Here is a 57,671-nt window from a genome sequence, read left to right on the forward strand (position 1 = left end):
CAGTTGACCATCACTCCTGAAAAAGCATTAAATTTTTTAAAGGAGGGAAATCAAAGATTTGTAAATAACTTAAAGGCCAACCGGGACCTTTTGGAACAGGTAAATGCTACCCGTGAAGGACAATGGCCTTTTGCAGTAGTTTTAAGCTGTATAGACAGCCGTACCTCAGCAGAACTTGTATTTGATCAGGGATTGGGAGATATTTTCAGTATCAGAATTGCAGGAAATTTCGTCAATCAGGATATTTTAGGTTCTATGGAGTTCGGATGCAACGTTGCAGGCTCCAAGCTTGTCGTTGTTCTGGGGCATACTAAGTGCGGTGCTTTAAAAGGCGGGCTTGATGCAGCTCAAATCGAAGGAATGGGAATGGATAACCTGAACCACCTTGTGGATCATTTTGATTTAACCATCAAAGAAATCATTGAAGAAGGAGAAGAGCGCTCTTCAAAAAACAGCTCGCTTTTAGAAAGACTCAATCAACAGAATGTAAAAAATGCCATTGATGATATCCGCAAGCAAAGCTCAACACTTAGAAAGCTTGAAGAAGAAGGTAAGATAAAAATAGTGGGCGCAAATTATGACGTTGAAACAGGAGTTGTGACATGGTTGTAAAAAGACCATTATAATCCGGATTGGAAATTATTAATTTATAAGTACATAAGAAACCGGTCATCTTCGATGGCCGGTTATTTTTATTACTGAGTTTTACTTGCCGTTAAATGCAGACATCGTATTCTGAATACCCGCAAAAACAAATGATAAACATGCCTTCGCAGATTTCTCTATTCTTTCCGGCAGCTTTTCTGCTTCTTCCTCATTCCATGTTCCAAGCACATAGTCTACCTGCCTGCCTTCAGAAAATTCTGCCGAGATCCCGAAACGAAGTCTTGCATAATTGGGAGTCTGTAACACTTCCTGAATATTTTTAAGCCCATTATGCCCCGCATCCGAGCCCTTCATTTTCATCCTCAGGGTACCAAAAGGCAGTGCCAGATCATCTGTAACGACCATCACATTTTCCAATGGTATGCTTTCTTTCTGCATCCAGTATTTCACGGCATTCCCGGAAAGATTCATATAGGTATCAGGCTTTAAGACCAGCACCTTTCTTCCCTTATATTTCCCCTCTGCCATCCATCCGAAATTGGTGGTGTTAAATGGAACGTCAAGGGTTTGGGCAATTTTCTCAGCAACCTTAAAACCCACATTATGCCGTGTATTTTCGTATTCAGCTCCTTTGTTTCCTAAACCTACGATCAAATATTTCATTGGAAATTTTTTGCAAAATTAAGGCATTCAAAATAAAAAACTCAATCCCCGGAAGAATTGAGTTTAAATCGTATTAAAAATTTATTCTTTATAAAGGTTTATAGACATAATACACTCCGAATCCTTTTGTCATATACGTCTGAGGGTCATAATTATAATTTGTGGTAAAGATCGCCGGAGACGGGATAGGCAACATAAGGTCGGTTATTGTAAATCTCTTAGGGTTATTAGGAGATAATATCAGGCTTCGGTAGTCATTTTCCTCGGTTGATAAAAGTACAGATACCTTATAGGCAAACGGGAGCAGGGAATAAGGACTGATGCTGGTATCATAATTGAAATACTCATAAGAATACTTTGTGGTCACGGTAGGAGTAATCTGCCCGCCACTCATTGGTCCGTAACTTCTTACCACTTTTGATATATTGTCTCCCAGATAGTCGTAATTAGTAATAGAATATTTAGTATATTCAAACGGAACTCCAACCACTTCATCTCCGGTTCTCATCGTGATCGTTGTCATTTTACTGGTCGCAGCGCTGTATGTAAGATTATACAATGTTTTTGATTTTCTCAAAAGTGTCCACGGGCTAGGAGGTGTTGTTGGAGGTACACCCGGCGTTCTGTTATAAACAATCCGGTTCTCCGAAATGGATTCCAGCCTTCCGCTGTTATTATAATTAAATTGCTGTGTATAAGAGATACTATCACCTTCAAGAGTTCCGTCATTATCGAGATCTAAAAACCCTTTAAAATCAATTTTACTTACCTTATCACCACTATACTGTACATCTGTAACTGAATTCACCGAATTACCAGGTGTAAGCACTTTAGACAAAAGTAATCCGTTATAGTGATATTCTGCTATCGTATCTGCATCAGTAACTTCTCTATATAATGCTCTTTGGCCGATCAGACCTCCGTTGGTATTCAGATCAATTAATGGATTTCCGTCTTCATCCATCATGTCTTTACAGGAATAAACAGAGGAAAACCCTGCTAATAATAAAATAAAGTAGAAAAGTCGTTTCATTTCCGGGTGATTGTTTATTTTTCCACAAATATAATTTTTTTTTGAATAAAAAGCATATTTTTATTTATATTCTGGAAAAACCAATAATTGTTTTTGTATCTTATATCGTTTATGTCTATATCCTATTCAAGGCTTTCAAATTCAAGCTCAATAATTTTGAAAATCAACTATATACACTGACACCAACACTCTGAAAACCGGTTGTAATAGAAAATCCGCTTAAAATAAATGCCCTGATTTCCATTATTCATTTCCAAGAATAGATCTTAATAAAACATTCACCTCATCCACATTTTTTATTTTATCTCTTCTCATCATAAGCTGACTGCCTTCTTTGCCTGTCTTCTCTTTCAGCTGCGCTTCGGCCGGGTTTTGGGTGAGATAACTGATAATATGCCTGAATTTATCCGTCTGGTAAAACTTATCCTGCGGGTTCCCCGGAAAATATCCCAGAAAAATACCATTCTTCATAACAATTTTTTCAAATCCGATCTCGGCGGCCAACCATTTTAAAGAAACACTTTTTAAAAGATTAACAGCCTCTTTCGGCAGACTTCCGAAGCGGTCGGTCAGTTCAGACTCGAACTTCTGCAGGTCTTTTTCATTGTCAATTTCTGCTATTTTCTGATAAAGCAACAGTCTTTCCTCTGTATTGGAGATATAAGAATCCGGAAGCATGAGCTCAAGATCCGTATCAATATTCACTTCTTTTACAGATTTAAAGAGCTTTTGCCGGTCTTCCTCATTATCAAACAAATTTCCGAAAGTTTCATCGTCTTTCAGTTCTTCCAAAGCTTCCTGCATCAGTTTCTGATAGGTCTCAAACCCCATTTCATTAATAAATCCGCTTTGCTCGGCACCCAGCAAGTCCCCTGCTCCACGAATTTCCAGGTCCTTCATGGCAATCTGGAAACCACTTCCAAGGTCTGAAAACTGTTCAATCGCTTCCAGTCTTTTCCTCGCATCAGAAGTGATCATATCAAAAGGCGGGGTGATCAGGTAGCAGAACGCCTTCCTGTTGCTTCGCCCTACCCTTCCTCTCATCTGGTGCAGGTCTGCCATTCCGAATTTCTGGGCATCATTAATGAAAATAGTATTGGCATTCGGGACATCTACCCCACTCTCCACAATGGTGGTGGAAACCAGTACATCGTACTTCCCTTCCATAAAATCCAGCACATTCTTTTCCAGCTGCTTACCATCCATTTGTCCGTGTCCGGTAATCACCCTTGCATCCGGAACCAGTCTCTGAATAAGCCCTGCAATGTCCTTAAGGTTCTCAATCCTGTTATTGATAAAATAGACCTGACCGTCTCTTTGTAATTCATAAGAAACTGCATCACGGATAGTCTCCTCATTAAAACCTACAAGCTGTGTGTCTACAGGCTGTCTGTTGGGCGGAGGTGTTTTAATAACAGAAAGATCCCTCGCAGCCATTAAAGAGAACTGAAGTGTTCTGGGAATGGGTGTTGCCGTTAAAGTAAGGGTATCCACATTGCTTTTAAGCGTTTTCAGCTTATCTTTTACCGAAACCCCGAACTTATGTTCCTCATCAATGACCAGCAGTCCCAGGTCTTTAAATTTGACCCCGCTTCCTACCAGTTGATGGGTTCCTATTATAATATCTACCTTTCCGTTCTTTAGACCTTCCAGTGTTTCAGACTTTTGTTTGGCTGTCCTGAATCTGTTCAGATAGGACACCTGTACCGGAAACTCTTTCAACCGCTCTTTAAAGCTTCTGAAATGCTGAAAAGCCAGGATCGTAGTAGGCACCAGGACAGCCACCTGCTTACCATCCGTAGCCGCCTTAAATGCAGCCCGAATCGCCACTTCCGTCTTCCCGAAACCTACATCCCCGCAAACAAGCCTGTCCATGACAGTAATGGCTTCCATATCTTTTTTAACATCAATGGTGGCCTTTTCCTGATCCGGGGTATCTTCATAAATAAAGCTGGCTTCCAGCTCATTCTGCAAATAGGAATCCTGAGAAAACGCAAAACCTTTAGCCGTTTTTCTTTGGGCATATAGCTTAATAAGATCGAAAGCGATCTGCTTTACTTTGGTTTTTGTCTTTTGTTTTAATGATTTCCAGGCAGGTGATCCCAGCTTACTGAGAACAATTTCCCTGCCTTCCGGTCCGTTATACTTTGAAATTTTATGAAGTGAATGGATGCTGACATACAGCAGGTCTCCGTTTTTGTAGGTCAGCTTAAAGCATTCCTGGATCTTGCCGTCATTGTTCACCTTCACCAGCCCCATGAATTTTCCGATCCCATGATCAATGTGGGCTATATAATCTCCCACTTTTAAAGACATCATGTCTTTCAGTGTAAGCTGTTCGGATTTGGCAAAAGTATTTTTGGCCTTATATCTTTGATAACGGTCAAAGATCTGATGGTCCGTATATACTGAGATCTTATGATCTTGATCTACAAAACCTTCATGCAGTTCAGATTTAAAGCTTTTGAAAAGAACCTCATGTTCCAGTTCCTCAAAAATGGATTCCAGCCTTTCTTTTTGCTTTTCTGTGGAAAAAGAGATCCATGTATCAAAACCCTCCTCCTGCTTGTCTTCCAGATCCTGAATAAGCAGTTCAAAATTTTTATGAAACGAAGGCTGTGCAGCCTGATCAATTTTAACCTCAACAGTTTTTATTTCTTCGATCCCGACACTGCCAAAGTCAATTGTTTTAAATTTTTTATAATCAAATAAAAACTCCTGATCGGAAATAAACAGCTCCTGCGGTGTCCTGTGAGAAATATCCTTATTTAAAGTTTCATATTTCTCCAAAGATTTTTCATAAAAAGTCCTGATCTTCTGAACTCCTATGATCCCGTTTTTAGAAACTATAAAGCTCTCCTGCGGTAAAAGCTGAAGCAAAGACACCTTAGTTCCGGACACCGAAAAATTCATATTCGAAACCAGCTGCAATTCTGTTACCTTATCTACCGAAAGCTGTGTTTCTATATCAAAAGTTTTTATACTTTCTACTTCATTCCCGAAAAAAGTGATCCGGTAAGGCTTTTCGTAGGAAAAGGAAAATACATCTACTATTCCTCCTCTTACGGAGAACTCTCCCGGCTCCGAAACAAAATCCGTCTGCTGAAAGTGATAATGATTCAGCAGTTCATCCATAAAATCAAAATCCAGCTGATCGCCTACCTTTATATGATGCGATATAGCTTTAAAATCTTCTTTCTTTAAAACCTTTTCGGATAAAGCGCCGGTATAGGCGACAATTACTTTGGGAGATTTTCCGGAATTTATTTTATTGAGCACTTCGGTTCTAAGGACCAGATTGGCATTCTGTGTTTTTTCAATCTGGTAAGGTTCAAGATGAGTGGCAGGAAAATACAGCACTTTATCTTTTCCCAGCAGATCCTCCATTTCCGTATTGCAATACAGCGCATCTTCCTTATCATCTACCAGATAAAGGATATTTTTCTTTTGGGCCAGGAAAAGCTCAGCTGCAAAAATAGAAACGGAAGATCCTGCACTTCCTCGTACGGAAACATGCTGACTGCTTTCCAGCTGTGTAAAAATCTCTTTCCCGAATTCTTTTTGAAGCAACTCCGGAAGGAATTTTTCGTTAATGGTTTTTAACTGCATACAATAGTGGTCATATGAACGACAAAAGCGATTCCGGGAGTTTTCCGGAACCGTTTTGACAGGCAAAGGTAGTGATATTTTTTCTTTGAAATAAACCCATTGAAATTATTCAAAATTTAAAATAAATTAACAAAAATCAAATAAATCATAATTATTTGCCAAAATTTTTAATTTAAAGTTAAAACAAATCAATTATCCCCACATGGCATAATGTTTGAAAAATCCACCTTACCAACTTTAAAAAAATAATATTATGAGAAAAGCAATTAGAATTTTAGGAATTTTTGTACTGGTCTTTTTCACAGTGATCAGTTTTTCTTCATGCAGCGATGATGATGACCCAACCAACAATGACTTCTTTGCAGGAACCTACCGCGGCAGTGTTTCTTATGATGATTCAGACACTGATATCAGCACCAATGACGGAAGCGTATTTGTCACTAAAATCGCAAGCGGCACAAAATATAACTTCGCCTTCTCCAACAGCATTCCCGATCTTAACGGAATCGAATTTGAGCAGCAGGGAGACCACACTCTGGTCATGATAGGATCAACAGGCACTTCATATATCAGGATAGATAATAATGAACTAAAGATCTTCTACACCAAAGACGGAAGAACCTGGACCGCCAACTGTACACGATAAATCCATTTAATATAATAAACAGCCTGTTTCCGTATTGTAGGAGACAGGTTTTTTATGGCATTATAAACGACTTTAATATTTTTTTAAGCAGTAATAAACTTTAGTTAAGTTTCCAAAAACCCAATTCTCAAATCGGTTTTTTGCATACCTTTATTCAACAAAAAAAGCATTCCTTATGAGAAAATTTTTAACCGCAATGTCATTGATCTTGGGATTAGGACTTGCAACTGCCCAGCAAACAGCTCCCGCCACAGGAAGCAGCACCCACCAGACTACAAAAACACTGAAAGCGTCTCAGTCCAAGTCTGTAAAACCGGCAGCCAAACTGAAGAAAGACGGCACACCTGACAAAAGATATAAGGAAAACAAAAAGCTTAAAAAAGACGGCACCCCCGACAAAAGGTATAAAGAGAACAAATAAACTCATTATATAGTTGTTATTTTCATAATCAAATTTCGAAACCGGTGAGATATTTCACCGGTTTTTTATAGCCTAAGGATGACATCAGTTTCTCCAGTTATTTATAAATTTGAGCCATGTTAAACTTTCTCAAGAAAAAAATAGCACTCACCTGGGCCAAAAAGCACGTTCAAAAAGCAGAGGAATTTAAGCAAAATCCACAAAAAAAGCAGGAGGAGCTTCTTTTATCTCTTGTGGAAACCGCCAAGAAAACCCTCTATGGACGGGAACATGATTTTGAAAACATACATTCCGTAAAAGATTTTCAGGAAAGGGTTCCAGTTTCCGATTATGAGGACATGAAGCCTTATATCGAACGGGTAAAAAAAGGGCAAGCCAACATTCTCTGGACAGACACTCCTGAATATTTTGCTAAAACTTCAGGCACTACTTCGGGCTCCAAATACATTCCGATCTCCAAAGAAGGCATGCCTTATCAGATTGCCGGGGCCCAAAGTGCATTATTTCATTATATCGCCCGGAAAAACAATGCCGATTTCGTTGCGGGAAAAATGATATTCCTGCAGGGAAGCCCTGAACTGGAAGAGATTTACGGCATAAAAACAGGCCGGCTTTCCGGTATTGTAGCCCATCATATCCCCAATTATTTACAAAAAAACCGTTTACCCAGCTGGGAAACCAACATCATGGAAGACTGGGAAGCCAAATTGGATAAGATTGTAGAGGAAACGGAAAAGGAAAATATGTCCCTAATCTCCGGGATACCGCCCTGGCTGATCATGTATTTTGAAAAATTGACGGAGAAACACGGAAAAAAAATCAAACAAATTTTTCCCAATCTCCAGCTTATTGTTACCGGTGGTGTCAATTACGAACCTTATCGCGATAAGATGGAAGACCTGCTGGGCGGAAAAGTGGATATTATCCAGACCTTTCCTGCATCGGAAGGTTTTTTCGCATTTCAGGACGATTATACGAAAGAAGGGCTCTTGCTTTTAACCAATCACGGGATCTTCTACGAATTCATCCCTCTGGAAGAGTATGGAAAGACCAATGCCAGAAGGCTGACTTTACAGGAGATTGAACTTAACAAGGATTACGCTCTGATTTTAACAACAAATTCCGGATTGTGGGGGTATTCCATTGGTGATGTGGTACGGTTTATTGACAAAAATCCGCACAGGATATTGGTAAGCGGAAGAACCAAACATTTCACTTCTGCTTTTGGAGAACATGTGATTGCATTTGAAGCGGAAGAAGCAATTAAAGCCACTCTGGAAAAGTATCCTGCACAGATCACCGAGTTCCACCTTGCTCCACAGGTAAATCCACATACGGGACTACCTTATCATGAATGGTTTATTGAATTCGAAAAGGAACCACAAAACACGGAGACATTCCAGAATGAGCTTGATGAACAGCTCAGAAAGCGTAATACGTATTATGATGACCTGATCTCGGGAAACATTCTTCAGCCGCTTCATATCAGCAGACTGAAAAAGAACGCCTTTCATGAATATGCCAAATCGCAGGGCAAGCTTGGCGGCCAGAATAAAACACCAAGGCTGGCCAATGACAGAAAAATTGCAGATTTATTGGAATTATATAAACTTTAGACACATTTTTTCGATTCCGGAAACGTATATTGGAAAAAAATTATAAATTTGGAAAACTAAAAAATAATAATGAAAGCATCTGTACTTTTAAAATCCTCTTTATTAACGTCTTTATTTGTCATTTCATCCTGTGCCACTACAAAATACAGTGAGGATGTTTCCAAAAACGATTATTCTAATTTAGAAGCCGGAAAGATGTATATTGTTACCATGAAGGACGGTTCTAAAAATCAAAAAATGCTGTTCCGTAATATAGACGGTGATAAACTGATCGGTACGGCCGGCAAAAAAGACAGTACGGAGGTTATCATCCCTAAATCTAATGTGGCTGCAGTAAAGGACAGATCCAAATCAAGGGTGCTGACGGGTGCTACCGTGATCGGGGCAGCAGGTGTGGCAGCTATTGTTCTAAGCTCCAGCAGAGCAGACTAAAATAGATTTTATCTTTCAGGATAGATTTGATTTATCATTTAAAAAAATAATATACTGGTAGCCTTAAATAAATATTTAGGGCTATTTTTGTGTATGATTTCGTTGACCCCGTTACAGACATTGCAAAATGTTGAATTCAGGAATCTTCTTACGGGAAGATTTTTTATTGTTTTAGCCTTCAGGATGCTTGCTACTTTATTGGGATGGTGGGTGTACCAATTGACGAAAGACCCTTTTTCTATAGGACTTATAGGGCTTTCGGAAGTAATTCCTGCGGTGAGCTGTGCTTTATATGCCGGCCATGTGATCGACATGAATGAAAAAAAGAAACTTCTGCTGATCTGTAATTATGCTTATGTTTTCCTGATAGGCTTACTCTTGATCCCGGCCTTTTTTAATTCGGAAATGCATCTTACGGGTCACCAGGTAACTTACTTTATATATGGTGTTATTTTTTTTACAGGAATTGCACGGGCTTTCATAGGTCCCATTGTTCCTTCTATGATCCCTAAGATTGTAAAAAAGGACAATTTACCCAATGCCGTAACCCTGAATCAGGCCACTTTTTTAACGTCATCAGTTTGTGGGCACGCGGCAGGGGGATTTCTTATCGGCAGCTTCGGAGTTCAATGGACCCTGGTTTTTATCATTTTATTAATTATCATAGCTTCTTTATTCTTCTGGCAGCTTAATAAACAATATTCCGAAAACAAAAACGATTCAGTAGGTGTTATTGAAAGCATGCGTGAGGGAGTAACCTACATTTTCAAAACCAAGGAAATATTAGGAGCCTTATGTCTTGATATGTTTGCCGTACTTTTTGGGGGTGCAGTAGCCATGATCCCCGTCTATGCCACTGATATTCTGAAGGTGGGCGCTGAAGGTTTCGGTTTGCTGAATGCCGCATCAGATATAGGATCCATGTGCATCATCACTATCCTGTCAATTATCCCTTTACGGAAAAACCAGGGAAAAATATTATTGGGGGTAGTGGCTGGTTTCGGACTTTGCATCATTGGTTTCGGATTGTCGCACCTTTACTGGCTTTCGTTCATGTTTCTGGTCTTAAGCGGAATGCTTGACGGCATTTCTGTCGTCATACGCGGCACTATTGTACAACTGAAAACTCCGGATCATATCCGCGGACGCGTTCTGAGTGTAAACTCCATTTTCATTATGTCCAGCAATGAAATGGGACAGTTTGAAAGCGGGCTGATGGCCAAGATTTTAGGTGTCGTGCGTTCTGTAGTGTTTGGCGGAAGCATGACCGTACTTATTGCATTACTCGTAGGAAGCACAAATCCCAAATTGAGAAAAATGCAATATTGATAATAATTTTATTAAAAATTTTGCAAAACATCTGATTAACCATTAATAATTTCTATCTTTGTTTATTAAAACTTCCCCTTTATGAAAAAATTTCTACTCATTGGCTTTTGCGTAGCAGGCTTCTGGGCAAGAGCTCAAGTTACTACAGAAAAAACCTTACAACAATCTGTTTTACAGCTTAACACAGCTAAAACAGCAAATGACTATGATGTTCTTTTTAAAAAATTTTCGGAGAATGATATTTCTGAAAAATGGAAAGCACACTATTATGCAGCAGTAGCTTTATATCTTAAAACCGATCTGGCTTTAAAAAAGGGTATTAACCCGGCCCTTGCGGAACCTAATGCTCTTGCCGGCAAGTATGCCCTGAGCGCGTTGAGTGCTCAACGCAGTAATGGAGAAATCCAGACACTCTTGGGGCTCATATACCTTCAAAGGGTCCTGCTTAATGCTTCTCCAAACAAACAAAAGGATTTAAGTACCATTTCAGAGTATATCTCCAAAGCTGAAAACAGCCTTCCTGATAATCCCAGATTAATTTATCTGAAAGCCGAAATGGCCAGTAAGTTCCCTGCTAACAGCATTACCGGAAAATCAGATGCCGGTCAGCTGTATCAAAAAGCTTTAACAGGATTTGATTCTTACAGCTCTTCAGACAGTTTTGCGCCTGGCTGGGGAAAACAGCTACTTCAAAACAGATAAACAGGATTTAAAAACCCAAAATTGACTAAAAATGAAAAAATATATACTCATTTTTCTTTTTCTTTTCACTCAAACGATATTTGCCCAGCAGGATTGTACTACTGCCGTACCCATATGTAGTGATACCAGTGTCTCTATGCTTCCCAGCGGATCAGGAACTGTTGATGAGGCAGAGACCGGAGGATGCCTGTTTGGTGAAAGTAACTCTTTCTGGTTTACTTTCAGTGTGCAAACAGCCGGAACATTAACTTTTCTTATCACCCCAACAGGTCCGGGAGCGGCGGACATTGATTATGACTGGGCACTGTACGGGCCTAATCACAATTGTGCCAATGTAAATGCCACACCGCTAAGATGTTCCTATGCCGGATTATTTTCTTCCATTACTCCTCCCCTTACCGGTCTTAATATGACCGCAACAGATACTACTGAAGGCGGTGGCGGAGATGGTTTTGTAAAATACATCGATGTAGTTCCGGGACAGGTATATTATTTACTATTGAACAATTTCTCTCCAACGGTTGCACCATTCTCATTAAGTTTTGGAGGTACGGCAACGCTACTTACTCCATTTGATTATAATTCTGCCCAGATCTATCAACCCCATCCGTTTTTGGAGCCCGGGCCTAATCAGGATGGAATAATCCCGGTGTGCGGTGATCCGGTGACTTTTGATTTTTCAACATTGACTAATCATATCATCAACGGAAATCCTAATTTTATAGTAAAATATTACGAAAGTGCCACTGACGCTTTGGATGACATTGACGTAATTACAACACCTGTCTCTGTAAATACTGCAACCACTTACCACTATGCGATTTATTATGTGGACGCGGGCAGCCCGACCAGCTTTTTAAATCAGTGCCGGGAAATAAGGACCATTAATTTTGAGGATAAGTCTTTCACATTGAATCCGGGAACTCTTACTGAATGTAATAACAATAATTCCGGAACAGCATTATATGACCTGATGAGCGTGGATGTAGGAGCAACTCCTAACATCACATTGCAGTATTACCCTTCTATGTATCACCTTAATAACAACATCGGTGAAATTACAGCCCCATATGCATACGTATCTCCGGAAGGGTCTGTTTTTGTAAAAGGGACGAATGAATTCGGATGTACTGCCGCTGCGCAAATCACGCTGAACTTCCACCCGACAGTAACTGTGAATGACGCTACGCTAAGATCCTGTTTCATAGAGACCAATCCGGCCACAGCATCATTCAACCTTAGTGTGGCTACAGTAACTTTACAACTGGGAGTGACGAAAGAATATTATCCTTCTTTAGCAGATGCGGTAAACAGCACGAATCAGATTACAACCCCTACAGCATATATTGCCCCGAATGGTGTGGTTTATGTAAAAGTAATCAATGCACAGGGGTGTTATGCAGTCGCTAAAGTAACATTAATAGTGCTTCCGCCTGTAAAATCTAACGTACTGGAAGATAAAATCATCTGTATGGAAGACAAAACGACTTTAGATGCGGGACCAGGATTTGCGAGTTACCTTTGGAGTAACGGGCAAACCACACAAGCCATCAGCAATGTAGGAGTAGGAACATATTGGGTAAAACTGAAAACGGGAGACTGTATCACGACACAGACCGTGAAAGTTTATCCTGCTGAACAGCCCGTTATTTCCAATATAGACATTTCAAGCAGTACGATCACTGTATCTGTAATTGGGGGAACAGCTCCTTATAAATATTCTATGGATAATGTAGTGTGGCAGGATTCGAATGTCTTTAATAATGTTCCGAGAGGTGATCATACCATATTTGTAAAGGATGCTTATGATTGTGAGCCTATACAGGTTACAGTCGTAGTACCGAATTTGATCAATGTAATTACACCTAACGGTGACGGAATCAATGACGCCATCGATTATTCTGCACTGGCCGGTAAACAAAATCTGATCGTAAGTGTATTTGACAGATACGGCAGCAAGATATTCCAGGCTGACAAATCCAATGGTTACAAATGGGACGGAACCACAAATGGAACGAAAAAGGTATCTACAGGAAACTACTGGTATTCTGTGACGTGGAATGAGAATGACAAGAACGGTACTCCGTATAAGTATTCCGGATGGATCATGGTAAAAAACAGAGACTAACTGATTATATTAAAAGGCCGCCTTTTAGGCGGCTTTTTGTCCTGTTGAACAAATATTAATTTTTATTATATTTTCGCTATTTTTGTTTTATAAAAATCATTTTAAAATGAGGAAATCATTATTTTTTTTAATTTTCTTTTTGACTCAATTATACTATTCACAATCAGATTGTACTTCGGCAATTCCTGTGTGTGGTAATACCGGTCTTTCCTATACCCCTACAGGGCCTGGAAATGTGGCTGAAGATCTTATGGGATGCTTATCCGATGATGAAAACTTTTCCGTATGGTACACTTTTACCATAGCTACTTCAGGAACCTTAACTTTTACAATTGATCCTAATGACAATGGCGATGATTATGATTTTGGAGTATATGGCCCGAACCAGACATGTGGTTCATTAAGCCCACCCGTACGATGTAACTTCTCGGGAACACCGGGAAACACAGGTTTGGTTACAACTTTGACGGGAACAGCAACCAACGGTCCTTTCAGCGCTTATATGGATGTGGTAGCCGGAGAAACCTATTATCTGGTAGTCGATAATTATAGCAATTCCCCGAACGGATTTTCTTTAGCATGGGGCGGAACAGCTACCCTTACTTCGGCTTTTACTGATCCTGCGCTTGCGCCTCATCCGTTCATTACCCCTGGAGTTCCTGCTGCCAATCCCAATGACCCTAATGAGATCTTAAAATGTGCATTACCTATGCAGTTTGATTTCACTACTCTTACATCAGGGATCTTAAATGGTAACGTAAACTTTACCGTTACTTATCATAATACCCCAAATGATGCAATTACCGGAAATTCTCCGCTTACGATAACTACGGTAGACGGGACTACCATATATTATTTCAGGATAAAATATCAGGACCCTACCAACCCTAATAATGCTGCCAACGGTTGTTTCCAGACAGGGAAATTTAAGTTCAGGCAAGGAAATATTGTTGCTCAGGACGCTATTGTATATGCATGTAACAATAACGGTGCAGGTACGGCTACATTTGATCTGACAAGTGCTAACGTTTTTTTAGGAGCATCTACCAAGAAATATTATGCTACGCTAAGTGATATGAATGCAGGAGTTGAAATCACCAATCCTTCCAGCTACACTTCAATAGAAAAAAATGTATACGTAAGGGTAACCTCTACCGAAGGATGTACGGATGATGCAGTGATCACCCTAACCTTCCACCCGGTAGTTGTGGTTAGAGATGCTGTACTTGAGTCCTGCTACATAGAAAGCAATATAACAACAGCAGCTTTCGACCTGAATATAGCCGATGTTTCATCTCAAAGCGGAATTACAAAAAAATTCTATAAGACTTATAATGACGCCCTGAACCTGACGAATGAGATTGTAGGGTCCACAGCCTATATTGCCACCACAAGTGAGGTATATGTAAGAGTAATAAGCGCTAACGGATGTTTTGCTATTTCCAAAATAAGCCTTAAAGTTCTTCCTCCTGTAAAATCATCTGTTCTGAAAGACCAGACCATTTGTATGGAAGACAGGACAACCCTGGATGCAGGACCAGGATTTACCAGCTACGAATGGAGTACGGGAGCTACGACCCAGTCTATCTCAGGAATGGGTGTAGGATCTTACTGGGTAAAACTGCAGACAGGAAAGTGCTTTACAATGCAGGAAGTAAAAATACATCCTTCCCAACAGCCTGTAATTGCAAGCGTTGATATTGCCAATAATACAATTACGGTGAATGTATCCGGAGGAAAAGCTCCGTACAAGTATTCACAGGATGGTATCATCTGGCAGGATTCCAATGTATTTACCGGACTTATAAGGGGTGAAAACAAAGTATTCGTAAAAGATGATTATGATTGTACTCCTATTGAAGTTCAGGTAACAGTTCCGAATCTTCTTAACGCCATCACTCCGAACGGCGACAACGTAAATGATGTTATAGATTATTCTGCACTGGCCTATAAGAAAAATCTGGTATTCGTCGTATTTGACAGATACGGAAACAAGTTATACCAGGCAGATAAGCTTAGAAACTTCAAATGGGACGGGACCGCTTTCGGTAAAAAGATTATTACTGGTACTTACTGGTATACCATAACCTGGAATGAGAATGATAAAAACAATACACAGACCCAATACAGCGGCTGGGTATTGGTAAAAAACAAAGAATAATTCAGTTTTTTAAATAGTATTAAAAATCACCCCTTAACCGGGGTGATTTTTTTATCAACATACTTCAACCCTTTATTAATAAGATTTTGAAACAATTCAGCAATAAAATGTTAGTTACTATTTTCTGATTATTTTCCAAATAAGTTATCTTTGCAACATGGCTCAGAAAGAAACACTATCATCTCTTACCCACGGAAATTTTGCTAAGGAACTATCTATTTCAGATGGTAAAATGCCGCCTAATGCGGTAGACTTTGAAAGGCTGGTGATCGGAACCTTTTTGATAGACAAGAAAGGCCTTGATTATTCTATTGACCTCCTTACCTCAGAAGTTTTCTATGACCCGAGACATCAGGTTATCTTTTCTACCATTTTAAAATTATATGAAGGAAACCATCCGGTTGACCTTATGACCATCATTCAGGAACTTAAAAAAGAGGAAAAACTTAGTGCTGCCGGCGGTGATCATTATATTATTGATCTTACCATGGGAGTAAGCTCCTCAGCCCATATTGAATACCACGTCCGGGTTATCCTTGAAAAATATATTTTAAGAAGCCTGATCAACGTATCAGCCAACGTTATTGATTCTTCCTATAAAGAATCAACGGATGTGTTTGAGCTTTTGGATAAAGCCGAACAGTCATTTTTTGAAATCACCAACGGAACCATCAAAAAAGGATTTGACACAGCAAACTCTTTAGTAAAACAAGCTATTGATACCATAAAATCATTGAAAGATAAAGAAGGGCTTTCCGGTGTGCCATCCGGATTCAGAGATTTGGATAAGGAAACCGGCGGATGGCAGAATTCCGACCTTATCATTATTGCTGCCCGTCCGGCGATGGGTAAAACTGCATTCCTGCTTTCCATGGCGAGAAATATTGCAGTAGGACACAAGATTCCTATGGCCCTTTTCTCCCTGGAGATGGCTTCGGTACAGCTTATCACAAGGATGATCGCATCAGAAACGGGTATTTCTTCCGAAAAGCTAAGAAAGGGAACCATGGCAGATGATGAATGGCAGAGGCTGTTTTCCAATGTATCGGAACTGGAAAATGCACCGCTTTTTATTGACGAAACCCCGTCCCTGTCTATCTTCGACTTCCGTGCAAAATGCCGAAGACTTGTTATGCAGCATGGAGTAAGGATCATCATGGTAGACTACCTTCAGTTGATGACTGCAAGCAGCGGTGGAAAAGGAGCCGGAAACCGTGAACAGGAAATCGCCATGATATCCCGTTCATTAAAGGCCATTGCCAAAGAACTGAACGTTCCTGTAATTGCCCTTTCCCAGCTGTCAAGAAGTGTTGAAACGCGTCCTGGAAAAAGACCACAACTCTCAGATTTAAGGGAATCGGGAGCCATTGAACAGGATGCAGATATCGTATCCTTTATTTTCAGGCCGGAATATTATAAAATTGCCGTATGGGATAATGATGAGGCAGGACAGGAAAGCTCAACCGAAAACCAGGCCGAGATCATTATTGCCAAGCACAGAAACGGGGCAACGGCCGATGTAAGACTTTCTTTCATGAAGAATATTGCAAAATTCGGTGATCTGGATGCTGTGTATGGAGGAATGGGATATCCGTCATCATCCAATTTTAATGAGCCCGGCGGCTTTGACAAAATAAGAACGACCATACAGCCCGGAGCGGCTTTTGACCTGCCTAATAATTCACAATTATCCGGTTCTTCTATGAATGACCTTGATGATGATGAAGATTTTCCATTCTAATATTTGAAGCAATTCACTATTAAAATTTATATTCCTGTTTATAAAATTCTGAAATTTGAGAATCGATATATTTACTGACGGAGCCTGCAGTGGAAATCCCGGAAAAGGAGGATATGGAATTCTTATGCGCGTTCCTGAAAAAAATTATCAGAAAACTTTTTCAAAAGGTTTCAGGAAAACCACCAACAACAGGATGGAGCTCCTCGCTGTTATTACCGCTTTGGAGAAGTTGAAATCTACGGAAAATGATATTCATATTTTTACCGATAGTAAGTACGTAGCCGATGCCATTAATCAGAACTGGATCTCCGGCTGGATAAAAAGAGGCTGGAAAAATGTCAAGAATCCCGATCTCTGGCAAAAATTTATCCCTCTTTATCAGAAACACAATCCAAAAATGCACTGGATAAAAGGCCATGCCGGACATCCGGAAAATGAATTGTGCGACCGCCTTGCTGTGGCAGCAGCCAATTCCGGTAATCTGGAAATTGATACTTATTTTGAGAATCAGGAAAGCAATTCTCTCTTTTAATTTTCAGAAATATCAATTTTAGCTTAATCCCATTCACTATTTTATCAATATTGTTATCATTTATTATTTAATATTAATATTTTTTAACAAAATTAACATTAATTACACATTTATCAATTAGGATTTAATATCTTTACGTAATCTAATTATAAAGTATTCCTAAATGAATAAAAAACTACTAACTTACTTTACCCTTATTTTATTTTGTCTTTCCGGAAGCCTTTTATCCCAAACTTATCAACTTACTGGCAACCCGGTAAATACCACCGGATGGGATGTTGTTCCTTCTGCGGCAGTTAATACGGATTTCATACAGCTTACCACCGACCAGACCTCAAAAGTAGGCGGTATCAAGCTGAACGCCCCTATCAACCTGAAATACTGTGACAAATGGAGGGTTGAATTCGACTTCAGAATTGATGGTAACGGAACTCCCACTTACGGGCGGGGAGATGGTTTTGCTTTCTGGTATTTAGCCAATCCTCCTGCAGCATATGTTACCGGTGGCGGTCTTGGTATTCCAGCCAATGCTACGGGACTGATGGTAGGTTTCGATATTTTCAACAATACCACGGAAGGACAGATGAGCAAAGTTCACCTTCTGTATGGTACCAATAATACGGCAGGCTCGAATATAGAGTTCAACAATACGCCTGGAAGCACCTTCCATTCTGCAGATCTCAACCCTACCCAACCATTTGTGGGAGCTAATTATAAGCATGTGGAAGTAACCGGGGAGGTAGATCCCGCTAATGCCGCCAACTGGATCATCACCATCAAGATCGATAACACTTCGATTGTAAGCCAGTCTTTTGCTCCTTCGGGAACTGCCGCAGGAATGACCCAAGGATATTTCGGCTTCTCGGCATCCACGGGAGCAGCAAGCGCAAGGCATTCTATTAAAAATGTAAAAGTATATACTGATAAGGTTTCCCTCCTTCAGAATTCCGTATCTCAATCTTTTTGTCCCAACCCGTCTAACGGATACGGAACAGCAAATTTAACGGCATTCAATTCTCAGTTTGTAGCCAATCCTGCGAATTATACGTTTACTTATTATGTTTTAGGAAATTCGACTCCTATTGCCAATCCTGCTAATTTTCAATTTAATGCCAATACTACCATTTCGGTAAGGGTGAAGGACAATTCTTCTATTTTATGTGATAATCCAGACGGTACTATTTTATTATCTCTGGCTCCGTTCACAGCCAATGAGGCGACATTAACGGGATGTAATAACAACAATGCAGGAACTGCAATTTTCGATCTTACCACTGCCAACGTCACAGGAGTACCGGGCGTTACTAAGAAATATTACAAAACATTGAATGACCTGAACGCCGGAACCAATGAGATCCTTACCCCGGCCAGCTACCCGTCTGCCCCGGGAAGCGTATATGTAAAAGTAACCACGCCTCAGGGATGTACCGGCACAGCAAAAATTAATCTGGCCTTTTACCCCGCAATTACAGTAAATGAAGCCACACTGCGCTCCTGCTTCATTGATGCAGATCCATCAAAAGCACTATTTAATCTAACTTCTGCCAATGTAACACCATTAGGCAGTGCAGTTAAAAAGTATTACTCTTCTTTAGCCAATGCCATCAGCGGCACCAATGAAATTGTAAACCCTTCTACATATGTTGCCCCAAATGGTACTGTATACGTAAGAGTGATTGACGCTAACAACTGTTATACTATTGTTAAGATCAACCTTATTGTCCTGTCTCCGGTACTGTCATCGGTTTTAAAAGATAAAACGATCTGTATTGACGACAAAACAACTTTGGATGCCGGACCAGGATTTGACGGGTATGAATGGAGCACAGGTGCTACCACACAATCCATATCAGATATTCCCGTGGGCATTTATTGGGTAAAACTGAAAACAGGAAGCTGCATCACCACTCAGACAGTAAAAGTTAATCCTTCATCACAGCCTGTCATTTCAGGGGTTGATATCACTAATAGTACCATTGCCATCAATGTAACAGGCGGAACACCGGCTTATCAATACTCTTTAGACGGGATCAGCTGGCAGGAATCTAATGTATTCAGTGGACTTTCCAGAGGTGATCATAAAATTTTTGTAAAGGATTTTTATGATTGTGAACCTATTCACATCACCATCACAGTCCCTAATTTAATCAATGCTATTACTCCAAACGGCGATAATGTTAATGATGTTATTGATTATTCCGTATTAGCCTATAAAAAGAATCTGATGCTCGTAATATATGACAGATACGGAAATAAACTTTATGAAGCCGACAAGCTCAGAAACTTTAAGTGGGACGGAACCGCCTCCGGTAAAAAGATCATTACCGGCACATACTGGTATGTGGTCACCTGGAACGAAAATGATAAAAACAATACGCCAACAAAATATACAGGCTGGGTTTTGGTAAAAAACAGGGAATAAGTCTAAATAAATATTCTATTCAATTAAAGCACCGGTCAGAGTTTGAGCCGGTGCTTTTTTAATGTAAGCTTTTACTTTTTGAACCATTAAGATACAAGAAGTTATTAAGAATATTAAGATAATCCCCGTTTTAAGCTTAAAAATCAGAATGAGCAATCTTAACTATCCTTTACTTAATGGTTTTTTAAGTTTAAAACGGTTCGACATTTCGCAACAGATATTTTATCTCAAGGCTATTTTATTCGCATTCAATTCCTAAATTTGTCCTATGAATTATTTGGAAGCTTTGAGCAGAAGATATTCTGTGAAAAAATTTAATAGAGAAATCATTCCTCAGGAAACACTTCATAATATCCTTGAATCAGGAAAATTATCTGCAAGCTCGCTTGGCCTTCAGCCCTACAAAATTTTAGTGGTTGAAACTGATGAGATGAAGCAAAAACTAATTCCGGCTTTTTACAACCCGTCTCAGATCTCCACCTGCTCCCATCTGGTTGTTATTGTTTCAAAAAAAAACATTGATGAAAGCTATATCCATGGCTATTTTAATCATATTTCCGAAGTAAGGGACGTTTCATTAGAAACGCTTGATCCTTTCAGGAATAGCATCAATCAGCATATTACCCAAAAAACCAGTGAGGAAATTTTCAACTGGGCAGAAAAGCAGTCTTATATTGTTCTGGCCAATATGATGTATACAGCGGCCATTGAAAATATAGATACCTGCCCTATGGAAGGCTTCCGCCAGGATATTATAGAAGAAATTTTAGAGATCAATCCCGAAACAGAAAAAGTAACCGTTACTCTGGCTTTGGGATACCGCTCTGAAGAAGATCATTTCCAGCACATGAAAAAAGTAAGAAAACCAAATGAAAAATTGTTTAAATTTATTTAACTATTTTAGACAATTGTCTTAAAACAAACCTATGATAAAAGCGGATGTATTAGTAATAGGTTCCGGTATTTCGGGACTTTCTTATGCCATTAAAGTTTCTGAACAGCTTCCTGATGCCAAAATAATCGTAGTTACAAAATCTGATGAGGACGAAAGCAATACCAAGTATGCGCAGGGAGGCCTGGCTGTAGTTACCGATTTCAAAAAAGATAATTTTGAAAAGCATATTGAAGATACCATGCGTGCCGGCGACGGTGAAAACAAACGCGATGTAGTGGAAATGGTTGTGAAAGAAGCACCTACCCGATTTAACGAAATCGTAGAATGGGGAGCTAATTTCGATATGAAGAATGGCAAATTTGCTTTGGGAAGAGAAGGCGGCCACACAGAAAACAGGATCGTCCATCATAAAGATATTACCGGATTCGAGATCGAGAGAGCCTTATTGGAAACGGCCAATAGCAGCTCTAATATTGAGATCCTTGATCATCATTACGTAATCGATATTATTACCCAGCACCACGTTCCCGGGAAAGAGCTGAATGAGGGAGATATCCATTGTTACGGAGCCTACATTTTGGATGAAAAGTCCAAACAGATCAAAAAGATCACCTCAAAGATAACCCTGGTAGCCACCGGAGGCGCCGGGCATGTTTATAAAAATACAACAAATCCTACTATTGCAACAGGAGACGGAATTGCTTTTGTTGCCCGCGCAAAAGGCAAAGTTTCGAATATGCAATACTACCAGTTCCACCCTACTGCCCTGTACAGCAAAATTGACGGAATGCTGTTTCTGATCTCGGAAGCAGTACGTGGAGACGGTGCTAAGCTAAGAACCAAAAGAGGCGAAAAATTCATGCATAAATATGATGAGCGCGAAGAGCTGGCTTCAAGGGATATTGTTGCCAGAGCCATTGACAATGAAATGAAGATCACCGGCGATGAGTATGTAGGTCTTGACTGCCGTGAAATGGATCGCGAAAAGTTCTTAGAGCACTTTCCCAATATCTATAAAAAATGTAAAGACGAAGCCATTGATCCCTTCACCCAACTGATCCCTGTTGTTCCGGCCTGCCATTACCTGATGGGAGGTATTGAGGTAGACAAGGACGGCCAATCCTCTATCAAAAATTTATTTGCCGTGGGAGAATGTACGAATTCCGGCCTGCATGGCGCTAACAGACTCGCCTCCAATTCTTTACTGGAAGGTTTGGTATTCGGGCATAATGCCGCTATGAAATCCGTTGAATTGTTAAAAGAAAATAATTTCAACTTTGAAGACCTGAAAGCCGTTCCTGAATGGAACGAAGAAGGTATGAAAATCATGGATGAGATGGTGATCATAAGCTATCTGAGAAAACAGCTTCAGGAAATGATGAGTGACCTGGTAAGCATTGTAAGAAGCAACAGCCGTCTGAAAATGGCTTTACAGAAGCATCAGGAAATTGCAGCTGCCGTTGATGAAATTTACCACTATTCTATTCTATCGCCCCAATTATCAGAATTGAGGAACTTAACCACCGTTGCCCACCTCATCATTACCCAGTCTATGGAAATGAAGGTAAACAAAGGAGCATTTTACAATAAAGACCTAGCATAAAAAAGACAGTTATGAAAAGACCAGGCTACGCAACCGATAAAGTATTTAAAGCATTTATAAAAGCAGCCCTTGAAGAAGATATTCAGGATGGCGACCATTCTACTCTCTCCACAATCCCAAACGATCTGAAGCAGAGTGCTAAACTTCTGGTAAAACAAAACTGTATTTTGGCAGGTGTTGAATTGGCTGAGATCATTTTTAAAACTTTCGATATAAATTTAAGCATTGAAACGTTTATTAAAGATGGCGAAACAGCCAAAGTGGGAGATATCGCTTTCATCGTTACCGGAAGCGCAAGATCCATACTTTCCACCGAAAGGCTTGTCCTCAACTGCATGCAGAGGATGAGCGGCATTGCAACTCTCGCTCACGACTGGGATTCCAGATTAGTTGGAACAAAAACAAAATTACTTGATACCCGCAAAACCACCCCAAATTTTAGGGTATGTGAAAAGTGGGCCGTGGCCATAGGCGGCGGAACCAATCACAGGTACGGGCTTTATGACATGATTATGTTAAAGGATAATCATATTGATTACAACGGAAGCATTACCAATGCTGTGAAAATGGCAAAGGATTATATCAAAAAAAATAAGAAAAAACTAAAGATCGAGGTTGAGACCCGGAATTTAGAAGAAGTTCAGGAAGCTATCAATGCCAAAGTTGACAGGATCATGCTGGATAATATGGATGTAAAAACAATGAAACAGGCTGTCAAGATGATCAACGGTTCCTGCGAGTCTGAAGCTTCAGGAGGAATTACAAGGGATATGCTGAAAGAAATTGCCTCCACCGGCGTCACTTATATCTCCGCCGGAGCCCTTACCCACTCAGCAGAGAATATAGATTTAAGCCTCAAAGCTGTGAAATAGCTTTGCGTTTTTAACAAAAATGACCTCTTTTTGTTAAAAAATAAATAATATGATTTTTTTCATAAAAAAGCACCAGAATATGTATTATTTTGAAAATCAATTAATTAAACATTATTAAGACTGATTAAAAATTAACATTTAGTTAATAATGGTTAAGATTTATTTACCGATTTTTGCATAAAATTTAAATCTAACTATTATAACGATTATGAAATTAATCAACAAATCAATGCTGACTGTAGCGATTACACTTTCTACCGCCAGCGTTTATTATGCTCAGCAAACCAAGGACACTGTTAATACAAGGTCTAAAGACATTGAAGAAGTTGTATTGACGGGAGTTGCCGACATTGCTAAAGACAGAAAAACACCGGTTGCTGTTTCAACAATCAAAGAAGCACAAATTGTAGAAAGATTAGGAAACCAGGAATTCCCGGAAATTTTGAACACGACTCCATCTGTTTACACAACTAAAGGTGGTGGTGGTTTCGGAGACTCCAGAATCAACATCCGTGGTTTTGCGAACGAAAATATCGCTGTTATGGTTAATGGTATGCCCGTTAACGATATGGAAAACGGGCAGGTATATTGGAGTAACTGGGCTGGGATTGCTGATGTAACTTCTTCTATGCAGGTGCAAAGAGGTCTTGGTTCTTCTAAACTGGCTATTGCTTCTGTTGGTGGAACAATTAACATTTTGACAAGAGCAGCAGATAAAAAAAGAGGAGGAACGGTATCAGTAGGTGTTGGTAATGATGGATATCATAAAACATTATTTGCTTATAACACCGGAAAATCTGAAAAAGGCTGGTCTACTTCATTCTTAATGAGCAGAACTGCAGGTGCAATGTATTTTGACGGGTCAGATTTTGAAGCTTATAATTATTATCTGGCAGTTGGATATCAGCCAAATGAAAAACATGATTTCCAATTCACTTTTACAGGCGCTCCACAATGGCATAATCAAAACTTCACCAACACCATTGCAACATATTTAGATATGGGAGACGGTAAATTAGATAATGTGAAAGCAGAAGATCCAAATAGAAAATATAACTCTAACTGGGGATTGTTAAATGGTGAACAATTTACGACAAACAGAAACTTCTATTCAAAACCAATCATGTCTTTCAACTGGGACTGGAAAATGTCTGAAAGGTCAAAACTTGCTACTGTTGCTTACGCTTCATTTGGTAGAGGTGGTGGAACTGGTTTCTTAGGTAGAATTAACGGAAAACAAGTATTCGATAATGCATTTAAAGATGCAAACGGACAAATCCGTTGGGATGATATTGTAGCATGGAATCAGGGTGTTAATGTTGGTGGAACTTTTGGTGCAGTAAACCCAACCCCGGGTGAAGCATACAGAACGATCGGTACTACTTATAATGATAACACAGGTCGTGGTTTAGTAAGAAGATCACATATCAATTCTCATAACTGGTATGGCTTACTATCAAACTTTAACCATAAATTAAGTGATGAGCTTAATTTTTCCATTGGAATTGATGCAAGATACTACTATGGTTATCACCCTGGTGTTGTAACAGATCTTTTAGGAAATAATAAATACACCGAAACAGGAGATTTTAACACAAGACCAGCAGGAACTGTAATCACAGGAACACAGGCTCCAACGCCTTCAGCAAATCCATTTGCGGCTGCCATAAAAGATAAATCTCAAATTGCCAGCAGAAATTATGATGGAGAAGTAACTTGGTATGGAGGTTTCGGACAAATAGAATATTCCAAGGATAATTTCACCGCATTTGTACAAGGTGCAATCTCTAACCAAGGATTCCAAAGAATAGACAATTGGATAATTGATGGAGTTACTCAGCAAAGTGGGCAAACGGTTAATAAGAAAACCGGGTTTAAAAACATTTTAGGATATAACGTAAAAGCCGGAGCCAATTATAATTTGGATTCAAACCATAATGTTTTTGGTAATATCGGATATTTTTCCAGACAACCATTCTTCACTGGGGTTTATCCAAACAACCGACAAGTTGTGAATCCTAATCTTACTAACGAAAAAGTCTTCAGTGCAGAATTAGGCTATGGTTACAGATCTTCAAATCTGAGAGCTAACGTTAACCTTTTCAGAACCTCTTGGAAAGATCGCTTCCAAAGAAGAACAGGCCTTACCGTACCTCAACCTTCAGGGCCAGCCATTACTCAAGCTTATGCAGAAATAAATGGAATAGAACAAGTACACTACGGAGTAGAATTTGACGCAACATACTCTATCGGAAAATATGTTGACTTAGAAGCGATGTTCTCTTGGGGTGACTATAGATATCAAGGAAATGCGGAGGGTACTATTTATGACGACAACAACAACCCTGTAATCTTGACAAGCGGAACTAACGTTACTAAATTAAATTTAGACAATGTGAAAGTTGGTGATGCTGCACAAATGACAGCCTCATTAGGTGCTACATTCAAACCTGTAAAAGGACTGAGAATCAACGCAAACTGGAGATGGGTGGATCAGTTGTATGCTCGTTTTGATGTAACTGCTTTTGATTCTTCAGTACAAACTCCAACTTATACTCCGCCAGCATTAGAAAAAGGGGCGTTACGTTTACCAAGCTACAATTTATTTGATCTAGGAGCTTCTTACAAATTTGATATTGGAGCAAGACAAAGTTTAACTTTGGGAGCAAATGTTTATAATTTGTTTGATACTACTTATATCACTGAAGCTACTACAAACAATCATACAGGACTTACAGAACAAAACTTCACTGGTACAGCTGCACAACAAGCCACTGCACTTGCAAACTACAATGCACAAGGAACCTGGAAAGGTATTCACCAATCCAATCAGGTTTATTTCGGTTTTGGAAGAACATGGGCTGCAAACCTTACATTTAACTTCTAATATATTAGATTTTATCAATATCAATCCCGGCGATAAGCCGGGATTTTTGTTATATTTGTTTACAAAAAAATTGAATATGGATTTTTACAAAATTTTCCTTAGTGCACACAAAGGATTTGGGTATCTTGAACTTGTTTTAGTAGCATTATTTATTATTGCTCTTTTAGTTACTATGTTTGGCTTCAGTGGTAAAGTGAACAACTTTTTAAAGAAGACGACTCTCTTTACAATGATTTTCTTTCATATCCAGTTTTTAGTCGGAATTTGTTTATTATTCATATTTTCTCCGGGATTCAAAGTTGCTTTAGATTCCGGAACATTAATGAGCAATGCTTATTCAAGATTTCAATATATTGAACATCCGTTTTCCATGTTAATTGCTGCCATATTGATGACTATCATTAATAAAAAAGTGAAATCCAACGACACCATTTCTTTGGGGATCGTAATCATGGGATTAATTGCAGCAGGTTTATTTGCATTTGCATTTCCGTGGGCGAAAGTCTTTGGAGCATAAAAAGTTATGAGTTATAAATTATGAATCTGTAATTTTTAAATATTTTAATCTTTAATTTTTTAATCAATCAATGAAAGTAGCTGTAGTAGGTTCAACAGGAATGGTTGGACAAGTGATGCTTAAAGTTTTGGAAGAAAGAAACTTTCCTGTAACAGAATTAATTCCCGTAGCTTCGGAAAGATCTATCGGAAAGAAGGTCAAATATAAACAGGAGGAGTATACCATTGTAAGCATTAACGACGCTATAGCTGCCAAACCTGATATTGCCATTTTTTCAGCAGGAGGCTCAACTTCTCTTGAATTTGCCCCAAAATTTGCAGAGGCCGGAGTAACGGTTATCGACAATTCTTCGGCATGGAGGATGGATCCTGACAAAAAACTGGTAGTACCTGAAATCAATGCAGGTGTACTGACTGCTGAAGATAAAATTATTGCCAACCCGAACTGTTCCACCATTCAGCTGGTAATGGTACTAGGGCCTTTGAATAAAAAATATGACCTCAAAAGAGTAATTGTTTCTACTTATCAGTCAGTAACAGGTACCGGAAAAGCAGCAGTTGATCAGCTCAACTCGGAAATCAAGGGTGATGATACCATTGCTAAGGTATATCCTTATCAGATCTTTAAAAACGCATTACCGCACTGTGACGTTTTCGGGGATGATGATTATACGAAAGAGGAAATTAAATTAATGAAAGAGCCTAAAAAGATATTAGGCGATGATACCTTTAATTTAACGGCAACAGCGGTAAGGGTTCCTGTGCAGGGAGGGCATTCCGAAAGCGTAAATATTGAATTCGAAAATGAATTTGATCTTGATGAAGTAAGAAAGATCCTGTCTGAAACTCCGGGAGTAATCGTAATAGATGATGTTAAAAATAACAAGTACCCGATGCCCCTCTACTCTGAAGGAAAAGACGAGGTTTTCGTCGGGAGAATAAGGCGTGACCTTTCCCAACCGAAAACGCTCAATCTCTGGATCGTGGCGGACAATCTTCGGAAAGGAGCCGCAACCAACGCAGTACAGATTGCAGAATACCTTGTAGCCAACAACTTAGTATAAACTAACAAAATAAAAAGAGTCTCAGAATTGGGATTCTTTTTTTTATCAAACTATGAATATTCAGACGAATACCAATAAAGATAAAATAGGTTTCCAAAAGCTCATTGCAGTCTTTGGAGTGATCCTTTTTATTGGTAAGATCATTGCCTGGAAGCTTACCAATTCTGATGCTGTATTTTCTGATGCCATGGAGAGTATTGTGAATGTCATCAGTGCATTTATGGGGCTATACTCTTTACACCTCGCTGCAAAGCCGAAAGATGAAGACCACCCTTACGGACATGGAAAAGTAGAGTTTGTTACTTCTGGGATAGAAGGTGCTTTAATAGCCATTGCCGGCATTATGATCATCTATGAAGGCATCAACAGTCTTGTGGTGGGAAAAACACTCAACAAGCTGGATATCGGGATCTGGATTGTGGCAGCTACGGCGATCATCAATTATTTGCTGGGTTATATTTCCATTAAAAAAGGAGAAAAAGAGAATTCTCTGGTTCTTGTTTCTTCCGGTAAACATCTTCAGTCGGATACCATTACCACTCTTGGCGTTGTAATAAGCTTAATCATTGTTTATTTCACAAGGATCTATTGGCTGGATTCTGTCGTGGCACTCGTTTTTGGGCTTTATATCATTTTTATAGGGTATAAGATTGTCCGTAAATCCTTAAGCGGGATCATGGATGAGCAGGATCCGGATATTTTGAAAAAAATTGTGGAGATCCTTGAAAACAACAGGAAAACAGAGTGGATCGACATTCATAATATGAAGATCCAGCAATTCGGTTCCTCTCTGCATATCGATGCCCATATTACGCTTCCCTGGTACTACAGCCTTCGTGACGCCCATAAAGAAATGGAAAATGTCATCAAGCTTTTAGCCGGAAATACCAAACGAAGCATTGAATTCAATTTTCATATGGATGATTGCAAAACCATTTCATGCCCTGTCTGCCAGATATACGAGTGTCCCGTTCGTGAGCGGGATTTTGTAAAAAGGGTACAATGGACCGCTGAAAATATAACTCGGGAAAATAAGCATACAACCGTTTAGAATCTACATTTTCAGATGCTTCGACTTCGCTCAGCATGACAATGTGAATAAATGACAGATGATGAATGATAAATTTTTTCTCATCTAAAATTTAAAATCCTTAATTTATAATTTCTCTGTCATGCTGAGCGAAGTCGAAGCATCTATATTATTTTTTCATCAAAACTTGCTTCCTGTAATAGAACATCGGGATAATAAGAAGCAGGATCAAAGGCTGGATCACAAACCTTCTCATATAAAAAGAAAAAAGGTATCCTATTTCAAACCCGTTAGCAATACAATACAGATAAATAGGAAATGTGATGATAAAGATAATCGTGATCAGTAAGGCTCCCTGCACCGTCCACTCTTTGTTTTTAAATAAAAAATGAATGATCATACAGGAAAAGAGCAGATTCAAAACAAATCTGAAAAGATGGCTGACAATCAATTTTCCCCATTCAAATGATGGAAAGGCCATCGTTTTATCAGCCTCATGGAAATACTCAAGAAAAGGATCATAGAAGATCTTATCTTCCAGCATTCTCACCCCCATAAGCCCTGAGATTCCTGCGATGACTAAAAGCCAGTTAAGAATTTTCATTTTTCAAAGCAAAGAATTTAATCCATACAAGCCAAAGCAAAACCACACTTCCGTAAATAACAGCAGGAAAGATAAAATCATGGGAAATTTTACCATATTCTTTATAATCGGTCATTACAATATTCAGCCCTGCTATCCTTAACAGGTTCATGATATAAAGTAAAATAAGGCTGATGAAGACAAACACAAAGGTTTTAAAACCTTTATAGAAAGCAAAGATAAAAGACACGAATAAAATCATTACAGACACCGCATTACATCCTTCCACCATCCTCGTGCGATAGTCTTTGTTTACATAAAACCACACCTGTTCTTTAGGAATGTCGTTATACAGCTGTGTCGGATAGTTTAATACGTTCTGAATATGCATTACCTGCTCTGCGATCAGTTTTGAAAAAGGATCCAGACCGTTTCCTTTGAAGCTGTTCAGGTAAAACTGATAGGCAACAAGTAGCACCAGATAGATGATGATGAATCGAAGTAAAATTCCTAAAACAGGCTTAAAATCCTTTAACATGCTGCAAAGATATAAATTTACTATATTTGTTTCCTACTATGAATTCTGAGAGCGCAAAACGATTTTTTGAAAATTATACCGGTAAAAAATCTTCTGAGTTTGTTATTTTAGCTCAAAGCGGTTCCGCGAGAGTAAATTTTCGGGCAAAAACTGAAAAAAACTATATTGTTACCTATAATGAGAATATCCGGGAAAATGAAAGTTTTTTTTATTTTTCGGAGGTTTTTACCCTGCTTCAACTGAATACTCCTGCTATTTTTGCCATTTCTGAAGACCGGAAATTATATGTTCAGGAATTTTTAGGAGAAAATACCCTCTCAGAGATCATTTCAGAAGAAGGTTTGTCTGAAAAAGTGAAGTTTCTGGTACAGGGGACTTTGCAAAAACTGTATTATCTGCAGATTCAGACGGAGGGAAATATAGATTTTCACCAGACATTTGAATACGAAAGCTATGATGAGCTTCCTGTCATCCACGACCTGTATTATTTTAAAAACTTTGTAGCTGATGTTCTTGAACTGGAATATCACAGATCTACCCTTCTGAAGGAATTCAAAAAGATCACAGACCTTATCGAAAGCCTTGAACCCAAAGGGTTGATGATAAGGGATTTTCAGGCGAGAAACATCATGGTCAATGAAAACAATACCATTTCATTTATTGATTATCAGTCGGCAATGAAGGGACCATTGATGTATGATGTTGTCTCCTTTCTTTTTCAGGCGAAAGCCAATTTCCCGGAAGATTTTAAAAATGAGATGCTGGAATTTTATATTCAGCAATTTGAAAACAAGGAGATCCAGGATCAACTAAAAACATCGGTGAAACCTATTCAACTGATGAGATTTTTACAGGTATTGGGTGCATATGGATTCAGAGGGCTTATCCAGAGAAAGCAACACTTTATTGCAAGTATGGAAAAAGGTATTGAAAATATTGATCAGTTTGCACAGTCATGGGAAGATATGAAAGATTATCCCGAACTGGAAAAAGTGATACAACAACTGGCCTTAGAAAAGACAAAAATAAAAATAGAAGATATTTTAAAAAGTTAGAGCCTTCGACTCCGCTCAGGCTGACAATGTGTAAGACTAGGTCAGTATTAGAAATGTCAGCCTGAGCGGAGTCGAAGGCTCTATCAATAAACCAACAACTTAAAAGAATCTTAATGGTTCAAAAAATATAAGCATGCTACACATAGACATCCACAGTTTTTCATACAAGAAAGGCGGAATTCCGAAAGATGAATCCGGAAATGGAGGCGGTTTTACCTTCGATTGCAGAGGAATCCTCAATCCGGGCAGAATCGAAGAATATAAAAGCCAGACCGGAAATGATATCGGAGTTCAGGAGTTTTTAGAGACTCAAACAGAAATGCCGAAATTTTTAGAACTTGTTAAAAGCATTGTTTCCATCAATATTGATAATTATATAGAGAGGGGATTTGAAAATCTTCAGATCAGTTTCGGATGTACGGGCGGGCAGCACAGGTCGGTGTACTGCGCTATAAAGATCGCTGATTTTATCCGTGAAAAATATTCCGGAAGTACGGAGATAAGCCTGCATCATGATGAGCAGCACCAACTCAACATTAGTAATAAGCAATAAATAATTTGTAATTTTCACTCATTACTTATTACCCATTATTCATTATTTATAATACTATGAAAGCTTTAATTTTTGCAGCAGGAAAGGGCACCCGGCTTAAACCTTTTACAGATCATCACCCGAAAGCACTGGCGAGGGTAAATGATGTTCCGCTTTTGGAAAGGAACATCAATTATCTCAAAGGTTTCGGAATAAAGGATTTTGTGATCAATGTTCATCATTTTGGGGACCAGATCGTCGAGTTTCTCAGGAAAAATAATAATTTCAACTGCAATATTGAGATCTCCGATGAAACGGAAGAACTGCTGGAAACCGGAGGTGGTTTGATTTTTGCTAGAAGATTCCTGGATCATGGAGAAGACTTCTTAATTATGAATGCTGATATCTTAACCAATATCAATATCAATAATCTGGTGGACTATCACAAGAAGGTTAAAGATTTTGCTACTTTAGCTGTTTCAGACAGGGAAAGTTCAAGAAAACTGCTTTTCAATGATGACATGGTCTTAAGAGGCTGGCTGAATGTACAAACAGGAGAGCAAAGGCTTGCAGAGTTCAACAAGGGCTTTAAAGCATTAGCTTTCAGCGGAGTACACTGCATCAGCCCTGTTATATTTGAAAAAATAAAAAGAACGGGGAAGTTTTCTGTGATGGAGGAATATCTGGATCTGATGCAGACAGAGCATATACATGGCTTTCTGCATGACAGTATCCTGATAGATGTCGGGAGACCGGAGTCTGTAACGGAAGCTGAAAAATATTTTAAATAGATCGATACATGGAAATTGATGGAAAAAGGGATGAAAGTTTGGTAAATCCTGAATTGGATATTAACGAAACAAAACTCCACAACAGTTTCAGGCAGAAAACTTGGGACGAAACCATTACAAAAGACAGCTGGATGGTATTCAAAGTTATGGCCGAATTTGTTGACGGGTATGAAAAACTGGCTAAAATAGGCCCTTGCGTTTCTATTTTTGGTTCGGCAAGATTGCAGCCTGAAAGCAAATATTATCAAATGGCTGTAGAGATTGCCGAGAAAATTACAAAAATAGGTTTCGGAATTATCACAGGCGGTGGTCCGGGGATCATGGAAGCGGGCAATAAAGGAGCGTTCAATGCTACCGGAAAATCAATCGGTTTAAATATCGATCTGCCGTTCGAGCAGCATTTTAATCCTTATATCAATAAGGTGTATTCCATGAATTTTGATTATTTTTTCGTGAGAAAGGTAATGTTTGTAAAATATTCTCAAGGGTTTATTGTAATGCCGGGGGGATTTGGAACTTTGGATGAGCTTACAGAAGCTCTTACTTTAATCCAGACTGATAAAATAGGGAGGTTTCCTATTGTATTGGTAGGGTCTGAATTCTGGAGCGGACTGCTGGATTGGTTTAAAGCTACCCTTTTAAAGGATGGAATGATCTCCGAGGGAGACTTAAGTCTTTACAGGGTTGTAGATACTGCTGATGAGGCTGTAGCACATATTAAAGCCTTCTATGATAAGTATTCTGTGAATGTAAACTTTTAATTGGCATATTATTTGTGACTTATAAACAACGAGTATGATTATAAATCTCTTAATTAAGATGAAAAAACTTTTATATATATCAGGAATTTTAACATTTTTTGTGTTGATGAGCTTCATGAATGCGGACTTTTTCTCTTCAATGACAAAAGTAGATTATGTGGAAGGCAGCAAGACATTGAAGTTTACCACAAAAATGAATACCAACCATATTTCGGATGCTATCAAGATAAATCCTAATACTGCCGGATTTGAAGCAGAAGTAAAAAAATATGTAAATAATAATTTTGATATATACGTCAATGGTTCTCCCAAAACCATTACCTTCACGGGAAGCCAGGTGAGCGGAGAAACTGTATGGGTATATTTTGAGTCCGGAGGGATTTCGGATATCAATACCCTGAAGATCAAAAATACGATACTTCTGGGAGCTTTTCCCAAGCAGAGCAACATTGTGAGCATTGCTTATAAAGGAAGCCAGAAAGTAATGAATTTCCAGCGCGGAAAGGAAGTGAATGAAGTTTCTTTTTAAGAACAGACTTTTAATTTAGATTATAGGACCACTGCATAGCAGTGGTTTTTTTATACCTTTTTGTCTTAAAATTTCACATTAAAGAGACTTAATAGGTAAAACTACTGAATTATAAATTGCCGGATTTCTACTCTAGCATTCTGTTTTATGGAAATGTACCTTTGTCATGTAATATTACAAAAACAGACCATGTGGAGTTCAGAAACCACTTTAATCAACGAGGCGAAATCCCAAAAGCCAAACGAGTAGGAAAACACCAAACTAAAAAATTAATAGAAATGGAAACTGAATTAAATGCCTCAAACCAGCAGATCGACGTGTTGGTAGTAATTGACACGGATTATGTAAAAACAAATTATCCAAGGCCAAGCCAGGACCCTAATAATCCTACAGGAATTGACCATAACAGTCAGCATATGATTGTTTCAAATGCCAACGCGTTATCCGGACAAGGAACCGCTGATCTGAATTTCAGTGCAAAAGCAGGTGATAATGTATCTTTCAGAAGCACTTCGATTTATCAGAATTCAGATGATGCGGTCATCATTTACAATATTAAATATTGGTCCGGAGATCAGGTATTTAACAATTTCGTATATGATGCTGTTATAAGACAACAAGCTGTTGTACCCAATTATAATTCATCAAACGGTTTACCAGCAAATACGGCAAACATTACTTTCTCCAGTTTTGATTCAAGAGTAAGAAATACAGGAACGGAGAATTTCTATGTACAGTTTGCTTTATATACTATAGACCCTAATGATAGTAATAAGCAGGTATTATTTGGTTATTATTACTGGGATCCGACGATTACAGTTAAATAATGTATAAAATAACTGCGGCGGCATCAAAGATGCCGCCGCAGTTATTATTAAAAGTCAAAATTATTCTCCTTTTATTTTGAAGTCATCCACTTCCCAGGTTGCTGCTGCAGAGGTTGTAGAAGTATATTTAAATGCAATTCTGACATTTTTTCCTAAGAAGGCACTTAAATTTACATTTCCTGAGCTTACCCAGTCTCCAAATGCCCCGGTATTGGTATCTAATGCAGCCGGTAATACAGTCCATACCGTAGTGGCCGGATTTCCTGTATAGTTATCCGTCGCATATACCTGCAATGCATTTCCGGCATATCTTACATCTGTAGTAAAGCTTACAGCAGCTTTGGTTTTCCCAACCAGACTCACTTCTTTAGAGATCAGCCAGTCTTCATTGGCTTTATTTCCTGAAGCAAAACCATTCATTACCGCATAATAGTTTGTACCGTTTCCTTGGTTAGAGGTCAGCCAAACCTGAGCTCCCACTACATTCACTAAGGTCCAGTCTGCACTGAAACCACCACTGGCAAAATTCTCACTGTAAATAACTGGCAGAGGAGTATATACGCTTCCGTCACATCTTGGATCATCAAGATCTGCTCCCAATATATTAGTGATCCATAGCTGATAAGTTCCGTTAAATACACTTAAAATAGCATATACATCTCCTTTTCCTGCTTCTATGGTATTTCCGGAGAAGTCTGCAAAATTACTTGTTCTCAGGATCACCTTGTTCCCTGAACAGTCTTCAAGGGTTCTGTTGGTAACTCCACCAGCAGCATAAGTTTTTTCAAGGTCTCCTTCTATAAACTGAAGGTCTTTGATCTTGATCCATCTTCCCACATCGGCAGAGGTAAACTGTGTAATAGATCTTTCCGTAGGAACTACTGCCGTTATAGGCTTATTAGAATCGAAGAAGTATTTGTAAACATCTGCTTCTGCAATTCTTCCCACTGCACCGCTGAAAGGTGATCCTAGTTGAATTTCACCGCTTACAGCTCCTACATATAAGTTTTTAAGTTTAATATATACTTCTTTTCCTACAACAAATCTTGCATCATTGTATAAGTCCGCTTTGTCTATATTTACCCTGATCCCTCCTGTTGCATCTTCTACATACACATATTTGAAAAGGTTTCCGGACTTGTCATTGGCCGTTACTTTAGCTTTTAATACAAAATCACCTGTAATTAAGGTAAGCGGGCTGTTAGCCAATTGTTTAACCTCAGCTACTGTTTTTGCTGTCAATCCTGCATCACTGTACATACATGGATTAGCCGTAATTCCGTCTAAACGAGGGAAATGCTCATCTACTCCATCTCCGTTTTTATCCCCTTCCATATCCAGGTCAGTCGCCCTGTTGATATACATCTGATAAGTGGAATTATATTTACTGTAGATTCCTATGAATGTCCCGTTTCCTGAAGGCATTCTCTGATTGGCAAATGAAGCATATCCGCTGTTTCTCACCACTCTTGCCGTAGCAGTACTTGCATCCCTGATCTGTCTGTCTACCGTTACCCCGTTAGGAGCATAGTTTGAACATAATATTTTATTGTCAAATTCGGCATCATTTACCTGGATCAGACATCCGATGTATTTATCGTTCGTAGTGATCATTTGAGCTAAAGTCATTACTTTAGGGATCACTTTTCCTCTTTCTGAACATGATCTGAAAATGTGCTTGGCTACAAGCTTTTCAGGGATTCTGGATACTGCAGTTGCAGAAGTCTCTTCCCCTGTTATCATACCGATCTGAACTACTCCTCCATAGGTTCCTATGGCAAGGCTGTTAAGCTTGATATATACTTTGGAACCCTGAGGGTACTTTGTATAAGTACTTACGGCATCTACACTAATCGTAAATCCATGAGTTGGATTTTCCAGTGCATCCTGAACATATATCGTCTTATAGATATTCCCTGTTTCATCTGTTGAAGATACATATCCTACCATATACAGATCATCAGACTCATCATTTGGAGTCGTATCATCCGGGAAAACGTAAGCTGCGTTCTGGTATTTCAGCTTTACATCAGCAAAAGGAAGAACAACTCCATTTTTGTCTGCACATTCGAAACCGTCAAGGGCCGGCTCATCATATTTGTCATCATGCACACATCCTGTTATGAACAAAGAAGCAATAACAACAAAAATATATACAAGTTTTGAATTATATTTTTTCATAATTAGTTATTTTAGAATCTTAAATAAACGTTTGTGAAGAAGTTAATTCCTCTGTCATACCAAAGTTTTGGTGCAAATGAAGGATACTCTTTAGATGAGTCTTCAAGGATATCCGGGAATCTCACATTTCTTCCCTGCTCAAATCCACCGGTTACATAGTCTCTATTATTAAGGATGTTGTTTACTGAAATACTGATCCCCATTCTGTATTTTCCGAATACGAAGGATTTTCCTGCATTCGCATTCAGCATAAACTGATCGTCAAATTTCCTTTGAGAGGTAAGCTGCTGGATAAGCTCAGGAGTAACTCCGTCATAAGGGTCATTGGTATCCGGGTTGGTATACATATAAGGAGTTTTATTCAATGCTGAGAATTCAAGGTACTGATCCATCAGGTAATTGGCTGAAGCACCGATCCACCAGTATTTCGGAGAGTTATACTTCAATCCGAAGGAGAATGCTTTCTGAGGAGTTCCCGCCACTTTATAACCTTTAACATTTGCCTGGCCTTTCCAGAACTCTTCGCCTCTGAATCCGTTCAGATCATCAAATGTGGAAACATCAGCATTATCAGTATATTCGTAATCACCAACACTTGCTACCCCTATTGCATTTAGTGTAGAAGTAACTTTAACATCAAATCCTAATTCTGCCCCTAAATATCTTTTATTTACACCGCTCATTGCTTCATTTACCAGTGTATTGTAAGAAGTTCCTACAGCATCCGTAGCGTCTACATAATATCTGGCAATCTCAGTTGCATTGTTGATGGTGGTATAATATCCGGACAATCTAAGTTTCAGGATCTGCCCTCTCATGATATAGCTCAACTCATTAGAGTTAATCATCTGGTTCTTAACACCCGGTGTCAGATAATTGACCGCTCTAGGGTTGATATAGATCTCGTTAAGAGTAGGTGCCAGACTGAAGAATGCCCCGTTATAAACGATGAAGTTCTTACCATTGATCTTATAGGTAATTCTTGCCTTAATCCCTGCATCCAAAGCATCATAAATAGGGCTTTTGCCTTTGGAATCATTGGTAAATCTCGTAATACCGTTTCTATAGTGCCCGTCTCTCTGAGCCTCTGAATAAGAAGCAAAGATAGAGGCCATTACATTCCATTTTGTAAAATCTATTTCGGATGAAACATTCAATGCATACTGATTTCTCGTCAGCTCATAAGAATACTGGGTTCTGTCTCCTTTTTTTACCTGAACGTTCGGGTCATCAAGATTATATTGTACGTCATTATTAAAAGCATTAAGGTTGTATGCATAATTAGCCCCTAGCAGATCTTTTATTCTTCTGAAGTTATCAGATTTAAGATTCTGGTAATTGAAGTTAATGTTCAGCTTCCAGTTGTCTTTCAGCCTCGTATCAAAGTGTGACGAAAAATTGAATGTCTTATCTTTATTTACATCTTCTACCAAAGTATAAACAGCTCCTCTGTCTACACCACCCATATCATTTGCATTGATATAGTTTGCCTGGTATAAAGCATTCCAGTTGATCTGCGAATTAGCTCTGAACTCGTCAGCAGTAAAATCTCCGTAGCTTGGTAATTTTCTGTAATATGTAGGATTCGGATCTGCGGCATGGAACCAATCTAAACGGCTTCTGGCATCACTTCCGAACTGATAGGAAAACGTATTGATCCAGTTGGAGTTCTTACCAATTTTTAAGTAATCCGTTAACATGAAGATCGGCTCGAATACTTTTCTGATCCTGGAATTTCTTTTTTCGCCGTCCTGCCAGCCCCAGTAAGAGTTATAGTTTTTGCCCATCAGGTCATATACTTCCTGGGTATTAGGAGCATTGGAAGCTCTATACGTAGGAGATCCGAAACCGGTAAGGTTAATCGAGTGCCTGTCACTAAATTTCTTTTCGATAGAGCCGAAATAAGCATAAGAGTCCTGGTACACCCCGTCAATAATTGCTCTGTCCCCCCATCTTCTGCTTCCTGAGAGCGTAACCGCCCATCCGTTTTTCGTCAAACCGGAAGAATACGTTGCCATTGCTCTGTGCAGGTAACTTCTGTTGGTAAATGAATAGGCTAAAGAAGTTTGTTTTCTATAAGTAGATGCTCTTGTATTGTAATAGACAACACCTCCCAGATTACCGAAAGTATATTCCGAAGGTGTAATATTATCTACATTCTCATACGGATATCTTGTAACATCATTAAGGCCTCCCCAGTTGCTGAAATCTATTCTTCCGTCATCATTCTTAGACATGGATACCCCGTTGAACAGCACATCCTCAAATCTGTTGTCTACTCCTCTGGGTCTGAACCAGTAAGCTCCCAATTCGAAGGCAGCTACATTCTGGAAAGCATCTCTTCCTGAACTTAATAGTCCTACCGTAGGCTGCATCGCAGAACCTCCGTCTTCAGTGTCATTCGCCGAGTCATCAATAACAACTACTCCGGCGTCTGTTCCTGCATTGGAATTAAGGGTAATAACGCCTAAGTCTTTTCTTTTCTCATCAGACGTTACATCAAACTCTACAATTTTGGATTCAAAGTTGGGTCTTGTAACGGTAATGAGATAATGACCGGGCTGTAAGTCTACAAACTGGAAGTACCCGATTTTATCTGCGGTAACATCATCACCGGATTGTGCCAGATCTACTTCTGCTCTCTCCAAAGGCTTACCGTCCTGATCTTTAACATACGCATATACAGTAGTTTGCGCAAAATAATACGATGCAGGCAATAATGTAAACAAAGAGATTAGGGATAGTTTTTTAATCATAACAAACTTATTTTTAACTCCTTCTTTATTTAAGGGGCAACAAATTTAGGACTATTTTAATTAACTCAAACATTTTTAGCAATTTATTCTATTAATTTTTCTTAACGCCCATTCATTATGTCAAAAATATCCCCTATTTTTCATTAATAGTAAAAAAGTAACTGTTAAATAATTTTAATCTGAATTCTTATATAAAATTAGTAATTTTAAGCCCTCAATTTTTTGAATATCTAAGAAATGAAAAAATATTTTATCATTGCTGCAGTATTTTGCTTTGGATTGGCTTTTTCACAACAAAAGCAGGTAAGAAGAGCTGCGGTGGCTTTCCTGAATGTAGAGAACCTTTGGGATACCATTCCTTCTGCTGATTATGTAGACGGAACTTTACCGGTTTCCAATCCTAAATTCCATAGAAGCGTACCTCTTGACTCTGTACAATACCTTCAAACAACTGAAGACTATAAGGGAGAGTGGAGCGATGAACTTTTGATTGGTAAAAAAGTAGTCCGCAAACAGATCCTGGCTGATGACTTTACGGTAAACAGCCCTAAAAGATGGGGAACCAAATTCTATAATCAGAAACTGGCAAATGAGGCAAAAGTAATCTCAGAATTGGGAAGACAATACACCAATGACAATCCTGCCATTTGCGGCCTTATTGAGGTGGAAAACAGACAGGTAATTGAAGACCTGATCAAACAGCCGGCCTTAGCAAAAAGCAATTATGGAATTGTACATTTCAACTCTTATGATTCAAGAGGGATTGATGTGGCCATCATTTATCAGAAAAGCAGATTTTCGGTTTTAAATTCTTACAAAAAAGAAATCAAAATTTTTGATGAAGACGGAAAAAGAGAATATACCAGAGATATTGTAATAGCTATCGGGTTACTGGATGGGGAAAAAGTTGCTTTATTTATGAATCACTGGCCTTCAAGAAGAGGAGGTGAAGCTGTTTCCCAGGCTAAAAGAAATGCTGCGGCTACCGTTTTAAAGAATGAAATGGACAAGATAATCGCTGAAAACCCGGGGATCAAGACCTTTGCTATGGGCGATTACAATGATGATCCCGTAAGTCCGAGTCTGAAAAAACACTTGGGTGCCGTAGGAGATCCGAGCGAATTGTCAGACAAATACCCGTACTATAATTTGATGTACAAATTATATAAGGCAGGAGTAGCTTCTTTGGCTTACAGAGATGCTCCCAACCTGTTTGACCAGATCATTGTTTCAAAAAACCTTTACTCTCCTGAAAAAATAACGCCTACCTATACCGTATATAAAGCGGAAATTTATGCCCCTTCTTATCTGGTAAACAAGGAAGGACAATATAAGGGTTACCCTTTCCGTTCATGGGACGGTGATAGATTTACCGGAGGATACAGTGATCACTTTCCTGCAGTTTCTGTTGTTCAGAAAGAATATGTGAAAAAATAAATAAAGGCACTCTTATTGGAGTGCTTTTTTAATATAAATTGTTCTGTCATGAAAAATTTAATCCTAACCATCCTGCTGATGCTCATTCCTTTTGGAGGTTACGCCCAGACGGACCCTGAGAAGGATCAGGACAAATCAGAAATGGCGCCTTCAAAAAACGAAGACGGGGAATGGGATCTCACTGTTATGGATCCTCAGTTTGATTATTTTATGAATGGCATTGCCAAACCCATGAACCAGTACTCGGAAGTCTATCTGAAAGCAAAGAATAAGATCCTTGTCAACGAATGGAATTCTTATTATGCCTCCGGAAGATATAGAAACGTTATTGAATCTTCTATTGATTATGATCCCAAAGAAAATTACGGATTGAAATTCGAATATAAGCTATACCAGGTTTTTGCCTATGTGAACTGGAAATACGGACTACGCATGAGTGGACTGTCCGGCAGTGATGCCATAAGGAGATAATAAAAAAGGTTCAGAAAATTCTGAACCTTTTATTTTTTATGCTGTTTACAATTATTTGTTGAATAATTCCTCTACCTTATCCCAGTTTACTACCGCAAAAAATGCTGCCACATAATCCGGCCTTCTGTTCTGGTAATTCAGATAATAAGCATGCTCCCAAACATCCAGCCCTAAAACCGGTGTTCCTTTTACATCAGCAACCGGCATCAAAGGATTGTCCTGGTTGGGTGTAGAAGAAACACTTACGGATCCGTCTTCATTTTTTACCAGCCATGCCCATCCTGAACCGAATCTTGTTTTAGCCGCTTCAGAAAAATCTGTTTTGAATTTTTCAAGGCCGCCATAGTTTTCAATAGCTGCTTTTACATTTCCTACAGGTTCTGTGCTTCCTCCCGGCGTTAAGATCTCCCAAAATAAAGTATGATTAAAGTGACCGCCTCCGTTGTTTCTCACAGCCGGCTTATCGGTTCCTGTTTTGCAGATTTCTTCTATGGTTTTCCCAGCCAGGTCTGTGCCTTCAATTGCTTTGTTAAGATTATCTATATAAGCCTGGTGATGCTTGGTATGGTGAATTTCCATAGTTCTTGCATCAATAGTTGGCTCCAATGCATCGTAAGCATATCCCAGTTTCGGTAGTTCAAATGACATATTTTTTATTTTTAATGTTATTATTCAAATTTAGCCAATATTTGACCTATGATCAAAAATTGCAGATTACTTTAATAAATCTTTAACATTGATAAAGTAATTTAAGAATCCGGATACAGGGCTTATCCAATATTATCCCAATTCCATTTTTCTCCGTCAAAAGTTGCTGCATAGGTATTTCCGTCTTTTCCGGTTACAAAAATATTCAGCATATCATGAAATGTAGAGATAGCTGCAATCGCTGATCCTTCTTCAAAAACCGGATCTCCTATCGGCCACCATCCTGCCCATTCATTATTTGTTTGCGGGCCTTTTGCGGCAGTCCAAACCCGGCCATCTAAACCTATTGCAAAAATATCCAGGTGCTCAGGTGTTCTGCAGGCTACGGAAACAGTGGTTCCCGGTGTAAATTCCCCGGAAAGAATTTTTGTCCATCCCTGCCAGCCTTCACCCGGATTCCATGTTGCTGTATAAGGACTTCCGTACATATCAATTGCAAATAAATCGATCTGATTTTCTTTTCTGGTAATAGCGGTAATTTCAATACCCGGTATAAACTGATCATAATCCAGGAAATAAAACCAATCTGTCCATGTACCTGATGAAGAAGGGTCATAACTGGCCGTCCAAACCCGGCCATCAAATCCTGCAACAAAAACATCTAATATTCCTGCTGATCTTGAAATAGCTGAAAGAGGTGTTCCCGGTATAGCATTCATTCCGTTAATTGTCCACCATCCTGCCCACACATTATTCGTTTGAGGACCTTTTGCAGCAGTCCAGATTTGTCCGTCTGTTCCTACACAAAAAATATCAATCATATTCTCGCCCCTTGAAGCTCCCGCAACTTTAGTTCCTAAAATAAATTGCCCGTCAATAACCGGCTGCCATCCACGATATTCTCCAAAAGGATGACCTTCAATTTTCTTTAACAGTTCTACAGATACTCCCGAATGCCAAACTTTTCCGTCTAATCCTATTACCAGTATATTAAGCTCACCTTTGTCAAAATTACCTACTGTACATATAGGAGAATCTACGGAAGCCATGCCTTTTGTATCTCCCCATTTTCCTGTGTTACTCCATTTCCCGGAATTCCAGTAAAATCCTATTTTATTTTCGTTATTTACTTTGTATACTGTGCTATTGGTAAATTTACCATGCTTTATTGCTGTAGGAACACCGGTTCCTTTTCCCCATTCCAGCACAGCTTCTATTTGTGCCTCGTATTGTCCGTTATGTCCCGTCCATGTCACAGTATATCCTTCGTTATTAGTCTTATAGCCATTGTACGGAATGGTATATTCTAATGTGGCAGGTTTAAATAATTTTGTTCCGGAAAATAAATCTTTAAACCATGCATAAAGTTTATCAAACACATATGCCACAATGGCTCCCACAACTGCCCCTGCCACAGCTCCAGCAATGGTGCCTATGGGTCCAAACGTACTTCCCAAAACTGCACCTGCTTTTGCCCCTACTAAAGCTCCTGCTGTAGCAGCTGCATATTTTACGATTTCCTCTTTTGCTTTTTCGGCAATTTTATCTATCAATTTTATCAAACCTTCTGATGAACGGACAGACATTGCCACGACAACCGTGCATTTTCTTGGCCACCCTCTTCCATAGTCCAGATTAAAATTAACGAGATTTTTGATGTCTCCTCTATTTTTCCAATTGACATGGTTTTTATTATCCCAGCCTCCTTCTAGATCTAATAATGGGGATTGACGTGTATTACCAAATGCATCAATTCTCACAGCCTGCATATATACATGATCACTTCCTTTACTTGTTGGCCCGGTTTCTTCAGCACAATACAGCTGATTCACATTCATAATCAAATTAGAATTCCCTTTATTTTCAAGATCTACACGCAGGCTTAGAGGCCTCAATCCCCCATCAGGGTCATTAAAAACCTGATTGATGACAGAATAGCTGCTCTGCATATCAATGCTTCTAAACAATCTCTCATCGGAAATTTTCGGAATAAAGCCAGGCTGAACTATTTTTCTGATCCCTGTCTGTAATTCCGCCTCCGGTATTGTGTTAAGATAGCTTTTGATATCGTGCTCCAAAGAATCATCGCCTGCAGGCATCTGATATCGTCCCGGACTTTCAAAATTCAGCAGGGTTCTGTATGATGCAGAGATGACTGTATCACTAATTTTATCTGCAATAGAAACATATTGTGAATCCAGGTTTTCAGCAGTAATAATTTTAAAGTTTTCCATTATTATTAGTTAAAAGTTATTCAATAAATATACTTATTATTTAATAATTTTTCAGTTAATCATCTATTTGTTAGAAAAATAACTTTTCAATATTTTTCTTTAAAACAAAAAAAGCTGCTATAATTATAGCAGCTTTTTTAGATAGAGTATGTTGATCTATTATTTATTCATCGACATCAGGAATTCTTCATTATTGAGTGTTCCTTTGATGTTCTTATCTACAAATTCCATAGCTTCCACCGGGTTCATTTCAGAAAGGTATTTTCTGAGGATCCACATTCTCTGGGAAGTAACCTCATCAAGAAGCAGATCGTCTCTTCGGGTACTTGATGCTACCAGATCAATAGCCGGATAAATTCTTCTGTTGGCAATCTTTCTGTCTAACTGAAGCTCCATGTTACCCGTACCTTTGAATTCTTCAAAGATCACCTCATCCATTTTAGAGCCTGTATCAATAAGAGCTGTTGCAATGATTGTCAAAGATCCGCCGCCTTCAATTTTTCTGGCAGCTCCGAAAAATCTTTTCGGTTTATGAAGGGCATTAGCGTCTACCCCTCCGGAAAGCACCTTCCCTGAAGCCGGTGTTACGGTATTATAAGCTCTTGCCAATCTTGTAATGGAATCCAGCAGGATCACCACATCATGGCCGCATTCCACCATTCTCTGAGCTTTTGCCAAAACAAGGTTGGCTACTTTAACGTGTTTTTCGGCTGCTTCATCAAAGGTAGAAGCAATAACCTCTGCATTTACACTTCTTTCCATATCGGTAACCTCTTCCGGACGTTCGTCGATCAGAAGCACCATCATATATACTTCAGGATGGTTGGCCGCTATGGAATTAGCGATATCTTTAAGCAGCATCGTCTTACCGGTTTTCGGCTGTGCCACAATCATGGCTCTCTGGCCTTTACCAATAGGAGCAAAAAGATCTACCACTCTGGTAGACACCGTAGACCCTCTTCCTGCCAGATTAAATTTCTCTTCCGGGAAAAGCGGTGTCAGGTATTCAAAAGCAACACGGTCTTTGATGAATGCAAGGTCACGCCCGTTAACTTCTGTCGGTTTTAATAATGAAAAATATTTTTCTCCTTCTTTCGGAAGCCTTACAATCCCTTTTACGGTATCTCCTGTCTTTAAACCAAAATTCCTGATCTGTGCCGTAGACACATATACATCGTCCGGAGAAGATATATAACTGAAATCTGAGGAGCGTAAAAATCCGTAGTTATCCGGTAATATTTCCAAAACCCCTTCAATACTTACCAGCCCATCGAAATTGAATTCTTTTTTAGGTTCAGTTTCTTCCTGCCTTTCAGAATTTCTGTTTTGATTTTGATTTTGATTCGGGTTCTGGTTTTGATTTTTAGGATTCCCATGCTGGGGATGGTGTCCTTTCTGGGATTTAGCCTGATGCTGGGGATTATTAGGCTTTTCATCTGCCGGAGCAGCTTCCTGGGATTCTGTATTTTTAGGAGTTTCTGTTCTTTCCTGAGGATTTTCTGTATTGCCGGTGTTGGCGGAAACTCTTTTTCTTTTTTTCTTAGCCTGTGATGAAGCCGGTGTTTCTTCTGCTATTTCAGGTTTTGTTTCTTCCGTCTTTATTTCTTCGGAAACGGTTTCTTTTTCTTCAACCTTCTCTACTGCTTTTGGTTTTGCTTCTGCCGGAACTCCTGTTTCCATTTTTGGTTTTGCAGCTCTCTTCGGGGCTGCTTTTTTAACAGGAGGTTTTGTGGTTTTCTCCACTGGTTTTTCTTCAGCTGTTACACTGGTTTCTGTGGTGTTGAAGTAATCTTTTGTAACTTTGGGGTTGGAAGCCTGAAAGTCAAGAATAGCAAAGATTTTGTCATTTTCATTGCTATTTCTTGCAACTTTAACGCCCAAATCTTTTAAGATTTTAGTCAGTTCCGTTACGGATTTTGACCTTAACGTTTCAATGTTAAACATATTAAGTGTAAAAAATGTAATTAATTGTGAGTAAGAAAAGTAAGTCCGGTGACTTTTGTTTTCAAGTACATTGTATAATGCAAATCTACACTTATTTTTGAATTATGCAAAATTTATATTATTTTTGCAAGGAATTTACTATTCAATGCTACAAAGAATACAGACTATATGGATTTTTCTGGCAGTTTTAGCTGCTGTTTTTCTTTTTGTTACAGGACAGGATGTTGCTGTTTTTGATAGTATCCCTGTTATAAATATCGCCTCTATAGCACTTGTTTTGGTGGGTGTTCTGAGTATTTTCAGTTTTAAGAACAGAAAAAGACAAATTCTGCTGAATACGATCAGCACAATTATAAACGCTTTGTTGATTGGTGTATTGGTGTACTGGTTACTCAACTTATCCGGAGGAATTCAGTTTCCTGAGAAGGGTATTGAGCCAATTTTCTCATTGATCGCGATGATCTGTTTGTTTATTGCAAACATGTATATCCGCAGAGATGAGAGGCTCGTAAAATCTGTAGACAGACTCCGATAACCTTGAAACGATTTTTTGAGTGAGAACAGCTTCTTTTTTGGGAGCTGTTTTTTTATTGATTGTAGCTGATCTGGATTTTCCCGCAGATTATACAGATTTGCACGGATGATTGAAATTATTTTTTAAAGCCAGGAAAAAATCTGTGTAATCTCTGGGTGACAAAAAAGAATTTATTTTAATTTATCTAATTTTATGCAACATTTTCAGAAAATGTACGACTTATATCATAAATTTTGCCTCAATGAAAAAATTAGCATACCTTACTTTATCCCTGTTTTCAATATTTACTTTTGCACAGGAAGTTTCAAAGGAAAGAGTTCATACTGTACTTTCCACTCTTGCTTCGGATGAAATGAAAGGCCGTGAGATCGGAACTCCGGAAAATGAAAAAGCGGCGCAATATATAGCAAAGTTGTTTAAAGAAAATAATCTGGAGTATTGTACCGGAAAGTCCTTTCTTGTTCCTTTCGATTATAATGGGAAAAAAGCTTACAATGTTTGTGGTATCAAAAAAGGAAAAACTGATAAATATTTAGCTTTCTCCGGACATTTTGATCATATTGGTACCAGCAATAAAAGCGGTGACAATATTTATAACGGTGCGGATGATGATGCAAGCGGGATCACCACTCTTGTAGGAATCTCCGACTATTTCAAGGATACTACTCCGGAATTCTCAATGGTCTTTATGGCTTTTAACGGGGAGGAAAAAGGAATGAAAGGTTCAAAAGCTATTGCAGAGGATAAAAATTTAGATAAGATTTATAACAATCTGACGGCTCTTTTCAATTTCGAAATGGTAGCCACGGAGTCCCAGTTCGGGAAGAATGCCCTGTTTATGACGGGTGATGAATATTCCGATATGGATGAATTGTTTAATCAGTATGCTTTGAACAATTTAAAAATATTTCCAGATCCTTATGCTTCACAAAATTTATTCTACAGATCGGATAATGTGAGTTTTGTGAAAAAGAAGATCATTGCCCATTCTTTCTCTTCCGCCGATATGACGAAAATAAACCACTATCATCGTGAGAATGATGACATCAATGTGGTGGACTTTGATAATTTGACGCAGATCATTAATAGTTTTGGAAAAACACTTGAGAAACTCAACCCGGATAATTTTACCCCGAAGTATAATGATAAGGTAAAATTCAATTAGAAACGTCTTATCTTTTAATTTTACGTAATTTTGCTGACCAATTTCATTTGAATGAAACCATTACAAAGAATACTATATTTCGCAAAACCTCATAGAAAATATCTTTTCGGAAGTATCCTGTTCAATATACTTTATTCCTTACTGAGTATATTTTCAGTGATCACCATGCTGCCCATCCTAAGGATCTTATTCAAATTGGACAAGGCTGTTGATACCTCAAAGCCCCCTGTTTTTGAAGGCGGAATAGGTAATTATTTTGATTATTTAAAAGATCTTGCTTATTATAAGATTCAGATCAACATCAATGAGCATGGCAGTGTTCAGGTTTTGGCTACTCTTTGTATCATTACCGCGTTTGCATTTCTCCTGAGAAACCTCTTCAGGTATCTGGGAGCTTATTTACTGGTCAATTACAGGGTAGGGATCACCAGAGATCTGAGGACGGCCATGTATGATAAATTTTTAAAATTACCCGTATCATTCTTTACCGAACAGAGAAAAGGTGATATGATGTCCAGAATATCCAATGACATCGGGGCTGTAGAAGGCGGAATTATGGGAGCTCTGGTTGACCTGATCAATGCGCCTTTTATGATCATTGGTACTTTAGTCACCTTATTCTTGCTTGATGCAAATTTAACCCTGTTTTCACTAATCATTTTTCCTATCATGGGTGGTATTATCTCCTGGGTGGGCAAAAGCCTGAAAAAACAGGCATCATCTGCACAGGAAGAACTGGGGAATATGTTTTCCCTGGTAGATGAAACCTTGAAGTCCTCAAAGGTGATTAAAATATTTAATGCCGACAAAATATTAAAGAACCGATTCAACAGTACAACCAATCAATGGCAGAAGTTTGCCATAGGAATGAGCCGGAGAAGGGAAATGGCTTCTCCGATGAGCGAATTCTTAGGATCCATTACCATCCTTTTAATTACATGGTTTGCTGGTCTTAATATCATTAACGGGCATAATGATGATCCCGTGACATTTTTAGCCTTCATCGGGTTATTTTTCCAGATACTGGATCCTGCCAAGAAATTATCCAACTCTATTTCTTCCATTCAGGGAGGAATGGCGAGTTTGGACAGGGTTTCAGAAGTCCTTGATTATGACCTGAAAGTGGAAGAAATTGCGGAACCGGTTTCCATTTCTACCCTCAACAGCCAGATCGAATTCAATAATATCGGTTTTTATTATGATAAAGACAATGTAATCCTTAAAAACTTTTCGATCACCATTCCAAAAGGGAAAACCGTAGCACTTGTAGGGCAAAGCGGCAGTGGAAAAACGACCATTGCCAATCTTCTGGCAAGGTTCTATGATGTTTCGGAAGGAGAGATCCTGATAGACGGCGTTAATATCAAACATCTGAAATTAAAAGAATACAGACAGTTACTTGGAATGGTAACCCAGGAATCTGTTTTATTTAACGATTCCGTTTATAATAATATTTTGATGGGAAAACCTGAGGCTACGAGAGAAGAGGTAATTGCAGCGGCTAAGATTGCCAATGCAGACTCATTTATTACCCAGCTTCCGGAAGGCTATGATTCCAACATCGGGGACGACGGGAATAAGCTTTCGGGCGGTCAGAAACAAAGGGTTTCCATTGCAAGGGCCGTATTGAAAAATCCTCCGGTGATGATCCTGGATGAGGCAACCTCAGCTCTGGATACCGAATCCGAAAGATTTGTTCAGGATGCTTTGGAAAAAATGATGGAGAACAGGACTTCTCTGGTTATTGCCCACAGGCTTTCAACGATACAGAAAGCAGACTGGATCGTAGTAATGGAAAAAGGAGATATCGTAGAGCAGGGAACTCACCATGATCTTATCGCTAAGAAAGGGATGTATCATAAACTGGTCGAATTGCAGAATTTCGATTAATTTTTTTAAATCCGTTTAAAAATGAATCCTATACAAGAGTATTTCTACAGAATTGAAGAGCCTGAAAGAAGTACTCTTTTATTTTTAAGGAAAAAGATCCTTGAATCTGATCCGGAACATATCTCGGAAACATTAAGCTTCGGGCTTCCGTTCTTTAAGTATAAAAAGAAAATGCTGTGCTACTTTTATTACAGCAAAAAATACAAAAAACACTACGTCAGCTTTTATCATGGCGACCGGCTGAATTATCCCGAACTTATCCTGGAGGGCAGAAAAAAATTCAAAATCCTTTTACTGGATATGGAAGAAGACCTTCCGGTTCAGTTTATCTTAAGCCTTATTGCAGAAGTAAAGCAACATATCAGGGTTTAGTCTTTGTGCTCATATAAATAAAAAACACCGACGTTATATTTCTATAACGTCGGTGTTTTTTATTTACTAGTTTGTGTTTCAAAGTTTAATTATGCTAAGTTATTGGGTATTTATTCCGTGAAATTCAGCTTGTTTTATCGCCCATGCCAATACATTTGCATAGATGATCGAGTTCTGTATCGCCATACTCCCTGCTGCATTTCCGTTACCGGCAGACCCATAAGCTGTTTTAGCTATCGGGAAATTGCTGGTGTTCGTAGCAAAAGGATATGCAACATTACTCGAAATGGTTCCGTTAGCATTGAAATTACTTAAGAATCCTCCGTCTCCGATATAAAACAGATTCAGATTCTTATGCCTGAACATTGTAGTACCGGCATATACATTTGTAGAGTTGATGGCACTTGAACCGCTGTAAGATGTGATGAAAGCCTCCGATATACCTTCTACCGAGGCAGTTACACTGGCATCTTCACCCCAATTTTTACCTCTGATGTCACCAAACGGCCCGTTAAGAATTTCATCACTGATATTAATCATAGGGTATACCGCTCCACCGCCATTTCTTCCATTAACGTTGATCTGAGGATTGGCAAATATACTTCTCATAAGGTTTTGAATAGAAGATGTTCCTTCCAATTGGGCAATCACTACACCTCCTTTATTCAGATAGTCTACAAGAGCAGTCACTTCTGCCGCATTAGGAGTATATGGGTAACCTGTGATAACAATGTCAGGTTTGGCATTAATTGCTGCAATGGCCGGGGCTCCATCAGCAGGAGTAAGGTGTGTAAACCCTTCAAATTTAACAACACTGTTGGCCAGGGTCCCGAAATTAGCCGGTGCATCCATTAGATTTCTGGAAGCATCTTCTTCCGCACTGTATCCGTGATCACCGGTTCCTCCAAGGTGCACAATGCTTTTGGCCGGAATAACAACAATAACATTCACGTTACATGTTGTAGAAACTCCTCCCTGGCTGTCAGACGTGATGGTCATGGTTTTTACAGAAGTGGAACCCGGAGTTCCCGTTCCGTTCAGTGTGATCGTCTGATTTCCTGTGGCGGTAAAGGTTCCTGATGCTTTGAATGATATTCCGTCTACCGTATTTGTAGTTACGGTATAGCTTCCCAAAGCGCTCACATTTACCGGCAGGGTAATAGTATTAGAAGCATTAAGGGGTGTCCCGACTTTATAAACACCGTTTACAACAGCACTCCCGCAGCTCATGGTATAGGTACCTGCAGGGCTGAGTACATTTACGGTAACAGCAGGAGTACACGTAACATCCGTGCCATTTACTGAAAGCTGCACCGTATCCACCTGTACTGCACCCGGTATTCCCTGGCCTGTAATTTGTAGGGTCTGGATTCCCGTATTCAGGAATACTCCGGTTCCATAAAAATTATAACCATTGGTTGTGGTTCCGGTAATAGTATAGTTTCCTACTTTAGTTACATTTACGGTAACGCTAAGATAGTTAGATGCGGTAAGTTCCTTATTTTGAATATAGGTTCCCATCGCTTTCGTATTTGAACAATCTATGGTAAAAACGGATTTTCCCATCTGTCCGCAGACACTTTTCCATTCACTGTCTGCCAGACTCCAGTAATTATAACAATCCTCGGTAATATTGAAAATGGTGAGGCCATCATCATTGGCAGGATTAATAATAATAGCATTTCTCTGGGCCTCCGTAAGACGCGGAATAAGAATTCCTTTATTATTTTCCCCGGATACTACATCTAAAACTGAATTTGAATTAGGATTTGCTGTGTTAATTCCTACCGACCCATTTTGATTTTGTGAATAAAGCCCTCCAAAAGTGAAAAATAAGGCTAAAAGCACAAGCCCGATGCTAGCTTTTGTACATTTTGTCTTCATCATTCTTTAAGTATTTAATGTTTTTTTGTTCCACCACAGATTAAAAACTTAATCCTGGTTATCGGCACAAAATTACCTTACCTAAAGAAATCCGGCTGTAAATACAGCTACGTAATACTACTCACGAGTAGTAAAACTCATAGGCTGAAATAGTTTTTATATTTTAAGAATGAAATTATTAATATTGATATCTGAGGCAATATCCAGCTTTTTCCGGATCCTGTATTTTCTGCTTTCAATGGCCCTTACACTGCTTTTGGTACATAATGCAATTTTTTTAGTATCAAAATTCAGTTTCATTAAAGCACAGATGTGGATCTCAGAATTGATAAGTCCCGAATTTATTTTTAAAACATTCGGTATAAAGTCGGGAAAATAGATCTGAAATTTATCAAGAAAAAGAGGAGAATCATTTTCTGCCATTTCCAGGATTTCTGCAATATTTTCTTCTGTTAAATTGTTAAGAATGATCTGTTGTTTCATCAGTTCATTATTGGTTTTTACCAGGTCTTCAATTGTGGAATCCTTGATTTCCGTTTCCTTCATTAAACCATGGATCAGCCTATCCTTTTGAGAGATGAAGTAGATATCCATTAAAAAAGTAGTAATTGTAAAAAGTATATTTAATAGCTGTATTATTTTAAAATCTCCGGGCTGTATGAACTTGCTTTTCGGCAGAAAATCCAAATCAAACAACAAACAGCCTATAAAATTCAAAGTAATAATTACCACAATAAATAATATTGAGTAATAATCCTGCTTGTAATTGAAATAAAAAGGTAATGCAAATAAAAGGGAGAAATAAAAATATTCAACGCCTGCCTTTTTCCAGGTATATACGTAAAAGAAGCTGACAATAAGGGTAAGAATTATAAAAATAACAACGATGGTATTCTTCAACAGTTTTTTAAATCTGATCGTTTTTCCCCTGAGATACATGAGAAGTATCCATAAAAAAGTGATTCCGATTAAAAATATAGATGTAATAGTATCGCCAAAGAAAGTGATAATGAATACCGAATAAAATAAAAATATGAAAAACAGGAATAAAAGATAGCGGTTGATAAGTTTTAGATAATGACGGTCAAAATCATTATCTGCACTTTCAATCTGATGATTAATTATTTTAGAAAATATATTACTGATCATGTTCTAAAACTCTATAAAAGTTAAGAATATCCGAAAATGAGCAAGTAGGTTTTGGTACACATAAATATATGATTATTCTTATAAATTATCTGTATGATTACGTAAATTCAGCAAGCAATAGACGACATGTAAAACAACTTGCGGTTAAAGCACCTAATTTTCATCCTGCAAAAATAGGTCATGGCAGGTTCATCCTACCGAAATAATTCTACGCAATACTACGCATGAACAATGAGATTCAAATATAAAAGGCTGATTGTACCTTGGACTTGTGAAAAGATAATCACTCCTCATTTTGAAAAAAGAGAAAATCAATGATTTTCTCTTTTTTATCTTTTATATTAAGTAATTCCTTATTCTTTGAGCCTTGCAATAACATCTAAGCCGCCTTTCGTAATATCCCCTATATTGCATATGATCTCTGTATCTAATGGGAGAAAAACATCCATTCTCGATCCAAATTTAATGAACCCGAATTCATGTCCTGCCTTTGCTTCATCCCCCTCATTGCAATAAAACATAATCCTTCTCGCCACATATCCTGCAATCTGTCTGAAAACCACTTTATGGTTGGTCAGGCTTTCAACGGCAACGGTAGTCCTTTCATTTTCCGTAGAAGATTTTTCATGCCATGCCACTAAATATTTTCCCGGGTGATATTTTTTATAAATTACCTTTCCGGATACCGGATAGCGACAGATATGTACATTAAGGGGAGACATGAAAATAGATACCTGGATCACCTTTTCCCTTAAGAATTCCGTTTCCTCCACTTCTTTGATCATCACTACCTTTCCGTCAACGGGGGCAATTACATTTTCCTTGTGGTCAAGAATTTCACGATTAGGAACCCTAAAGAACCAAAATATCAGACTATAAACAACCAATAAAGGCATAATGACCAATAACGACCATATTTTAAGAAAATAGACCGCTAAAAACCCGATAATGATAAATAAGATGGTTGCTACGGCAATCGTTCCTTTTGATTCTCTATGCAGTTTCATGAGTTTAAATAAATTTTTCTAAAATAAAATACAAATATACGACAGGCGCACAGATTAAAAAACTATCCAGCCTGTCTAAAACCCCGCCATGCCCCGGAATGATGTTTCCGCTGTCCTTCACTCCGAAATTTCTTTTCAGCTGGCTTTCCACAAGATCTCCCAACGGAGCAAAACTTGCTACCAGAAATCCTACCACCATCCAGTTTCCACGGAGATCGGGCTGATACTGCTCAATAAAATAGGACATAACCAATGTCAGGATAACACCTCCGGCATAGCCTTCCCAGGTCTTTTTGGGAGAAATCTTAGGAGCCATCTTATGCTTCCCAAAAAACTTTCCCGCCAGGTAAGCGAATGTATCGCTGCTCCAGATTAAAATAAACAGAAATAAAACCTCCAGAGAAAACGTTTGCTGAATTGTAGAATACTTTGGAAGCCCCAATGCAAAACTGAACGGAAGAGCTACATAAATAACCGTAAAGATCAGCTTTCCGCTGTCAAAATACAGCTCTCTGGAATATTTGAACAAAGTAACGACCGCTATGGCAATTAAGGAAAGGGCCAATATCTCGCTTAACCTGAAATTAAAATAAAAATCATGATAAAAATACCTTTTTGAAAACATATAGAATATGACCATGATCATAGGAAACACTACCCATTTTTCATACCCTTTTCCAAACTTCATGATCTTCATGCATTCCCAAGCACCTACTACCATTAATACAGTAATCAGCCCGTAATACAAATACTGCTGCTGAATAAGATCCGGAAAAACACTGTTGATCAGCCGGGCTCCGAGCGGAGAAGTACAAAGGATGATGATCGCAACGTAAACAATTCCGGAAATGGTTCTTTGTATAAGGTTTTTGTCCAAAATTAAAAATTTAGAGTGGGTGCTTAATCCTCAAGCAGCAATAAAAAAAGTTTTGTATTGATATTAGAATTATCCAGTTTCGACTGGCTTCCGCTGATGGAAGTAAGATTCTTAATATTTCCGTTTCTTTTTATTTTTCCCATCGCATCGTTCAGATTATTCACGATCTGGGAAACATTGGCCATTATAATGATCTTATCCGGCAATCTTGAGGAGTGATAATGAAGAATATTATTGTGAGAAAGCATTACCCTTCCATCATAGGCAATCAGATATTCGCAGGAGATAAACGCAGCATCATTGGAAGATACCAGTTCGGAAGTATAAGGAGACTTGATAACATTCAGGAAACTTTGAAGTTCTTTGTCCCAGCAGAATAAGTTATCCACGGCCTCTATTTTAATAATCTGGTTTAAGGTCTGGAGAGCCTCCGCCTCATCAGCACAATAATTAAAAAACCCTCCGGAATGCGTAAACAATTGCGCAAACTTGTAATCAAGATCCGCATTTTTCAACGAATCCCCAAGCTTCTCCAAACTCTGTTTGTCCTCTTCTTCAGGCTGGTTGGTAAGTTTGCTAACAATCTTCTTAAATAAACTCAACTTAACTTATTTTTAGTCTACTTTATACAAAAGTAAAAAATTAATCATATAGATTCTAAAAAACTGCGCTTAAATATGAAAAAACCTGGCAATTTTGAACAGCCAGGTTTACATTTTGATTATTTTCAGAGATTTTTAAAGTTGCGTTGGGCTTTCCGGAGCCTGAACTTCGCTTTCTTCCTCTTTATCTTTCAAAGGAATGGTATTGGTCACAGGCTTCTCCGTTAATTCCGGATCCCATGCTCTTTTTCCGAATATTTCTTCCAGATCTTCACGGAATATCACTTCTTTTTCCAGAAGTTTATTCGCTAAAGCATCTAACTTATCTTTATTATCTGCAAGGATCTGCAATGCTCTCTGATACTGGTTTTCAATGATCGATTTGATCTCAGCATCTATCTTGGTTGCCGTTTCTTCAGAATAAGGCTTGCTGAAAGAGTATTCTGCCTGGCCCGAGCTGTCATAATAAGAAATATTACCGATATTAGGGCTCAATCCGTAAATGGTAACCATAGCCTGGGCTCTTTTCGTTACTGTTTCCAGATCGGAAAGTGCCCCTGTTGAAATATTATTAAATATCACCTGCTCTGCTGCTCTTCCTCCCAATGTGGCACACATTTCATCCAATAACTGCTCGGTAGTCGTCAGCTGTCTTTCTTCCGGAAGGTACCATGCCGCACCTAAAGAGCGCCCTCTTGGGACAATGGTTACTTTTAATAGTGGAGAAGCATGCTCTACCAACCACGAAATGGTGGCATGGCCTGCTTCATGATATGCTACTCTCTTCTTTTCAGAAGGTTTGATCGCTTTATTTTTCTTCTCAAGACCGCCGATAATTCTGTCTACCGCATCCAGAAAATCCTGTTTCGTTACGGACTCATGATTGTTTCTTGCTGCAATAAGGGCTGCCTCATTACAAACATTTGCAATATCCGCTCCACTGAAGCCGGGAGTCTGCTTGGCAAGAAATTCCCTGTCTACACTGCCATCAAGCTTGATTTTCTTTAAATGAACATCAAAGATCTGTCTTCTTTCATGCAATTCAGGAAGGTCCACATAAATAGAACGGTCAAAACGCCCGGCTCTCATTAATGCTTTATCCAAGATATCAGCTCTGTTGGTTGCCGCCATTACAATAACGTTGGTATCTGTCCCGAAACCATCCATTTCCGTAAGAAGCTGGTTCAGCGTATTTTCTCTTTCATCGTTTCCGCCGGAGAAATTGTTTTTTCCTCTTGCACGTCCTATTGCATCAATCTCGTCGATAAATATAATGGCCGGAGATTTTGCTTTAGCCTGAGCAAACAGGTCCCTTACTCTGGAAGCTCCTACTCCAACGAACATCTCAACGAAGTCTGACCCTGAAAGGGAAAAGAACGGAACTTTAGCTTCACCAGCTACGGCTTTTGCCAATAATGTTTTACCTGTTCCCGGAGGACCTACCAGAAGAACTCCTTTAGGAATTTTACCTCCCAGCTTGGTATATTTTTCAGAGTTTTTAAGGAAATCCACAACTTCCTGAACTTCTTCTTTAGCTCCTTCCAATCCTGCAACATCTTTAAAGGTTACCTGGATTCTTTCTTTCTCATCAAAAAGTTTTGCTTTAGATTTCCCGATAGAGAATATTTGACCACCAGGGCCACCGCCACCGCCCATTCTCCTGAACAGAAGGAAATAGAACAGTCCTAAAATAGCGATCCAGATCAATGCCGACACCAGGATATCCATGAATGGGCTCTTGCCTGCTCCATAGTCTTTGGTTGTCTTAATTGCGGTATTTTGTTCTTTTATGGTATCAAATTTTTTCAGGAAAAGCTGAAGGTCACCATATTTTACCGTGTAATCTGCTTTCGGAGCCATATTGAATGCTGAAAGCGGATCAGTTTCGGTGGTTTTTTTCACCATTGCCGTTTTGGCAGCCTGTGTAAGAAATACATCGGCTTTTTCAGTGTCTTTATATATTATAACATTCTGAATTTTCCCTGACTGCATCAC

The 57,671-nt window shown here is 38.8% G+C and carries 47 protein-coding genes (2 of these 47 running past the window's edge); 31 read left to right on the top strand and 16 right to left on the bottom strand.

What is annotated here, in order from left to right; all coding sequences use genetic code 11:
- On the top strand, positions 1-612 hold the 3' portion of the coding sequence (locus HNP38_RS09480) for a carbonic anhydrase (protein WP_184188343.1). It extends 24 nt beyond the left edge of the window; 612 of the gene's 636 nt are visible here — the last part of the coding sequence; the start codon falls outside the window, past its left edge; it ends in the stop codon at positions 610-612.
- Between the two features lie 93 nt (positions 613-705).
- Here the strand turns inward: HNP38_RS09480 and pth are convergent, their stop codons facing one another.
- From pth to mfd, 3 genes are all read right to left on the bottom strand, one after another.
- The gene (pth, locus tag HNP38_RS09485; protein ID WP_184188347.1) at positions 706-1,269 is read right to left on the bottom strand and encodes an aminoacyl-tRNA hydrolase; all 564 of its coding nucleotides are present in this window, start codon (positions 1,267-1,269) and stop codon (positions 706-708) included.
- A gap of 88 nt (positions 1,270-1,357) precedes the next feature.
- Positions 1,358-2,302, bottom strand: a complete 945-nt coding sequence (locus HNP38_RS09490) for a hypothetical protein (RefSeq protein WP_184188350.1) — start codon at positions 2,300-2,302, stop codon at positions 1,358-1,360.
- A gap of 243 nt (positions 2,303-2,545) precedes the next feature.
- Complete coding sequence (gene mfd / locus HNP38_RS09495) at positions 2,546-5,911, bottom strand: transcription-repair coupling factor (RefSeq protein ID WP_184188353.1); 3,366 nt, start codon at positions 5,909-5,911, stop codon at positions 2,546-2,548.
- A gap of 253 nt (positions 5,912-6,164) precedes the next feature.
- Between mfd and HNP38_RS09500 the strand changes: the two genes are divergently transcribed.
- The 18 genes from HNP38_RS09500 to HNP38_RS09585 all read left to right on the top strand — a co-directional run bounded on the left by HNP38_RS09500 (position 6,165) and on the right by HNP38_RS09585 (position 28,929).
- Positions 6,165-6,557, top strand: coding sequence for a hypothetical protein (locus tag HNP38_RS09500; protein WP_184188365.1), 393 nt, complete (start codon positions 6,165-6,167; stop codon positions 6,555-6,557).
- Positions 6,558-6,732: 175 nt separating this feature from the next.
- A complete protein-coding gene (locus HNP38_RS09505; RefSeq protein WP_184188368.1) occupies positions 6,733-6,978 on the top strand; it encodes a hypothetical protein in 246 nt (81 codons plus the stop codon).
- A gap of 116 nt (positions 6,979-7,094) precedes the next feature.
- Positions 7,095-8,594 (top strand): GH3 auxin-responsive promoter family protein, encoded by a 1,500-nt coding sequence (locus HNP38_RS09510; RefSeq protein ID WP_184188371.1) that lies wholly within the window; start codon positions 7,095-7,097, stop codon positions 8,592-8,594.
- A 69-nt stretch (positions 8,595-8,663) separates the two neighbouring features.
- Entirely contained in the window at positions 8,664-9,026 is a 363-nt protein-coding gene (locus tag HNP38_RS09515; RefSeq protein ID WP_184188374.1) for a hypothetical protein, read from the top strand.
- A gap of 93 nt (positions 9,027-9,119) precedes the next feature.
- Positions 9,120-10,355 (top strand): MFS transporter, encoded by a 1,236-nt coding sequence (locus HNP38_RS09520; protein WP_184188377.1) that lies wholly within the window; start codon positions 9,120-9,122, stop codon positions 10,353-10,355.
- Between the two features lie 81 nt (positions 10,356-10,436).
- Entirely contained in the window at positions 10,437-11,057 is a 621-nt protein-coding gene (locus HNP38_RS09525) for a hypothetical protein (RefSeq protein WP_184188382.1), read from the top strand.
- 31 nt (positions 11,058-11,088) lie between these two features.
- The gene (locus tag HNP38_RS09530; protein ID WP_184188385.1) at positions 11,089-13,185 is read left to right on the top strand and encodes a T9SS type B sorting domain-containing protein; all 2,097 of its coding nucleotides are present in this window, start codon (positions 11,089-11,091) and stop codon (positions 13,183-13,185) included.
- Positions 13,186-13,291: 106 nt separating this feature from the next.
- Positions 13,292-15,346: a T9SS type B sorting domain-containing protein gene (locus tag HNP38_RS09535; protein ID WP_184188388.1), complete on the top strand. Its 2,055-nt coding sequence runs from the start codon at positions 13,292-13,294 to the stop codon at positions 15,344-15,346.
- 157 nt (positions 15,347-15,503) lie between these two features.
- Complete coding sequence (gene dnaB / locus HNP38_RS09540) at positions 15,504-17,087, top strand: replicative DNA helicase (protein ID WP_184188391.1); 1,584 nt, start codon at positions 15,504-15,506, stop codon at positions 17,085-17,087.
- A gap of 55 nt (positions 17,088-17,142) precedes the next feature.
- Positions 17,143-17,619, top strand: a complete 477-nt coding sequence (gene rnhA / locus HNP38_RS09545) for a ribonuclease HI (RefSeq protein WP_184188394.1) — start codon at positions 17,143-17,145, stop codon at positions 17,617-17,619.
- Between the two features lie 163 nt (positions 17,620-17,782).
- Positions 17,783-20,041 carry a T9SS type B sorting domain-containing protein gene (locus tag HNP38_RS09550; RefSeq protein WP_184188398.1) on the top strand — a complete coding sequence of 753 codons (2,259 nt, stop codon included), beginning with the start codon at positions 17,783-17,785 and terminating at the stop codon, positions 20,039-20,041.
- 268 nt (positions 20,042-20,309) lie between these two features.
- Positions 20,310-20,936 carry an NAD(P)H-dependent oxidoreductase gene (locus tag HNP38_RS09555; RefSeq protein ID WP_184188403.1) on the top strand — a complete coding sequence of 209 codons (627 nt, stop codon included), beginning with the start codon at positions 20,310-20,312 and terminating at the stop codon, positions 20,934-20,936.
- A gap of 31 nt (positions 20,937-20,967) precedes the next feature.
- Complete coding sequence (gene nadB / locus HNP38_RS09560) at positions 20,968-22,539, top strand: L-aspartate oxidase (RefSeq protein WP_184188406.1); 1,572 nt, start codon at positions 20,968-20,970, stop codon at positions 22,537-22,539.
- Positions 22,540-22,550: 11 nt separating this feature from the next.
- Entirely contained in the window at positions 22,551-23,411 is an 861-nt protein-coding gene (gene nadC, locus HNP38_RS09565) for a carboxylating nicotinate-nucleotide diphosphorylase (protein ID WP_184188409.1), read from the top strand.
- A gap of 229 nt (positions 23,412-23,640) precedes the next feature.
- On the top strand, positions 23,641-26,298 hold the full coding sequence (locus HNP38_RS09570) for a TonB-dependent receptor (protein WP_228461024.1): 2,658 nt from the start codon (positions 23,641-23,643) through the stop codon (positions 26,296-26,298).
- A 76-nt stretch (positions 26,299-26,374) separates the two neighbouring features.
- Complete coding sequence (locus HNP38_RS09575) at positions 26,375-26,815, top strand: hypothetical protein (protein WP_184188415.1); 441 nt, start codon at positions 26,375-26,377, stop codon at positions 26,813-26,815.
- Between the two features lie 70 nt (positions 26,816-26,885).
- Positions 26,886-27,878, top strand: coding sequence for an aspartate-semialdehyde dehydrogenase (locus tag HNP38_RS09580; RefSeq protein WP_184188431.1), 993 nt, complete (start codon positions 26,886-26,888; stop codon positions 27,876-27,878).
- A 52-nt stretch (positions 27,879-27,930) separates the two neighbouring features.
- The gene (locus tag HNP38_RS09585) at positions 27,931-28,929 is read left to right on the top strand and encodes a cation diffusion facilitator family transporter (RefSeq protein WP_184188434.1); all 999 of its coding nucleotides are present in this window, start codon (positions 27,931-27,933) and stop codon (positions 28,927-28,929) included.
- 148 nt (positions 28,930-29,077) lie between these two features.
- Here HNP38_RS09585 and HNP38_RS09590 read toward each other — a convergent pair whose 3' ends face one another.
- Both HNP38_RS09590 and xrtF read right to left on the bottom strand, forming a co-directional pair.
- Positions 29,078-29,512, bottom strand: coding sequence for an exosortase F system-associated membrane protein (locus HNP38_RS09590; protein WP_184188438.1), 435 nt, complete (start codon positions 29,510-29,512; stop codon positions 29,078-29,080).
- Complete coding sequence (gene xrtF / locus HNP38_RS09595) at positions 29,499-30,029, bottom strand: exosortase family protein XrtF (RefSeq protein WP_184188440.1); 531 nt, start codon at positions 30,027-30,029, stop codon at positions 29,499-29,501. Before xrtF ends, HNP38_RS09590 begins: the two co-directional genes overlap by 14 nt.
- A gap of 38 nt (positions 30,030-30,067) precedes the next feature.
- Between xrtF and HNP38_RS09600 the strand changes: the two genes are divergently transcribed.
- The 6 genes from HNP38_RS09600 to HNP38_RS09625 all read left to right on the top strand — a co-directional run bounded on the left by HNP38_RS09600 (position 30,068) and on the right by HNP38_RS09625 (position 34,524).
- Positions 30,068-31,084 (top strand): aminoglycoside phosphotransferase family protein, encoded by a 1,017-nt coding sequence (locus HNP38_RS09600; protein WP_184188442.1) that lies wholly within the window; start codon positions 30,068-30,070, stop codon positions 31,082-31,084.
- Between the two features lie 133 nt (positions 31,085-31,217).
- Positions 31,218-31,637: an RNase adapter RapZ gene (locus HNP38_RS09605; RefSeq protein ID WP_184188444.1), complete on the top strand. Its 420-nt coding sequence runs from the start codon at positions 31,218-31,220 to the stop codon at positions 31,635-31,637.
- A 56-nt stretch (positions 31,638-31,693) separates the two neighbouring features.
- A complete protein-coding gene (locus tag HNP38_RS09610) occupies positions 31,694-32,407 on the top strand; it encodes an NDP-sugar synthase (RefSeq protein WP_184188447.1) in 714 nt (237 codons plus the stop codon).
- An 8-nt stretch (positions 32,408-32,415) separates the two neighbouring features.
- Positions 32,416-33,168, top strand: a complete 753-nt coding sequence (locus HNP38_RS09615) for a TIGR00730 family Rossman fold protein (protein WP_184188449.1) — start codon at positions 32,416-32,418, stop codon at positions 33,166-33,168.
- 58 nt (positions 33,169-33,226) lie between these two features.
- Entirely contained in the window at positions 33,227-33,697 is a 471-nt protein-coding gene (locus HNP38_RS09620) for a DUF6702 family protein (protein ID WP_184188451.1), read from the top strand.
- A 278-nt stretch (positions 33,698-33,975) separates the two neighbouring features.
- Complete coding sequence (locus tag HNP38_RS09625) at positions 33,976-34,524, top strand: inclusion body family protein (RefSeq protein ID WP_184188453.1); 549 nt, start codon at positions 33,976-33,978, stop codon at positions 34,522-34,524.
- A gap of 60 nt (positions 34,525-34,584) precedes the next feature.
- Here HNP38_RS09625 and HNP38_RS09630 read toward each other — a convergent pair whose 3' ends face one another.
- Entirely contained in the window at positions 34,585-36,705 is a 2,121-nt protein-coding gene (locus tag HNP38_RS09630; RefSeq protein WP_184188455.1) for a DUF5689 domain-containing protein, read from the bottom strand.
- Positions 36,706-36,716: 11 nt separating this feature from the next.
- Positions 36,717-39,461, bottom strand: coding sequence for a TonB-dependent receptor (locus tag HNP38_RS09635; RefSeq protein WP_184188457.1), 2,745 nt, complete (start codon positions 39,459-39,461; stop codon positions 36,717-36,719).
- A 237-nt stretch (positions 39,462-39,698) separates the two neighbouring features.
- On the opposite strand from HNP38_RS09635, the gene HNP38_RS09640 reads away from it, so the two are divergent.
- Complete coding sequence (locus tag HNP38_RS09640) at positions 39,699-40,898, top strand: endonuclease (protein ID WP_184188459.1); 1,200 nt, start codon at positions 39,699-39,701, stop codon at positions 40,896-40,898.
- A gap of 48 nt (positions 40,899-40,946) precedes the next feature.
- The gene (locus HNP38_RS09645) at positions 40,947-41,369 is read left to right on the top strand and encodes a DUF6146 family protein (protein WP_184188461.1); all 423 of its coding nucleotides are present in this window, start codon (positions 40,947-40,949) and stop codon (positions 41,367-41,369) included.
- Positions 41,370-41,420: 51 nt separating this feature from the next.
- On the opposite strand, the gene HNP38_RS09650 is transcribed toward HNP38_RS09645, so the two are convergent.
- The 3 genes from HNP38_RS09650 to rho all read right to left on the bottom strand — a co-directional run bounded on the left by HNP38_RS09650 (position 41,421) and on the right by rho (position 46,195).
- Positions 41,421-42,017 (bottom strand): superoxide dismutase, encoded by a 597-nt coding sequence (locus HNP38_RS09650; protein ID WP_184188463.1) that lies wholly within the window; start codon positions 42,015-42,017, stop codon positions 41,421-41,423.
- A gap of 122 nt (positions 42,018-42,139) precedes the next feature.
- Complete coding sequence (locus HNP38_RS09655; protein ID WP_184188465.1) at positions 42,140-44,251, bottom strand: hypothetical protein; 2,112 nt, start codon at positions 44,249-44,251, stop codon at positions 42,140-42,142.
- Positions 44,252-44,410: 159 nt separating this feature from the next.
- Complete coding sequence (gene rho, locus HNP38_RS09660) at positions 44,411-46,195, bottom strand: transcription termination factor Rho (protein ID WP_184188468.1); 1,785 nt, start codon at positions 46,193-46,195, stop codon at positions 44,411-44,413.
- Between the two features lie 145 nt (positions 46,196-46,340).
- Here rho and HNP38_RS09665 point away from each other — a divergent pair, with 145 nt between their 5' ends.
- The 4 genes from HNP38_RS09665 to HNP38_RS09680 all read left to right on the top strand — a co-directional run bounded on the left by HNP38_RS09665 (position 46,341) and on the right by HNP38_RS09680 (position 50,157).
- Positions 46,341-46,730, top strand: coding sequence for a DUF4293 family protein (locus tag HNP38_RS09665; RefSeq protein WP_184188471.1), 390 nt, complete (start codon positions 46,341-46,343; stop codon positions 46,728-46,730).
- Between the two features lie 241 nt (positions 46,731-46,971).
- A complete protein-coding gene (locus HNP38_RS09670; protein ID WP_184188474.1) occupies positions 46,972-47,895 on the top strand; it encodes a M28 family peptidase in 924 nt (307 codons plus the stop codon).
- A gap of 51 nt (positions 47,896-47,946) precedes the next feature.
- Complete coding sequence (locus HNP38_RS09675; protein ID WP_184188477.1) at positions 47,947-49,785, top strand: ABC transporter ATP-binding protein; 1,839 nt, start codon at positions 47,947-47,949, stop codon at positions 49,783-49,785.
- A gap of 21 nt (positions 49,786-49,806) precedes the next feature.
- Positions 49,807-50,157: a DUF1801 domain-containing protein gene (locus HNP38_RS09680; protein WP_184188480.1), complete on the top strand. Its 351-nt coding sequence runs from the start codon at positions 49,807-49,809 to the stop codon at positions 50,155-50,157.
- 99 nt (positions 50,158-50,256) lie between these two features.
- Here HNP38_RS09680 and HNP38_RS09685 read toward each other — a convergent pair whose 3' ends face one another.
- The 6 genes from HNP38_RS09685 to ftsH form a co-directional block, all read right to left on the bottom strand.
- Positions 50,257-52,044 carry a hypothetical protein gene (locus tag HNP38_RS09685; RefSeq protein ID WP_184188481.1) on the bottom strand — a complete coding sequence of 596 codons (1,788 nt, stop codon included), beginning with the start codon at positions 52,042-52,044 and terminating at the stop codon, positions 50,257-50,259.
- 153 nt (positions 52,045-52,197) lie between these two features.
- Positions 52,198-53,190 carry a helix-turn-helix transcriptional regulator gene (locus HNP38_RS09690; protein WP_184188482.1) on the bottom strand — a complete coding sequence of 331 codons (993 nt, stop codon included), beginning with the start codon at positions 53,188-53,190 and terminating at the stop codon, positions 52,198-52,200.
- 353 nt (positions 53,191-53,543) lie between these two features.
- The gene (locus HNP38_RS09695; RefSeq protein WP_184188483.1) at positions 53,544-54,197 is read right to left on the bottom strand and encodes a phosphatidylserine decarboxylase family protein; all 654 of its coding nucleotides are present in this window, start codon (positions 54,195-54,197) and stop codon (positions 53,544-53,546) included.
- Between the two features lie 4 nt (positions 54,198-54,201).
- Positions 54,202-55,074 (bottom strand): phosphatidate cytidylyltransferase, encoded by an 873-nt coding sequence (locus HNP38_RS09700; protein ID WP_184188484.1) that lies wholly within the window; start codon positions 55,072-55,074, stop codon positions 54,202-54,204.
- A gap of 23 nt (positions 55,075-55,097) precedes the next feature.
- A complete protein-coding gene (locus HNP38_RS09705) occupies positions 55,098-55,676 on the bottom strand; it encodes an LUD domain-containing protein (protein ID WP_184188485.1) in 579 nt (192 codons plus the stop codon).
- A gap of 135 nt (positions 55,677-55,811) precedes the next feature.
- On the bottom strand, positions 55,812-57,671 hold the 3' portion of the coding sequence (gene ftsH / locus HNP38_RS09710; protein WP_184188486.1) for an ATP-dependent zinc metalloprotease FtsH. It continues 123 nt past the right edge of the window; 1,860 of the gene's 1,983 nt are visible here — the last part of the coding sequence; its start codon lies off the right edge, out of view — the gene reads right to left on this strand; it ends in the stop codon at positions 55,812-55,814.

Source organism: Chryseobacterium defluvii (assembly GCF_014204415.1).
Taxonomy (GTDB): Bacteria; Bacteroidota; Bacteroidia; order Flavobacteriales; family Weeksellaceae; genus Chryseobacterium; species Chryseobacterium defluvii_A.

Excerpts from the sequence above, each read along its gene's own strand:
- HNP38_RS09685 (WP_184188481.1), bottom strand. The coding sequence starts at position 52,044 with ATGATGAAGACAAAATGTACAAAAGCTAGCATCGGGCTTGTGCTTTTA.
- HNP38_RS09675 (WP_184188477.1), top strand. The coding sequence starts at position 47,947 with ATGAAACCATTACAAAGAATACTATATTTCGCAAAACCTCATAGAAAA.
- HNP38_RS09620 (WP_184188451.1), top strand. The coding sequence starts at position 33,227 with ATGAAAAAACTTTTATATATATCAGGAATTTTAACATTTTTTGTGTTG.
- nadC (WP_184188409.1), top strand. The coding sequence starts at position 22,551 with ATGAAAAGACCAGGCTACGCAACCGATAAAGTATTTAAAGCATTTATA.
- HNP38_RS09550 (WP_184188398.1), top strand. The coding sequence starts at position 17,783 with ATGAATAAAAAACTACTAACTTACTTTACCCTTATTTTATTTTGTCTT.
- dnaB (WP_184188391.1), top strand. The coding sequence starts at position 15,504 with ATGGCTCAGAAAGAAACACTATCATCTCTTACCCACGGAAATTTTGCT.
- nadB (WP_184188406.1), top strand. The coding sequence starts at position 20,968 with ATGATAAAAGCGGATGTATTAGTAATAGGTTCCGGTATTTCGGGACTT.
- HNP38_RS09490 (WP_184188350.1), bottom strand. The coding sequence starts at position 2,302 with ATGAAACGACTTTTCTACTTTATTTTATTATTAGCAGGGTTTTCCTCT.
- HNP38_RS09580 (WP_184188431.1), top strand. The coding sequence starts at position 26,886 with ATGAAAGTAGCTGTAGTAGGTTCAACAGGAATGGTTGGACAAGTGATG.
- xrtF (WP_184188440.1), bottom strand. The coding sequence starts at position 30,029 with ATGTTAAAGGATTTTAAGCCTGTTTTAGGAATTTTACTTCGATTCATC.
- HNP38_RS09590 (WP_184188438.1), bottom strand. The coding sequence starts at position 29,512 with ATGAAAATTCTTAACTGGCTTTTAGTCATCGCAGGAATCTCAGGGCTT.
- HNP38_RS09505 (WP_184188368.1), top strand. The coding sequence starts at position 6,733 with ATGAGAAAATTTTTAACCGCAATGTCATTGATCTTGGGATTAGGACTT.
- HNP38_RS09650 (WP_184188463.1), bottom strand. The coding sequence starts at position 42,017 with ATGTCATTTGAACTACCGAAACTGGGATATGCTTACGATGCATTGGAG.
- HNP38_RS09610 (WP_184188447.1), top strand. The coding sequence starts at position 31,694 with ATGAAAGCTTTAATTTTTGCAGCAGGAAAGGGCACCCGGCTTAAACCT.
- HNP38_RS09575 (WP_184188415.1), top strand. The coding sequence starts at position 26,375 with ATGGATTTTTACAAAATTTTCCTTAGTGCACACAAAGGATTTGGGTAT.
- HNP38_RS09555 (WP_184188403.1), top strand. The coding sequence starts at position 20,310 with ATGAATTATTTGGAAGCTTTGAGCAGAAGATATTCTGTGAAAAAATTT.
- rho (WP_184188468.1), bottom strand. The coding sequence starts at position 46,195 with ATGTTTAACATTGAAACGTTAAGGTCAAAATCCGTAACGGAACTGACT.
- HNP38_RS09515 (WP_184188374.1), top strand. The coding sequence starts at position 8,664 with ATGAAAGCATCTGTACTTTTAAAATCCTCTTTATTAACGTCTTTATTT.
- HNP38_RS09500 (WP_184188365.1), top strand. The coding sequence starts at position 6,165 with ATGAGAAAAGCAATTAGAATTTTAGGAATTTTTGTACTGGTCTTTTTC.
- HNP38_RS09615 (WP_184188449.1), top strand. The coding sequence starts at position 32,416 with ATGGAAATTGATGGAAAAAGGGATGAAAGTTTGGTAAATCCTGAATTG.
- HNP38_RS09510 (WP_184188371.1), top strand. The coding sequence starts at position 7,095 with ATGTTAAACTTTCTCAAGAAAAAAATAGCACTCACCTGGGCCAAAAAG.
- HNP38_RS09525 (WP_184188382.1), top strand. The coding sequence starts at position 10,437 with ATGAAAAAATTTCTACTCATTGGCTTTTGCGTAGCAGGCTTCTGGGCA.
- HNP38_RS09645 (WP_184188461.1), top strand. The coding sequence starts at position 40,947 with ATGAAAAATTTAATCCTAACCATCCTGCTGATGCTCATTCCTTTTGGA.
- HNP38_RS09630 (WP_184188455.1), bottom strand. The coding sequence starts at position 36,705 with ATGAAAAAATATAATTCAAAACTTGTATATATTTTTGTTGTTATTGCT.
- HNP38_RS09665 (WP_184188471.1), top strand. The coding sequence starts at position 46,341 with ATGCTACAAAGAATACAGACTATATGGATTTTTCTGGCAGTTTTAGCT.
- HNP38_RS09655 (WP_184188465.1), bottom strand. The coding sequence starts at position 44,251 with ATGGAAAACTTTAAAATTATTACTGCTGAAAACCTGGATTCACAATAT.
- HNP38_RS09670 (WP_184188474.1), top strand. The coding sequence starts at position 46,972 with ATGAAAAAATTAGCATACCTTACTTTATCCCTGTTTTCAATATTTACT.
- HNP38_RS09690 (WP_184188482.1), bottom strand. The coding sequence starts at position 53,190 with ATGATCAGTAATATATTTTCTAAAATAATTAATCATCAGATTGAAAGT.
- HNP38_RS09695 (WP_184188483.1), bottom strand. The coding sequence starts at position 54,197 with ATGAAACTGCATAGAGAATCAAAAGGAACGATTGCCGTAGCAACCATC.
- HNP38_RS09625 (WP_184188453.1), top strand. The coding sequence starts at position 33,976 with ATGGAAACTGAATTAAATGCCTCAAACCAGCAGATCGACGTGTTGGTA.
- HNP38_RS09535 (WP_184188388.1), top strand. The coding sequence starts at position 13,292 with ATGAGGAAATCATTATTTTTTTTAATTTTCTTTTTGACTCAATTATAC.
- HNP38_RS09680 (WP_184188480.1), top strand. The coding sequence starts at position 49,807 with ATGAATCCTATACAAGAGTATTTCTACAGAATTGAAGAGCCTGAAAGA.
- HNP38_RS09635 (WP_184188457.1), bottom strand. The coding sequence starts at position 39,461 with ATGATTAAAAAACTATCCCTAATCTCTTTGTTTACATTATTGCCTGCA.
- HNP38_RS09585 (WP_184188434.1), top strand. The coding sequence starts at position 27,931 with ATGAATATTCAGACGAATACCAATAAAGATAAAATAGGTTTCCAAAAG.
- pth (WP_184188347.1), bottom strand. The coding sequence starts at position 1,269 with ATGAAATATTTGATCGTAGGTTTAGGAAACAAAGGAGCTGAATACGAA.
- HNP38_RS09600 (WP_184188442.1), top strand. The coding sequence starts at position 30,068 with ATGAATTCTGAGAGCGCAAAACGATTTTTTGAAAATTATACCGGTAAA.
- HNP38_RS09605 (WP_184188444.1), top strand. The coding sequence starts at position 31,218 with ATGCTACACATAGACATCCACAGTTTTTCATACAAGAAAGGCGGAATT.
- HNP38_RS09530 (WP_184188385.1), top strand. The coding sequence starts at position 11,089 with ATGAAAAAATATATACTCATTTTTCTTTTTCTTTTCACTCAAACGATA.
- HNP38_RS09640 (WP_184188459.1), top strand. The coding sequence starts at position 39,699 with ATGAAAAAATATTTTATCATTGCTGCAGTATTTTGCTTTGGATTGGCT.
- HNP38_RS09520 (WP_184188377.1), top strand. The coding sequence starts at position 9,120 with ATGATTTCGTTGACCCCGTTACAGACATTGCAAAATGTTGAATTCAGG.
- mfd (WP_184188353.1), bottom strand. The coding sequence starts at position 5,911 with ATGCAGTTAAAAACCATTAACGAAAAATTCCTTCCGGAGTTGCTTCAA.
- HNP38_RS09570 (WP_228461024.1), top strand. The coding sequence starts at position 23,641 with ATGCTGACTGTAGCGATTACACTTTCTACCGCCAGCGTTTATTATGCT.